This is a genomic window from Heliorestis acidaminivorans (genome assembly GCF_008933955.1).
In the GTDB taxonomy this organism is placed as follows: Bacteria; Bacillota; Desulfitobacteriia; order Heliobacteriales; family Heliobacteriaceae; genus Heliorestis; species Heliorestis acidaminivorans.
In genome coordinates, this window is record NZ_WBXO01000010.1 from 1 (window position 1) to 57,671 (window position 57,671).

General features: G+C 41.3%; 57 protein-coding genes and 1 pseudogene. 47 read left to right on the forward strand and 11 right to left on the reverse strand.

Annotation, left to right across the window (positions count from 1 at the left end; all coding sequences use genetic code 11):
• Positions 1–329 precede the first annotated feature (329 nt).
• From F9B85_RS11370 to F9B85_RS14435, 7 genes are all read left to right on the forward strand, one after another.
• Positions 330–950: a transposase gene (locus F9B85_RS11370; RefSeq protein ID WP_243138183.1), complete on the forward strand. Its 621-nt coding sequence runs from the start codon at positions 330–332 to the stop codon at positions 948–950.
• On the forward strand, positions 934–2,472 hold the full coding sequence (locus tag F9B85_RS11375; RefSeq protein WP_151621014.1) for a YifB family Mg chelatase-like AAA ATPase: 1,539 nt from the start codon (positions 934–936) through the stop codon (positions 2,470–2,472). Before F9B85_RS11370 ends, F9B85_RS11375 begins: the two co-directional genes overlap by 17 nt.
• A 2-nt stretch (positions 2,473–2,474) precedes the next feature.
• Complete coding sequence (locus F9B85_RS11380; protein WP_151621016.1) at positions 2,475–2,828, forward strand: hypothetical protein; 354 nt, start codon at positions 2,475–2,477, stop codon at positions 2,826–2,828.
• 596 nt (positions 2,829–3,424) lie between these two features.
• A complete protein-coding gene (locus tag F9B85_RS11385) occupies positions 3,425–3,991 on the forward strand; it encodes a hypothetical protein (protein WP_151621018.1) in 567 nt (188 codons plus the stop codon).
• Between the two features lie 11 nt (positions 3,992–4,002).
• Positions 4,003–4,491, forward strand: a complete 489-nt coding sequence (locus F9B85_RS11390; RefSeq protein WP_170270467.1) for a protein-export chaperone SecB — start codon at positions 4,003–4,005, stop codon at positions 4,489–4,491.
• Between the two features lie 10 nt (positions 4,492–4,501).
• Positions 4,502–5,224: a hypothetical protein gene (locus F9B85_RS11395; RefSeq protein WP_151621022.1), complete on the forward strand. Its 723-nt coding sequence runs from the start codon at positions 4,502–4,504 to the stop codon at positions 5,222–5,224.
• A gap of 515 nt (positions 5,225–5,739) precedes the next feature.
• Positions 5,740–5,904 (forward strand): hypothetical protein, encoded by a 165-nt coding sequence (locus F9B85_RS14435; RefSeq protein WP_170270469.1) that lies wholly within the window; start codon positions 5,740–5,742, stop codon positions 5,902–5,904.
• A gap of 95 nt (positions 5,905–5,999) precedes the next feature.
• Here F9B85_RS14435 and F9B85_RS11400 read toward each other — a convergent pair whose 3' ends face one another.
• Positions 6,000–7,562, reverse strand: coding sequence for a histidine kinase N-terminal 7TM domain-containing diguanylate cyclase (locus F9B85_RS11400; protein ID WP_151621024.1), 1,563 nt, complete (start codon positions 7,560–7,562; stop codon positions 6,000–6,002).
• Between the two features lie 315 nt (positions 7,563–7,877).
• Between F9B85_RS11400 and F9B85_RS11405 the strand changes: the two genes are divergently transcribed.
• Positions 7,878–8,405, forward strand: coding sequence for a hypothetical protein (locus F9B85_RS11405; protein WP_151621026.1), 528 nt, complete (start codon positions 7,878–7,880; stop codon positions 8,403–8,405).
• Between the two features lie 247 nt (positions 8,406–8,652).
• Here the strand turns inward: F9B85_RS11405 and F9B85_RS11410 are convergent, their stop codons facing one another.
• Both F9B85_RS11410 and F9B85_RS11415 read right to left on the reverse strand, forming a co-directional pair.
• Entirely contained in the window at positions 8,653–9,078 is a 426-nt protein-coding gene (locus tag F9B85_RS11410; RefSeq protein ID WP_243138184.1) for a secondary thiamine-phosphate synthase enzyme YjbQ, read from the reverse strand.
• Positions 9,079–9,249: 171 nt separating this feature from the next.
• A complete protein-coding gene (locus F9B85_RS11415; protein WP_151621030.1) occupies positions 9,250–11,892 on the reverse strand; it encodes a helix-turn-helix transcriptional regulator in 2,643 nt (880 codons plus the stop codon).
• A 293-nt stretch (positions 11,893–12,185) separates the two neighbouring features.
• On the opposite strand from F9B85_RS11415, the gene cas4 reads away from it, so the two are divergent.
• The 5 genes from cas4 to F9B85_RS11440 all read left to right on the forward strand — a co-directional run bounded on the left by cas4 (position 12,186) and on the right by F9B85_RS11440 (position 17,108).
• Positions 12,186–12,959, forward strand: coding sequence for a CRISPR-associated protein Cas4 (gene cas4 / locus F9B85_RS11420; RefSeq protein ID WP_170270471.1), 774 nt, complete (start codon positions 12,186–12,188; stop codon positions 12,957–12,959).
• A gap of 21 nt (positions 12,960–12,980) precedes the next feature.
• Positions 12,981–13,958, forward strand: coding sequence for a UDP-glucose 4-epimerase GalE (galE, locus tag F9B85_RS11425; protein ID WP_151621034.1), 978 nt, complete (start codon positions 12,981–12,983; stop codon positions 13,956–13,958).
• Positions 13,959–14,027: 69 nt separating this feature from the next.
• Positions 14,028–15,119: a YkvI family membrane protein gene (locus F9B85_RS11430; RefSeq protein WP_207707110.1), complete on the forward strand. Its 1,092-nt coding sequence runs from the start codon at positions 14,028–14,030 to the stop codon at positions 15,117–15,119.
• A 576-nt stretch (positions 15,120–15,695) separates the two neighbouring features.
• Complete coding sequence (locus tag F9B85_RS11435; protein ID WP_151621036.1) at positions 15,696–15,944, forward strand: hypothetical protein; 249 nt, start codon at positions 15,696–15,698, stop codon at positions 15,942–15,944.
• A gap of 405 nt (positions 15,945–16,349) precedes the next feature.
• Positions 16,350–17,108 (forward strand): REP-associated tyrosine transposase, encoded by a 759-nt coding sequence (locus F9B85_RS11440; protein WP_151621038.1) that lies wholly within the window; start codon positions 16,350–16,352, stop codon positions 17,106–17,108.
• Positions 17,109–17,338: 230 nt separating this feature from the next.
• Here F9B85_RS11440 and F9B85_RS11445 read toward each other — a convergent pair whose 3' ends face one another.
• The 5 genes from F9B85_RS11445 to F9B85_RS11465 form a co-directional block, all read right to left on the reverse strand.
• Positions 17,339–17,950 (reverse strand): COG1470 family protein, encoded by a 612-nt coding sequence (locus F9B85_RS11445; RefSeq protein WP_151621039.1) that lies wholly within the window; start codon positions 17,948–17,950, stop codon positions 17,339–17,341.
• Positions 17,951–17,958: 8 nt separating this feature from the next.
• Positions 17,959–18,564, reverse strand: a complete 606-nt coding sequence (locus F9B85_RS11450) for a hypothetical protein (protein WP_151621041.1) — start codon at positions 18,562–18,564, stop codon at positions 17,959–17,961.
• Positions 18,565–18,786: 222 nt separating this feature from the next.
• Positions 18,787–20,907: an S-layer homology domain-containing protein gene (locus tag F9B85_RS11455; protein WP_151621043.1), complete on the reverse strand. Its 2,121-nt coding sequence runs from the start codon at positions 20,905–20,907 to the stop codon at positions 18,787–18,789.
• 244 nt (positions 20,908–21,151) lie between these two features.
• A complete protein-coding gene (locus F9B85_RS11460) occupies positions 21,152–21,991 on the reverse strand; it encodes a pirin family protein (protein WP_151621045.1) in 840 nt (279 codons plus the stop codon).
• A gap of 143 nt (positions 21,992–22,134) precedes the next feature.
• Positions 22,135–22,377, reverse strand: a complete 243-nt coding sequence (locus tag F9B85_RS11465; RefSeq protein ID WP_151621047.1) for a thioredoxin family protein — start codon at positions 22,375–22,377, stop codon at positions 22,135–22,137.
• A gap of 214 nt (positions 22,378–22,591) precedes the next feature.
• On the opposite strand from F9B85_RS11465, the gene F9B85_RS11470 reads away from it, so the two are divergent.
• The 7 genes and pseudogenes from F9B85_RS11470 (at position 22,592) to F9B85_RS11500 (ending at position 27,724) form a co-directional block, all read left to right on the forward strand.
• Positions 22,592–23,053 (forward strand): hypothetical protein, encoded by a 462-nt coding sequence (locus F9B85_RS11470; protein WP_151621049.1) that lies wholly within the window; start codon positions 22,592–22,594, stop codon positions 23,051–23,053.
• 376 nt (positions 23,054–23,429) lie between these two features.
• Positions 23,430–23,870: a hypothetical protein gene (locus F9B85_RS11475; protein WP_151621051.1), complete on the forward strand. Its 441-nt coding sequence runs from the start codon at positions 23,430–23,432 to the stop codon at positions 23,868–23,870.
• Entirely contained in the window at positions 23,863–24,288 is a 426-nt protein-coding gene (locus tag F9B85_RS11480) for a thioredoxin family protein (protein ID WP_151621053.1), read from the forward strand. Before F9B85_RS11475 ends, F9B85_RS11480 begins: the two co-directional genes overlap by 8 nt.
• Positions 24,289–24,798: 510 nt before the next feature.
• Entirely contained in the window at positions 24,799–25,815 is a 1,017-nt protein-coding gene (locus F9B85_RS11485; RefSeq protein ID WP_151621055.1) for a DUF7305 domain-containing protein, read from the forward strand.
• A gap of 20 nt (positions 25,816–25,835) precedes the next feature.
• Positions 25,836–26,198: a type IV pilus modification PilV family protein gene (locus tag F9B85_RS11490; RefSeq protein WP_151621057.1), complete on the forward strand. Its 363-nt coding sequence runs from the start codon at positions 25,836–25,838 to the stop codon at positions 26,196–26,198.
• Positions 26,199–26,245: 47 nt separating this feature from the next.
• Positions 26,246–26,332, forward strand: a pseudogene (locus tag F9B85_RS15055) (prepilin-type N-terminal cleavage/methylation domain-containing protein); the annotation flags it as partial.
• A 12-nt stretch (positions 26,333–26,344) separates the two neighbouring features.
• Positions 26,345–27,724 carry a chitobiase/beta-hexosaminidase C-terminal domain-containing protein gene (locus F9B85_RS11500; RefSeq protein WP_151621059.1) on the forward strand — a complete coding sequence of 460 codons (1,380 nt, stop codon included), beginning with the start codon at positions 26,345–26,347 and terminating at the stop codon, positions 27,722–27,724.
• Positions 27,725–27,925: 201 nt separating this feature from the next.
• Here F9B85_RS11500 and F9B85_RS11505 read toward each other — a convergent pair whose 3' ends face one another.
• Together F9B85_RS11505 and F9B85_RS11510 are read right to left on the reverse strand one after the other, a co-directional pair.
• Positions 27,926–28,564, reverse strand: a complete 639-nt coding sequence (locus tag F9B85_RS11505; protein WP_151621061.1) for a DUF4405 domain-containing protein — start codon at positions 28,562–28,564, stop codon at positions 27,926–27,928.
• Between the two features lie 217 nt (positions 28,565–28,781).
• The gene (locus F9B85_RS11510; protein WP_151621063.1) at positions 28,782–30,494 is read right to left on the reverse strand and encodes a methyl-accepting chemotaxis protein; all 1,713 of its coding nucleotides are present in this window, start codon (positions 30,492–30,494) and stop codon (positions 28,782–28,784) included.
• 388 nt (positions 30,495–30,882) lie between these two features.
• Between F9B85_RS11510 and F9B85_RS11515 the strand changes: the two genes are divergently transcribed.
• Genes F9B85_RS11515 through F9B85_RS11525 form a run of 3 tightly spaced genes read left to right on the forward strand, consistent with a single transcriptional unit; the run spans position 30,883 to position 34,247 of the window.
• Complete coding sequence (locus F9B85_RS11515) at positions 30,883–31,962, forward strand: DUF7305 domain-containing protein (RefSeq protein ID WP_151621065.1); 1,080 nt, start codon at positions 30,883–30,885, stop codon at positions 31,960–31,962.
• 12 nt (positions 31,963–31,974) lie between these two features.
• Positions 31,975–32,379, forward strand: a complete 405-nt coding sequence (locus F9B85_RS11520) for a type IV pilus modification PilV family protein (protein ID WP_151621067.1) — start codon at positions 31,975–31,977, stop codon at positions 32,377–32,379.
• Positions 32,380–32,429: 50 nt separating this feature from the next.
• Complete coding sequence (locus F9B85_RS11525) at positions 32,430–34,247, forward strand: chitobiase/beta-hexosaminidase C-terminal domain-containing protein (RefSeq protein WP_151621069.1); 1,818 nt, start codon at positions 32,430–32,432, stop codon at positions 34,245–34,247.
• 177 nt (positions 34,248–34,424) lie between these two features.
• Here the strand turns inward: F9B85_RS11525 and F9B85_RS11530 are convergent, their stop codons facing one another.
• A complete protein-coding gene (locus F9B85_RS11530; protein ID WP_151621071.1) occupies positions 34,425–35,213 on the reverse strand; it encodes a hypothetical protein in 789 nt (262 codons plus the stop codon).
• Between the two features lie 386 nt (positions 35,214–35,599).
• Between F9B85_RS11530 and F9B85_RS11535 the strand changes: the two genes are divergently transcribed.
• The 24 genes from F9B85_RS11535 (at position 35,600) to F9B85_RS11645 (ending at position 57,646) form a co-directional block, all read left to right on the forward strand.
• Positions 35,600–36,706, forward strand: coding sequence for a type IV pilus twitching motility protein PilT (locus tag F9B85_RS11535; RefSeq protein WP_151621073.1), 1,107 nt, complete (start codon positions 35,600–35,602; stop codon positions 36,704–36,706).
• A gap of 197 nt (positions 36,707–36,903) precedes the next feature.
• The gene (locus F9B85_RS11540) at positions 36,904–37,131 is read left to right on the forward strand and encodes a DUF1659 domain-containing protein (RefSeq protein ID WP_151621075.1); all 228 of its coding nucleotides are present in this window, start codon (positions 36,904–36,906) and stop codon (positions 37,129–37,131) included.
• A gap of 69 nt (positions 37,132–37,200) precedes the next feature.
• A complete protein-coding gene (locus tag F9B85_RS11545; protein WP_243138187.1) occupies positions 37,201–37,434 on the forward strand; it encodes a DUF2922 domain-containing protein in 234 nt (77 codons plus the stop codon).
• A gap of 136 nt (positions 37,435–37,570) precedes the next feature.
• Complete coding sequence (locus F9B85_RS14825) at positions 37,571–37,729, forward strand: YvrJ family protein (RefSeq protein WP_243138189.1); 159 nt, start codon at positions 37,571–37,573, stop codon at positions 37,727–37,729.
• Positions 37,730–38,005: 276 nt separating this feature from the next.
• On the forward strand, positions 38,006–40,558 hold the full coding sequence (locus F9B85_RS11555) for a PAS domain S-box protein (RefSeq protein ID WP_151621081.1): 2,553 nt from the start codon (positions 38,006–38,008) through the stop codon (positions 40,556–40,558).
• Positions 40,559–40,776: 218 nt separating this feature from the next.
• Positions 40,777–41,055 carry a late competence development ComFB family protein gene (locus F9B85_RS11560; protein ID WP_151621083.1) on the forward strand — a complete coding sequence of 93 codons (279 nt, stop codon included), beginning with the start codon at positions 40,777–40,779 and terminating at the stop codon, positions 41,053–41,055.
• A 103-nt stretch (positions 41,056–41,158) separates the two neighbouring features.
• Positions 41,159–42,580, forward strand: coding sequence for a TldD/PmbA family protein (locus tag F9B85_RS11565; protein WP_243138197.1), 1,422 nt, complete (start codon positions 41,159–41,161; stop codon positions 42,578–42,580).
• 56 nt (positions 42,581–42,636) lie between these two features.
• Positions 42,637–43,983 carry a TldD/PmbA family protein gene (locus F9B85_RS11570; RefSeq protein ID WP_243138190.1) on the forward strand — a complete coding sequence of 449 codons (1,347 nt, stop codon included), beginning with the start codon at positions 42,637–42,639 and terminating at the stop codon, positions 43,981–43,983.
• A 19-nt stretch (positions 43,984–44,002) separates the two neighbouring features.
• Positions 44,003–44,527, forward strand: a complete 525-nt coding sequence (aroQ, locus tag F9B85_RS11575; protein ID WP_151621087.1) for a type II 3-dehydroquinate dehydratase — start codon at positions 44,003–44,005, stop codon at positions 44,525–44,527.
• Positions 44,528–44,592: 65 nt separating this feature from the next.
• Complete coding sequence (locus F9B85_RS11580) at positions 44,593–45,690, forward strand: M24 family metallopeptidase (RefSeq protein WP_151621089.1); 1,098 nt, start codon at positions 44,593–44,595, stop codon at positions 45,688–45,690.
• Between the two features lie 124 nt (positions 45,691–45,814).
• Positions 45,815–45,937, forward strand: coding sequence for a hypothetical protein (locus F9B85_RS14940; RefSeq protein ID WP_279237774.1), 123 nt, complete (start codon positions 45,815–45,817; stop codon positions 45,935–45,937).
• Between the two features lie 149 nt (positions 45,938–46,086).
• The gene (gene efp / locus F9B85_RS11585) at positions 46,087–46,644 is read left to right on the forward strand and encodes an elongation factor P (RefSeq protein ID WP_151621091.1); all 558 of its coding nucleotides are present in this window, start codon (positions 46,087–46,089) and stop codon (positions 46,642–46,644) included.
• Between the two features lie 165 nt (positions 46,645–46,809).
• Positions 46,810–47,433, forward strand: coding sequence for a CD1247 N-terminal domain-containing protein (locus tag F9B85_RS11590; protein WP_151621093.1), 624 nt, complete (start codon positions 46,810–46,812; stop codon positions 47,431–47,433).
• A 211-nt stretch (positions 47,434–47,644) separates the two neighbouring features.
• Positions 47,645–48,730 carry a stage III sporulation protein AA gene (gene spoIIIAA / locus F9B85_RS11595; protein WP_151621095.1) on the forward strand — a complete coding sequence of 362 codons (1,086 nt, stop codon included), beginning with the start codon at positions 47,645–47,647 and terminating at the stop codon, positions 48,728–48,730.
• A gap of 24 nt (positions 48,731–48,754) precedes the next feature.
• Entirely contained in the window at positions 48,755–49,273 is a 519-nt protein-coding gene (locus F9B85_RS11600) for a stage III sporulation protein AB (protein ID WP_151621097.1), read from the forward strand.
• A gap of 49 nt (positions 49,274–49,322) precedes the next feature.
• Positions 49,323–49,520 (forward strand): stage III sporulation protein AC, encoded by a 198-nt coding sequence (gene spoIIIAC, locus F9B85_RS11605; protein WP_151621099.1) that lies wholly within the window; start codon positions 49,323–49,325, stop codon positions 49,518–49,520.
• 27 nt (positions 49,521–49,547) lie between these two features.
• Positions 49,548–49,949, forward strand: a complete 402-nt coding sequence (gene spoIIIAD / locus F9B85_RS11610) for a stage III sporulation protein AD (protein ID WP_151621101.1) — start codon at positions 49,548–49,550, stop codon at positions 49,947–49,949.
• Positions 49,946–51,193, forward strand: coding sequence for a stage III sporulation protein AE (gene spoIIIAE / locus F9B85_RS11615; RefSeq protein ID WP_243138191.1), 1,248 nt, complete (start codon positions 49,946–49,948; stop codon positions 51,191–51,193). The genes spoIIIAD and spoIIIAE overlap by 4 nt, the downstream gene beginning before the upstream one ends.
• A 135-nt stretch (positions 51,194–51,328) precedes the next feature.
• Entirely contained in the window at positions 51,329–51,991 is a 663-nt protein-coding gene (gene spoIIIAF, locus F9B85_RS11620; RefSeq protein ID WP_170270473.1) for a stage III sporulation protein AF, read from the forward strand.
• A 39-nt stretch (positions 51,992–52,030) separates the two neighbouring features.
• Positions 52,031–52,666, forward strand: coding sequence for a hypothetical protein (locus F9B85_RS11625; protein ID WP_151621105.1), 636 nt, complete (start codon positions 52,031–52,033; stop codon positions 52,664–52,666).
• Between the two features lie 2 nt (positions 52,667–52,668).
• Positions 52,669–53,460 carry a SpoIIIAH-like family protein gene (locus F9B85_RS11630; RefSeq protein ID WP_151621117.1) on the forward strand — a complete coding sequence of 264 codons (792 nt, stop codon included), beginning with the start codon at positions 52,669–52,671 and terminating at the stop codon, positions 53,458–53,460.
• A 262-nt stretch (positions 53,461–53,722) separates the two neighbouring features.
• Positions 53,723–55,711 carry an acetyl-CoA carboxylase biotin carboxyl carrier protein gene (gene accB / locus F9B85_RS11635; RefSeq protein WP_151621119.1) on the forward strand — a complete coding sequence of 663 codons (1,989 nt, stop codon included), beginning with the start codon at positions 53,723–53,725 and terminating at the stop codon, positions 55,709–55,711.
• Between the two features lie 10 nt (positions 55,712–55,721).
• Positions 55,722–57,083, forward strand: coding sequence for an acetyl-CoA carboxylase biotin carboxylase subunit (gene accC, locus F9B85_RS11640; protein WP_151621121.1), 1,362 nt, complete (start codon positions 55,722–55,724; stop codon positions 57,081–57,083).
• A 170-nt stretch (positions 57,084–57,253) separates the two neighbouring features.
• Positions 57,254–57,646 (forward strand): Asp23/Gls24 family envelope stress response protein, encoded by a 393-nt coding sequence (locus tag F9B85_RS11645; protein WP_151621123.1) that lies wholly within the window; start codon positions 57,254–57,256, stop codon positions 57,644–57,646.
• The last annotated feature ends 25 nt before the right edge of the window (positions 57,647–57,671 follow it).

Sequence of the window (57,671 nt, forward strand, 5' to 3'; positions counted from 1 at the left end):
GACCGGAGGAAGAAACCCCTCCGGTTTTTCTTCCTCCGGAAAAAGGGTACGTCCCTCACACAATTCAGACACAATTACGAACATTCAGAAAACTTAACAACCTTAAGCCCAAACACCCAGGCCGGAGGACATCAGTTCCTCCGGCTTTTTTTAGGCAAGGTCACGACACCTGGACAATTTTAGTATAGTTAATTGTATTTAAGGAAACCGACAACGACTGTCAATAAGCAGAAAAGAGAAATAAATACCCCAATCAAAGAAGGAATTTACGTACAAAACGTAGAAGAAAAAACAAAATTAGCCAAAGGTACTCAAAAAAGGTGATTCTTATGCCGAGAAAACCTCGAATTTGGTATCCCGGTGCAGTGTACCACATCATGAGTCGCGGCAATCATCGCCATAAAATCTTTCGCGATGATGAAGACCGGCAAGTATATCTCGCCATGATCCGACAAGTCATGGATATCTTACCTTTTAAGCTCATCTCTTATTGCTTAATGACCAATCACGTGCATCTTCAGCTAGAAACATTAGAAACTCCACCAGGGCCCATCATGAAAAGAATACATATGAAGTACGCCATCTTTTTCAACAAAAAATACCGCTTTGTTGGTCAACTTATGCAAGGTCGCTTCCGCTCTGAAATTATCGACACAGACCGCTATATGCTAGAAATCAGCCGGTACATCCACTTGAATCCCGTAAAAGCCAAGATGGTAGATCATCCCGATGACTACCCCTGGAGCAGTTTTGGGGAATACATGGAGAGACGACCTTACGCACTATCTACACCAGAGCGAATTCTCGCTTACTTTTCCGAACCGACGATTGTAAGATACAGGCACTATGTTGAAGTAGCCATCGATGGCCAAACAGAAAGCAAGGTTCCTGCAACATTGCTTCTTGATGGCGACGAGGAAGGGGAAGAGGACGATGACAACGGTTCTTAAATCCTTTGCCATCAATGGTATCGATGGATACCAGGTAGAAGTAGAAATATCGACTTTAACAGGACAACCATCTATGGCCATTGTTGGTTTAGGAGATACAGCCGTCAAAGAAGCCAAACAACGGATAGAATCGGCACTCATCACTGCGGGCTACGAATTTCCCAAAATGAAGATTGTCATCAACCTAGCGCCAGGTGACATCAAAAAAAGTGGCACCCACTTTGATTTGCCCATGGCCGTTGGCTTGCTCAATGCATCGAAGCAGATCCAATTAGATGATCTACAACGCAATAACTATGCTTTTCTCGGAGAACTCTCGCTAAACGGCCAGATTCGCCCCGTCAAAGGTGTACTTCCTATGGCGATCAAAGCACGCCAGACCGGACTAACACACCTGATTGTACCAACAGGAAATATTCGAGAAGCGCAACTTGTAGAAGGCTTAGAAGTGCTAGGTTTTTCTCGACTCGAGCGTCTTGTAGAGTACATACAGGGAAAAGGCAGAGCCGACCCTATACCACCTGAGGAAGAAGCAATCAAACCCTTTAAGACCATAGATTTTCGAGACGTTCTTGGACAAGAACTTTTAATCGAATCCATCGTCTTAGCTTCTGCCGGTGGACACAACATGCTTATGAGCGGCACCCCAGGTTGTGGCAAATCTATGATCGCCAAACGTATTCCCACCATCTTACCGGAACTTAGCCGTGAAGAAGCCCTAGAAGTAACCAAAATCTACAGCGTTGCCGGTTTCTTATACCAGCAAGATCGCCTGATCACAGAACGTCCTTTTCGTTCACCTCACCACAATGCCTCTCTCAACGCCCTTGTTGGCGGAGGTAGCCCCGTCGTGCCTGGTGAAATATCCTTGGCCCATCACGGTGTCCTTTTTCTCGACGAAATCGCCGAATATAGCAAAAAGACTCTCGATGCCATGCGCCAACCGATCGAAGACAAAAAGGTAACCATCGCTCGTGTCCGCCATAGCGTTACCTACCCGTGCAACTTTATGCTTGTGGCAGCCATGAACCCCTGTCCCTGTGGTTACTTCGGCCAAGGACGTTGCCGCTGTAGCGACTATGAAGTTCTCAAGTATCGCCAAAAGATATCAGGCCCCATACTCGATCGCATTGATATCCAAAAAAATGTTCGTCCCGTCAACATCACCCGCCTAAGCCCTGAAGACATAGGGCGATCTTCCGAAGAACTTCGACAGCGAGTACAAGAAGCAAGAAAAAAACAACAAGAACGCTTCGCCCACCTAACCGGTATCAACTGCAATGCCCAAATGAACGAAGCTATGGTCAAAGAGTTTTGCCCCTTACAGCGTGATAGTCTCGAAATACTCCAACTGGCCCATCAACAATTCGAATTTAGCGCAAGGACTTATCACAAACTGCTCAAGATAGCACGCACAAGCGCTGACTTAGATGGTGCCAAAACAATCGAACAATCCCACATACTCACAGCCTTATCATGTCGAGAAATGGACAAAGAACAGTCCAAACTACTGGTGGTGTAAAAATGCTTACCTATTGGATTGCTTTAAGCCAAATCCATGGCGTTGGACCCGTTAATCAAAAGAAACTGCTCAAGCACTTTCAGCACCCAGAAGCCATTTTTCATGCTACAAAAGAGGCGCTCAACGAATCGGGCATCAATCCGACCATTTGCAAGGCCGTCATAGAAGCACAAACATCAGAACACATAAAAAAAGCAGAAAAACTCTACGAGCAGACACTTCAGAAAGAGATAAATATCCTAACTATCAATGCGCCGCTCTATCCAGAAGTGGCAAAAGAATATAAGGAAGCACCGATTTTGCTTTATTATCGGGGTACTCTCACCAATGAACTGCCTGGAATCGCCATCAACTAAACCTACCTCTTCCAGAAACCACAACCCAGCTAACCCTGCTAGAACTAACAGGCCTTGTTACGAACAAAGGAGGCTACTGGAGAAGCAAGTGATTAATTATCGGAAAATTCAGACAAGAAAAAATCAATTTCATGCCCTCCTCGTACACTGCCTAATTGATATTATTGGACGATGAGCAGATGGAAAAATACAAAGAGCCTTATAGGTAAAAAACTTTATCTGCCTATCCGTCTAATGAAAAAGTACTTCCTCATGATTGATAGAAGTATCTTCGGTGTGTCGAAGCATGTCGTAATATATTTGAAGGAAATATTGAATTTTGGTCGAAAATTATATACCAATATTAAGATATAATAACTAGCATGGCATAAAATGTATTCTTATAAGTAAAGACTGGGATTTAGTCAGATATCTACATATTTACCGGAGAGGCTCTTTTGTTTTTTGATTCTTAAACGCTAGTGAGATGAATTATTACAGGAACTTCCACTCCAGAAACAAAACTACGCATAAAAACCAGATAAATGGTATAAAATGGTTTTTAGATAGTGGTTATTGTTAGGAGGTAGTTATCTGTGCTAACGGGAGGTTTTTTAATGAAGAATATTAAAGTAAATAAACCAGTACTCTCGATTGATAACTACAATAGTAATAAAAGTCTGAAATCTGATACAAACCATGTTATGAGGTTAGAGAGTCAGTTGAATGCTTTTTCAACTCTGCTTTTTCGTATGCTAGATAAAGTAAAATTAGGTATTTTAACTATTAATGAAATATCAACCGATGTTCCTGTCAATGAACTAATTGAAGAAGTGTATAGAATTGAGTGTTGGTTAGGACGTAGTGGTATGTCAATCTTACGAAAAACTATCGAACGAGTGAAATCCAATGCACTTAATCATATACAATTAGAACACTTAAGAGAATTAGTAAAGAACCAAGAAAAAATCGCCTTAACCTTAATGAGTAGCGACATTAACAATGATAATTTAGAAACATTATTGAAGTACGTTTATGAAGCTTTGGTTTACATTGAGTTTGATTTCCAACTCAGTGGCTTTTTTATTGGAGAACAAATAGAAACAAGGCTACCTATTGATAATAAAGAGTACAAAATGCATATCCTTTATGATGTTAACAAGCCACGAATAAAGATAGCTTAAGGATGACTACTATGGATAATAAAGAAAAGTACAGTCAATTGATTTCAATGATAGAACTAAAAAATATTGAACTAATTAGTTTAAATTGTAATCAAAATCCTGCTTTTAATCATAAGGGGAGTAAACCTATTGATGCCGCGATCAAGTATAATACAAAAGAAGTCATTCAATCAGGCATAGAACTAATATTTCCATTTTGTTTGTCATTGGCAACATTCAGCAATGAGAATAACTCAGGGGAAAAGGACTACGATCTGATTGATTCTAAAGACAAGCTTTTTGATATTAGTCTTGAACTTTACTTGAATTATTATATTGAAGTTACAGATAACTCCACGCTGGATTTAAGTAATTTCTTAGAAGAAATTAATGAATTTGCAAATAAAAACGTAATAATAAATGCTTGGCCATATGCTAGAGAGATTGTGAGCAATGTAACTACCCGTATGGGTTTCCCTCCCTTGCTGTTACCTCCTTACAAAGCAATGCCAAAGTATTAGGTGAGATGATATGCCGTTGTCTTTTAATAATTGTAGTGGTTTAAGTAATGATTCTCTTGTTAATGATATTTACAATGAAATTATTAGCAATGTGAAGTTGTTTCCTTACATAGCAAGAATATTTTGTTTGTATAAAAACAATAATAACGCAAATACCCAGGTATTTGAAAAAATACTAGATAACCCAAATCTAAGTTTAAATGCTACTTATAAAGACAAGATAATAAATATTCTTAGCGAAATATATAATCATCCTAAATTCAGTGATATACGATCAGGTATCCTAGAAAAAGTAATTCATGGTTTAGGTCCATTCAAAAACACGGATTGTCACTATGATGTCTATATTGAGCCAAGTATTTTAGATAATGGATATGTTGTTGGCGAATCGAATTGTAAGTGTGATATTGTCTATCACACTAGCGATGATATGCCAATAGAATTTATTGAATGCAAATCAAATATAACCAATTTTATTCCAAGAACCTTGCCATTTGACGATGAAAGGGTGAAACAAAGTACAAAAAATAAGGTCCACTACTTAGATAAAGCTTATAATTATTTAACCAATAATTACGTTACTCCGACTATTTTATTTGCGTGCTATAATGCAGAGCATGCTTTGGAATTAGAAAATGTACATCATAATTGGGGCTTTCCTTATATAGATTTCTTGGGTTCACAAGAGATCTTTTATAAGCTATCGCAATATAACCCTGTAATTCGTGGGTGACTGAATTATCATGGAAAGTACAGAAATATAATATTCTAAGCGGCTTTTGTCCTATATCTTTGGGGCTGAGGCCGTTTTTTTGAAGTCGGAATGGAGTCGGAATGGGGTCTGACCCCGCGAAAACTGAAGCGCTAGCGTGAACCAGCGAGACTGTACGGGTGCACCTACCTTGTGTCAACTTTCCCCTCCATGGTATCATTCTTAAAGAAAACAAGGAAAAAGGCGGAGACTATGCCGGCCAGCCTCCCTCCAGCAAGGGTACGTCCCTTACACAATTCAGAAACAATTATGAATGTTCAGAAAAATTAAGAATATATTATAAAAATGAGAGACCTCTCACAAGGATCATCCAAAGCGATGAACCTCCTGAGAGGTCTTTTTCTGTTTCAAACACTTCCAAGGCAGAAAAGAAGTTCTCAGCAATACCCATATCAACAGCATTCTTTCTATAACCCATAAATCAGCATAAAAGCATCTCATCACTCTCATACTAAAAAAAAGAAAGAGGAGGGTCTATGAAAAAAAGTAAAACACTGTTATACATTATAGCACTAAGCCTTTTGCTTACATTAGGAACTGCTTGTACAACTGCTCCAGCACCACCAGATGAGCAAGCACCAGGACTTCAAGACCCTATTCCAGATCCACCTAATCAAGATCAGAATCAAGAACAAGAATAGCCAAGTGGGAAGCACCCTCAACAACGCAAAAAGCATCCCTCACCGTTCGTAAGCCTCTACGAACGGTGAGGGATGTTTTATTACTATAAGCCAGCTTAGTTTTTTCTACAGGAGATCATCATAGCGCTTTCCACGCGATTGCGACCTCTGGCTTTGGCTTCATACAGCGCCTGATCGGCTTGGGCGATGAGGACGTCAAGGCTTTCTTGACCTACCGCTTCCACACCTGATACACCAAAGCTAGAAGTAACCTTGATCAGTACACCTTCCGTAGTGACCTCCATCGCTTCTAGGGCTACACGCAATTTTTCCGCTACGGCCATAGTTTTCTGAGGAGTCACGTCGGCCAACAAGATCACAAATTCTTCACCGCCAAAGCGAGCGAAAAGGTCACAAGCACGGATGTTTTTCTTTACGACTTCAGCAACTTTTTGCAAGACCACGTCACCAGCCTGGTGACCGTATGTATCATTCACTCGCTTAAAATGATCAATATCAAACATAATGAGGGAAAGAGGCAATTTGTTGCGCTTTAAGCGCTCTAGTTCATGATTGCCATATTCAAAGAAAACGCGACGATTGTAGATACCTGTAAGCTCGTCGTGAGAAGCCATCCACTTAAACTCTTCCGTCACTGCAACTTGCTTCGTAATGTCACTAAGCACAATAATGCGGCCTATCTCTTCTCCTTTTTGATTTGTTAGGGCAGAAAGCTTTAGATCGTAATAGTGAGGACGGTCTTTGACTTGGAAAGTGATCGTGCTATCTACGCCCTTATCTACAGCCTTGACTAGCTCTACTTGGTCTTGAAAGAGCTCATCTAGATTTTGACCTATCGCTTTTTTGTCAAGTTTTTGAAAAAAAGCCTTGGCCGCTGGATTATAGTCTAATATCTTCTGCTCCTTGTCCAATACAATGACAGCATCTTTGATACTTTCGAATACTTTATGATAGGCCAGTGGGATCAAGTCAAAAAATTGAAACTTAAAGATAGCTAACATAAAGAAAAAGTAGCTAATTACCAGAGCCAATGGTACAAGATCAATACCATAAGGAGCACCTACATAGATAAACATAGCGTAAGCCAAATAAGGCAATAAAGAGGCTACGAACATTAGTTGGCCCAACTTTTTCACAGAACCTTTAGACTCCCGAGATAACTGATAGAACAGATGATTGCTAAGCAGAAAAGCAATCGTAGTATAAATGAATTTCAGATAAAAAAGCGGACCATTATGAGCTTTAAATACATGAAAGTAGCCATTGTATTCCATGTAGACATGGTGGTAGAAAAGATGATGCAAAGGGTTGGTGAATCTTCCTAGTAACAGCAACAAGGCCAGAGAAAAAAACAATTTTATGTAGAAGGGAGGAAAAGCTTTCTCTTTGCCGCAGTATTGAAGGGCCAGCAGAAGCCAGAAAAAAGGAATGAATGTATTGACCGATTGAACAAGATTCCAAAAAAGCATTTCTGACAGCTCTGTACTGACCAGCTCCATGGCATTGCCAAAAAAATAAAAAAACGTTGCTAAGCATAAGAAGGAAAAAGCTTTGGCCGCTGATATTTCTTTTCTTCGATAAGAATATAAAGCCATAGCTAGGACGATGGCGGCAAAGATAAACAAAGTACCACTGAGCCAGTAGTGCAAGTTCTCCATTGCAACACATCCGCATCTTTTTTTGAGCTCATCATACCACAAGAAATAGTCCTAAACAATCAGAGCTAGGGGGACGTTTGTGTGTCATGGAGAGATCAAAGTGAGCCAGGGGGAGGTAGCAGAGCCATCTTTTGTCGTATAATAATGGATAAACAACAACTACAAAGAAAACTTAGAACATATATTCCAAAGAAATACCATCTATGGTATAATACAAGCAGATGGAATTGAATAGAAGTAATTAAAAAACAAAGCAACCTCTAACTTACTGCAATATATTAACAGCAATATAATAAGACAAAAGGGGGGAGAAAAATGATTGAAGAGCTTCTAAAACAGATTCTAGGCGAAGTCCAAGATGTCAAAACAGGCCAAATACGTCTAGAAGCAAAAGTGGACAGACTTGAACAGAGAATGGACAAGCTTGAGCAAAGAATGGACAACCTAGAAGCAGACGTAGCCAGCCTGAAAGAAGGCCAAGCTCGCTTAGAAACAGACGTAGCCGGCCTGAAAGAAGGCCAAGCTCGCTTAGAATCCAGAATGGACAACCTAGAAACAGACGTAGCCAGCCTAAAAGAAGGCCAAGCTCGCCTAGAGCGGAGTCAAGAACAGAACGTAATATCCTTATTAGAAATTATCAACAAGAAGCAAGACGAAACTATCCAAAGGCTTTGTGTTGTCGAAGAGAATCAAGAGGAAACAAATGCGGAACTAAAGCGCCTTAACAAACGTATGGACGTAATGGACACAAAGATCTCAAGAATTGACAAATCAGTCAACGGGCTATCCATAATTATTGTTCGTCACGAAGGCGAGATCGCAGAACTAAGAGAAGCAAAATAAGCTATAAGCCCAAACCCAAAACCCTAGTTCAAGCCCCAAGTCCAAGCCTAAGCCCAAGATCGAGCCCGAGCCCGAGCCCAAGCCAAACCCAAACCCAAACCCCAAGCCACACTATGCTTGCCACGCAAAGGCAAGATGCTTACCTAAGGCAAGATGTTTTCCTAAAGAACAACAAGATGAAAATAACCCACTATGGTCACTGAAGATGATCATAGTGGGTTATTTTTTCTTCAAGATCTACTTGATGCTATAAGTTATTTTTAATAACATTTCCTTGCACTTGTACTACCACGCGCCGCTGTCTTGGTCCATCGAATTCAGCAAAGTAGACGCTTTGCCATGTTCCTAAGAACAACTTACCTTGATGGACAAGCAAAGTTTCAGAAGAGCCTGTTAGTGTTGCCATCATATGGGCGTCTGAATTGCCTTCAATGTGCCTATATTCTCTCAGATTAGGAACCAAACGTTGAAAGATCGTAGTTAGGTCAGTAAGTACATCGGGATCTGCATTTTCATTAATCGTAACGGCCGCCGTTGTATGAGGGACGAAGATGACAACCGTTCCTTCGGTAACGGCACTTTCCTTGACAACTCTGGCGATATCTTTCGTTATATCAACAAAAGATAGGCGACGGGGAGTTTTTACCGTGATTTCTTGAAAAGTTATGTGCAAGATATAACCTCCTGATTTAAGGCCAAAGGGCCGTTTAATTTGCCATTAATTCCTGAGTCAATCTGACTGTTCTCGTTAACTAGGGTGTGAGCCCCTTGACTTCTAACCCGCAAGAGACCCCCACCACAAGCCCCCCTAGCACAAGCCCCCAGAACAGTTCACAAAAACTTCTTACCAAACACGCCGCTCCTTCTCAATTACCTTCTCAAACTTCTCCACAGAAGACCTAAACAACAACTCCAACTTATCAACCATATGTTCTTCTTCTGGTCTATCAATATAACTTCTATAAGGAATTAAGAGTTTTTCAAGTGTATCTATGATGCCCATTCTTCTACGAAAGTCTGAGCCAATTCCGTAATCCATATACAGCACTTTCCATCTATCTCTCATCGTTGAAGAGGTAAATTCTTTTCTTAAGTATTGTGCCAGATTCTCGAAAATAACTTCTTTTAACTTTTCTAATAACTTTGCTTTATATTCTTCTCCTTCTGCATAAGGCTTCTTAAAGTTAATTACTTTAGGCTTTAGAATAAATTGATACAAATTATCTAGCATGATTGTATAAAGATCATCAACAGGTTTTAAGGTTTGCGCTCCCCTGTAGTAAGTTTCCCCATAGGTAAGTCTTTTGGTCAGAGCTTCCGTCACTTTATAATGCGGTGGCTTTAGGAAATAGATCTTATGTTGCTCTGCCCTGTATTTCTCTAAGATCTCATTAAAAAAGATCATAGAAAGTCTTTTATAGTCGTACTCAACCAGTGGTGCTTGTTCAGAAATTTTATCAACTATGAGGTAATTGTGCTTCGCCCTGTAGTAGTCCTGGATTTTAGTCAAAAATTCATTTAGGGCAGAACAATTTTCCTCTACTCTAAGGGACTTACTATGGATAAGATCTTTCAAAAAAGTCGTCTTTTGCTCTAACTGTTTGAGAAATTTAACAACTTCCGGTCTATCTTCCTGCAAAAGTGAAGCTACTTTACTCTTTTGCAGACTCAGAAGATAGTCTTTTTTTTGTGCATCTACGTATTCTTCATCATCGTAATCGTCGAAAAATTCTTTTTTGCTAAAGTCATCATAAAAAGTGTAAGCCATAAAGATCTTGTTTTTGGCGATACGGTTGGTGAGATGCTTAAGGATATTGAGGCTATCAGCAGACATACTCGTTCTGCTATCGTCTACTACTGTGACCACATCTACTTGATCTAAGTTAAAGTTAACGCTGTTTTCGATGCTCGATCCTTCTTCTACCACATGGCTTGTCCCAACAGTATCAATAAAAATAATCCCTTTTCGGGTAACTTTCTCGTCTAGCTGGCTGTTATATGGAAGTTCGAGGCGCATTTTTTTGACTAGTGGCGTTAGGGTAGAACCAAAATCTTTTCCTTCTCGGGACGTAAAAGTTTTGATGAACTGGTAAAAGTCTTTTGATTCGTAATCACGAATGTTACAAGCAAAGCCTGTAGGCCAGTCGTAATTTTTTTCTTTCATTATATAAGGAGAAGAGATAGCCTCATTGCTTTCTAGCTGGGTCAGAATGTTATGTACATTTAGCTTTATTTCAGTGAGAATATGGCTTAGCAACCTAGAGTAGGTGGAATAATTATCAACAGAACTTTCTAGCACATACTCATAGTACTTGTGCCTTAGATATTCCATGTTCTTAGATGGTATATTGTTATATCTATTACTGTTGCGCCTTAAAGAAGTGAAGTCTGAAGTCTTCACTTCTTTCATTATTTTGTTTATATTGCGGTAGATGGTAGCCCATAAAGCCATTGTTTTCCCCGAGCCTGTCGCGTGAGTTAGTCTAAATTCTTGTCGATAATACTTACCCATAAAAAAACGAAAGTCCAATATCTTGTTCGGGTCGGAGTAAAAAGCTCTTAAGATGCGATCTTCTTCACTTACAGGGCGCTTTACTTCAAACTTCATTTCTTCGGGCTTTTCGTATTCTTCTTCATAGAATAGATCTATTTTTGCTTCTACTGCTCTGTCAATAGCTGATTCTACTTCTTGTACAATTTCATCGTAAGACATAAAAGAAAGAGCCAGCTTGTGCGGTTGTTGTCTGGCTTTTTTGAAGATATATTCTGTCTGGTATGTTGTTGTACGAGAGGTGTCGGTAAAAGGGAAGTTAATTGCTGGGCCAAAGTTAGTGATGTTTTTGATGATTGTTGACTTGCCTACGCCAACTTTACCTAGCAAGATGACTTTGGGAGCGCCTACAGGGAGCTTTATTTTTTGCTCTATGAAATCAACGCTTTTTTCTTTTGGTCCTTTGATGTCTTCGTAAAAAAGGTTGACAATGCCATCGATGAAGCTTTCCTTAGCAAAAGGAAATTCTTCTGGTGAGATAGTGATGCCTCGGTAGCTCTCGTCTTTGAGCAGAGCTTTTTTGGCCAATTCTTTCATATCAGGGTGATGAAAAGAACTATCACTTAATAAATACTGGAAGGCTCTTTGCACTTGTTGAGCTAGTTGCACTGTAGGGAGCTGTAAGTCTTTTTTTATCTTCGCTCTAATCTTCTGGGGATGTATGTACTCTAGGTGGAATTTTTGATAGCTAAGTTCTGTGAGTTTAACTAAGGGCTTTTCATCTATTTCTTCGTGAGGTGTTTCTGTGGCCAGATCTACAATTTGCTCTAGCGGTACTTTGAAGATTTGCGAAAGTTTAATTAAAATATCGTAACTGGGGTTTCTAGCGCCTGTCTCATACATGCCTACGGCAGAAGTTGTCACGCCAAGTCTATTGGCAAGGTCGGATTGTGTCATAGCAAAAGATTGACGCAGTTCTTTAATCTTATGGGCCATAGAAAACACCTCCTGCTCTTTTCTATATTATAACTTAGAGTTGTGAAAAATACGACTTGAAAGTTGCTGTACTTACTGTGCTTATTGTATAAAACAGAAGTAGTCATAGTTTGTAATAGCTTACATGGCGCAAAAAAGTAAATTGTGCAAAAATATGCAAAAAGGGCTAGTCAGATACAACTTAAAGTGTTAAAATTGTGATAACAAGCACAAACTCCCGGGTAACTTGTCACAATTTTGTTCAGGAAATACAACTTAGAGTGATGTTTTATAGGGAAGGAGGTGTTAGGACTATGTTTTATCTAACACCTGCAGAAAAGCATAAGTTACAGAGTCAACTTACCTTAGTTCGCTCTGAGGGGGTAGAGGAGGAACTGCGCGGCTGGAACTATTATAAACAGCCTCTTCATCCTTTCTATGAAGGTCTTATGCTTACTATGGAAGATCTAATTCCCGGCCAGATTAGTTATGAAGAAGTGCTTTATCAACAGGAACTGTGCCGCAAAATTCGCTATCTTTATAGAGAAGTTCGGAGATCTTTTTATACTCTAGGTGTGGCCAATTACGAAATACTTCTAGAAAAGATGTCGACTCTGCAAGCTCTCAACCCTCATTTGCTAGCTAATAGTGACCGGCAGACTCAGCTTATCTTACAGAGGGAAATTGATAGCATGAAGGCTCGACTTGTAGATACCATACTTAATGAAGAAGCTGTTAGCGAAGATGAAGTGGCCGCTACTTTTCTACCCCTCTCTGTTGATATGTCAGTTGATGGCTCTGTGATCGGCATAGAGAAGGGGCTTACAGTCGATTTCCTTCACATAGAACCTGGGGAGTCGATGCCAATAGTATTTTTCTTCCAAGTTCCTCAAGCAGAACACCTAAGAATCACTACAGCCTACGCCCTAGCAGTAGAAGCCAAATACAAATGCCCCCTCGACTTCGGTTGCATCACTTACCTTACCCTAAAAGAAGACAAGCTGATCATTGAGCGGAGAATACACAACATCGACGACAGCCGCCGCTATGACTTTATCGAACATCGCGATCAAGTCGGAAGCCAGTAGCAAAGGGGAGCGAGCAGAATCATGACAACTCTAATCACAGGCGGCGCAGGGTATATTGGTAGTCACACGGCCTTAGCCCTCCGTGATGCAGGAAAGCCTGTTGTAATTCTTGATGATATAAGTACGGGCTTTCGACAACTGCTTCCTGAAGGCATACCTTTCGTAGAAGGAGACATTGGTGACAGTCAACTTTTACAAGATCTATTCCAACGCTACGAAATAAAAAGCGTTATGCATTTTGCCGCTAGAAGCTTGGTCGGTCAATCGATGAAAGAACCGGGCACATACTTCCTAGCTAACAGTGCCAAAACAGCTACCTTAATTCAAGCCATGGTTCAAAACAATGTAGGCCACTTTATTCTATCTTCTACAGCGGCAGTCTACGGCGAACCGACGGCTATTCCTATTGATGAAAATCATGTTCTTCAACCCACTAATCCTTATGGCCTATCCAAAAAAATAATTGAAGATATGCTCCCCTGGTTTGAAAAAGCGCACGGTCTAAAATGGATTTCCCTACGTTACTTTAATGCGGCTGGTGCCGATCCCCAGGGTCGAAGTGGTGAGATTCATGATCCAGAAACACACCTCATACCTAACATCTTAAAAGTTGCTCTAGAAGAAAAAGAAGCTTTGCAGGTCTTTGGTAATGATTACCCAACTCCAGACGGTACATGCATTCGCGACTACGTCCATGTCACCGATCTAGCCAAAGCACATATGCAAGCACTAGATTTCCTGCTCCATTCGGCCAGAGAAGAAAAAGCTTCGGGAACAATCAACCTTGGCAGTGGCTCCGGCTACTCTGTACTTGAAGTAATCGAAACAGCCCGCCGAATCACAGGACATCCCATACCCGTGCAATGGTGTCCCCGCCGCCCTGGTGATCCTGCCATCTTAGTAGCTTCAAACAAAAAAGCTAAAGAAAAACTAAACTGGAACCCGAAGCATACAAATCTAGAAAGCATCATTCAAACAGCCTGGGATTACCTAGGCTAGGAAAAGTCACCCCTAGCTAACCCAACGAATAGCGGATAAAAGTAACCTAGCCCTGCTCATAATAAATCCATGACTACAAAAACTACCTCAATTTCCTACCTGAAAGTAGCTGGCGCTTATATAGGGACGATCGTCGGCGCTGGTTTTGCCACAGGTCAAGAAGTATTACAATTTTTTGTTTATTTCGGCTCATCAGGAATATTGGCCATCGCCTTTATTACGGCTTTATTTGTTCTTTTCGGTTATATCATCTTGGAAATAGGTCAGCGCCTGAAGGCAGAGTCTCATCGAGAAGTGATTCAGTATGCTGGTGGACGATGGCTAGGCACTATAATCGATGGTGTGATTACTTTCTTTCTCTTTGGAGCTCTTACAGCTATGTCTGCTGGTGCCGGAGCTGTTTTCAGTGAGCAATTTGGCCTGTCGCACTATATAGGAAGTCTTCTGCTTCTAGGACTTACTTTGGCTGTTGTGATGACTGGTATCTCGACTGTTATCTCAGCTATCAGCTATCTAGTGCCTTTGCTTTTGTTATCCCTTTTCGGTATTTTTATTGCTACCTTATGGTTTAATCCTATTGATTGGGCAATACTGGCCCAAACAGCAAACCCAGCTCAAGCTCCTGTGCCTTACTGGCCTTTGTCAGCTATCATTTATGTATCTTACAACCTTGTGCTAGCTATAGCAGTACTAGCGCCTATGGGTAAGCACGTGCCAGACAAGGACACATTGAGAAGAGGCGCTTTCTTTGGCGGTTTGGGATTAGGACTTGGCTCACTAGCTATTTTTCTTACTGTCATTGCTTATCTTCCAGGTATTCTCGCTTATGAAGTACCTATGGCTTTTATTGCGGCACAGTTTACGCCTTTTATTCAGATTGCTTATAGCATCATCTTGCTTCTGCAGATTTTCACTACAGCCGTAGGTAGCCTTTTCGGTTTTGCCATACGATTAACGAGTCAGGAAAGCCCTACTTATCGCTGGTTACTAATAGCTTCAGTTGTAGGAGCTTTCGTGGCCGGACAATTCGGCTTTACCAACCTAGTACGAATCCTTTATCCTGCCGTAGGCTATGCAGGCCTCTTACTACTAGCAGGACTTCTCTACGGATATAGCCTAGATCGCTGGACGCCCCAACCAGCTTTTCGACGGAAAGAGTAACACGGAGGGTAACACAGAGGGACGGTTCTTCTGTGCACTTTTCTGTGCACTTCTGTGTCAAAAAAAGGCCTCTCAAGCCATTCCTAACAAAAACTCAAAACCCACATTAAGCAAAAAAAGACCGCTCACAGGCTCAATCATCTAAAAAGATTAAACCTGTAAGAGGTCTTTTCTTAATTTTTAATAGACTTCAAGCATGGAAAAAGATCAATCATAAGACAAGCCCCAAAAGAATCACGCAAAGCTAAACGAAGAGAGATTAACACAACCCAATAGAAATAAAATGGTATAAATGATATAATATTCAAAAAATGTTTTTGTTAGACTCAGACCTACTAGCATGGACAAATACAAACAACGGAATCTACCCGAGAAAAGCCTAAAGATATCGATAAAAACAGAACATGCATAAGAAGGCTGTCACAAAAAATAACCAAGGCTCAAGAATTTGATGAATATGATATACTAAAATTAATCTTCCTACCCTTTATGAAGAGTAAGCAAACAAAAGAAGAAAGAACCATAGAAGCCGTAAAACTATCGAAAAACATAAAGACACCAATAAGGACATTTATCATGGGAGCAATCATCGCCATTACAGATAACTTTTTATCAGAAAAAGTAAAGAAGAATTTGATGGAGGTGCTGAAAATGACTGAAATTGAACAATGGATCCGAGAAGAAGGCAGAGAAGAAGGTCGCCAAGAGACAGTGCGAGAAAAAACATTAGCGGCCCTAAAAGAAGGCCTAGATGTAAATCTAGTAGCCCGCATAATGGGGCTAGACATTGAAGAAGTAAAGAAACTGCAAAAAGAATTAAACTAACCAACTGCACAGAGGGACGGTTCTTCTGTGCACTTTTCTGTGCTCTTCTGTGTCAAAAAAAGGCCTCCCAAGCCATTTCTAACAAAAACTCAAACCCATATTAAGTAAAAAAAAGACCGCTCACAGGCTTAATCATCTAAAAAGATTAAACCTGTAAGAGGTCTTTTCTTAATTTTCAATAGACTTCAAGCTTGAAAAAGATCAATCATAAAGACAAGCCCCAAATGAATCACGCAAAGCTAAACGAAGAGAGACTAACACAATCCAATAGAAATAAAATGGTATGAATGATATAATATGCAAAAAAATGTTTACTTAGACATAGAAAAATTAACATAAAAAACATACAACCCCTACCACCAAGCAAAAACCGTTACAGCCAGAAACTTGAGGGATGGTGAGACTATGCCAAGAAGAGCAAGGGTCAAAAGCAGCACAGGAATATATCATGCAATGCTACGAGGAATTAATAGACAAATAATATTTGAAGACAATGAAGACTACGAAAAAATTCTACAAATAATCCAAGTATGCAAAGAAAAAAGTGGATTTGAACTCTACGGATACTGTTTGATGAGCAATCATATCCACTTACTTATAAAGGAAGCACAAGAAGATCTGGGACTAATATTCAAAAGAATCGGCTCCCGCTATGTAAAATGGTACAACCAAAAATATGAAAGAACAGGCCACTTATTTCAAGATAGATTCAAAAGTGAAGTAGTAGAAACAGAAAACTACTTCCTGACCGTTCTAAGATACATCCACCAAAACCCTCTCAAAGCAGGATTAGTTGAAGATATAGCAAATTATCGATGGAGTAGCTATAACGAATACATAAGTAAAGAAAACTTATGTGATACCAACCTTGCATTAAGCCTTTTTTCTAATGAATCCCCGAAAGCACTCGCCCTATTCACAGAACATAACAAGACAGAAAACAAAGATAAATGCCTTGAAAACGAAGAGCAACATAAAGTAACTGATTCGGAAGCAGAAAAAATAATTCTCAATACATCTGGCGTAAGAAACTTAAACCTAATCCAAAAACTAGACAAAGACAAAAGAAACAAAATAATTAGAGAATCAAAAAAACGCGGATTATCAATAAGACAAATACAAAGATTGACCGGCATCAGCTTTGGCGTAATTAGAAACATATAGAACCCATATTAAGCAAAAAAAGACCGCTCACAGGCTCAATCATCTAAAAAGATTAAACCTGTAAGAGGTCTTCTAACACAGAGGGACGGTTCTCCTGTGCACTTCTGTGCAGTGTAGTAGCTGTGAAAAAAGCTTGGTTTCCCAGTGGCCTCGGACGATTCCATAACCCAGAGAGCCCTACCTATCCTGGGTTAGAATCCCTGCCACCCGAAACGTCCCCCTGGCATGGGTTAGAATCCCTGCCACCCGAAACGTCCCCCTGCCAACTGCAAGGCCACCGGCATAATCATCACCCTCGGGTTGTATGTAAAAAAAGTTACTTTTTCTATTATGCAAGGTCTGCTTTGAGATGTGACGAGTAGCGGAGGCGCAATCTCTTGGATGTCAAAGGTAAAGGAAGGTTGGATGGATAAGTTGTTTACAAAGCCTGATACTCCCTTTGGCTTTGCTAAAAAATCAAACCAAATGCTATAGGAGCCAGGAGTCGCGTCTGGAGGCAAGGAAAGTATAATCTTCACTTCCCTTTTCTCTCCGGCATCAATCGCTAGGTGCTTTGGTGAAAAAGAAAACCACTCTTCTAGGGGCTCTGTTCTTTTATCACTGCCATGATCTGATACTTTAACTATCACATCGATGGCTATGCCTGATCTGTTAGTTATGGTATAAGTCGGCAGTTCAATAGTCGAACCTGCTTTTACAGGTTGATCTATGGAGATTCTTCCGGGGGCGACTGTTACACCTGCTTCTCCAAGGGAAGGGAAAAGAAAAAGTAAAAGGAGAAAGGGAAGAAAGAGGAAAAGTTTTTGTGCCGTGATTAGTAAAAAAGAAAGACTTTTTTTCATAGTGCTTATTAATTATTTACCGGAATCGTAGCTAGATCAGTATCTCGTAAAGTCCATATCAAAGGAACTAAGATTTCTTGACCTACTACACCATTTTCTCTTTTTCCACTAACAGAAATCTCAAGTCTTAAGGGCAGTACTTCCACCCCGGGATTCATTACAAAGCCATCTGTCGTAAGTACCTGACTTGCTTCTCCATTATAAATCACAAAAATAAGTTCATCAATCGCATCAATTTGCCCAATTACACTCAATTCAGGATCGTAAACTGCTTCACCCAAGCCCCACTCTTCTACAATATACCAGTTAGCTGGTTCGTCATATTGCCCTGTACCATTTAATCTAAATTTGGGCTCATCGCCTAGTCTGATTTGAAGTTCTGCTGATTCGCTTGCGCCTTCCATACCAACGTAAAGCCATTCGTCAGTCTGGTTGCCCAGACGTATAGAGCCAAATCTTACTTCATAAGGCACATCAAGTGTTAAAGCACCTGTAATAGTAAAGGTTATATTTGTTTCTCCAGTTTCTTCAATCGTTTCTGCAAAAGCTTGCGCCACCAAGGAGAAGCTTAGCATGACAACCAAGGCTATGACTATGAGAAGCTTCTTTTTCATGGACCTCAACCTCCTTTTGAATTATTCATTTTTTTGAAGTGAAATGAGAATGCTCTCTTACAGATAGAAAAAAGTTTCACCCCTTCTAGGCAACTGAGCCCTTGTTGTAATCCTCTAACTTTATAACTTTAAGTTTTCTCCTAATCTCATCTCCTGCTTATTAAGCTTCTCTGCTAGTTAAAGCTGAATAGAGGTGTAGCGAAAAGTATTACTGCCCAATTGTCATTGTTCAATGCTAAAAGTGACCCTTGTTGCAGTTGGGTGTGGCTTAAAGTTTATTGTTTTTTCAGTAACTAGAGAATTGCTCATGCCAGACTTCATGCCAAGGGCTTTGATTGTAATACTTCCGCCCATAATCCTTGGTGTTTTTAGCATGATTGGATTGTTCGGGTTATAGAGCCTTGATGATGCTGTTGGTGTTGTTCCATCTATGGTGTAACGAATATCTGCTTCAGTCGTCTCTGTGGATAGTGTCACTCGCACTTCTTGGTTATAAGCTAGGGCTGTAACATCATGGGGGTCTGTTGTGATAATAATGTCACTGACAGGCGTTGTAGTACCAGAATCGCCTGAACCTCCGGAATCACCAGAGCCGCCAGACCCCCCAGACCCTCCTGAACTCCCTGAACCGCTAGGGCTTGGCGCAGGATCAGGTGCAGGGCCACTAGGCATTGACGATTGGGCTACTTGATTAAATAAATTGTGCAAGCCCTGGAGAGCTTGTGGCGGTGGAGGCGGAGGCGGAGGTGGAGGCGGAGGTGGAGGCGGAGGTGGTGGCGGAGGCGGCGTAAGCGGCGATTGAGCTTCTACTAGCTCTGATAATACTTCTGATTGTGGTTGTAATTGCGATTCTGGTTGATTTTCATTGAAAGCCGCCAGCGTCGCGTTCACCCAGTCTATAAGGGCTAACCATGCTTGGGCCATCGCATCGTCCATAGGAGCGGCTGGTGTGGGTGGTTGCCCGAGAGCTACAAATGTCTGTTGGAGAGAAGTCAGATATTCTGTTATGCCTTGTGCTGATACAGCCATTAAGCCGCTCAAAACACTGGCACCGCCTGAACCATCAGGATTTACATAAAGATGCCAGAACGTTCCTTGCACAGAAGCGACGCCCCAGGGCACGTCAACTTGCACTTTTGTTCGCTTTTGTTGTGCTTCTCGCCACCACTGGGCGTTCTGATTTCCACTTGCTGAAGCTTGGGCGATAAGTGGGGCGAGGATTTCAGGGGAAGAATAATGATCAGCTATTAAATTTCTGTAAGCAAATTCTTCGTTTTCACTATCGCTTTCTTCACCAAAGGTAGCCAATCCGCCAAACATTTTTCCTATGGGCATATATAACTCAAGCTTATCTACAGCTATGCCAGCTTTGCCACCTTTTTTTACATAAGACCGCCCCTGGGCTTGCTTAATTTCTAGGATGCTATTTTCTTGTAAAAGAATAGAAGTTCCATCGGGAAAACGTAGCTCCCCTTGACTTTGTGATGATACTTCGATTCTTTGACCTATATATAGAGCGACGGATTGACCTTCACTAACTTCAAATGATTGGCCCGCACTAACTTCAATGGAAGCTTGGTTTGCTTTTGCTGGGCTCTCTACTGTTACCGTGCCTTGCCATACCTTTAATTCTATGGGTAGATCCACTTTGTTTAAGGTAGGGCTAAGAGTCATAGTCATGGCCAAGGCGCGAGCCATTTCACCGCGCGTTAACATGTCGTCGGGGCGAAAAGAATTTCCAGCTGTTGGTCGAGCGATAAGTCCTGCGTCAAGAGCAACAGCGATAGCATTTTTGGCCCAATGTGTTGCCGGAACATCAGGATGAGGTGGTCTGTCCATGTTGGGGATAAGTTCTGAGGAGAGATTCATCATAAGAGTCATCGCTTGTGCTCGGGTAAGTGGCTGTTCTGGCCTAAAAGTCCCATCAGAAAAACCACGCAGATATCCAGCTTCCGTCGCAGTCTTGATGGCTGAGGAAGCCCAATGATCTGCAGGAACATCGCTAAAAGTTGAGTGCTCTACAGCGGTTGTCGATACTTGTAATTGAAGCGCTCTAGTGAGAATAACAGCACCCTGGGCGCGTGTGAAGCCTTCTTGGGGAAGATAAGTACCATCGGGGTAGCCGGTGATAATACCTTGTTCGGATAAGTAGTAGATAAAAGGGCTATGCAGTGATGTAGGCTGTACATCCGTAAAAAGTGTATCAGTACTTCTACCTGGTTCTTCAGCTTGCGATATGTGCAAGTTCGGGAATAGTAAGAATAGGGTAAGTAGCATTAAAAAGAACGAGATTCTAACAATTCTACTGTTTTGCAGGAGAGAGAGGCCTCTGTAAGACGTCATATAGAACCTCCTTGCTCTTTCGTTTAAGACAGATTGTTTTTTGTTCTATTCTCTGCATACCTTCTTTTTCCTTCCAATCACTTTCACATTCTTCTATCTATTTACACACTAATAGCACCAACAGACATCCAAAGCAGTTCAGAGAACCAAAAAATAGCACGACCAGTAAAAAGTCATGAAAAAAGATGTACCAGCAATCATAAAAAAATTGCTAATACATCTAGAAAAAGCTACCTCTTAACTACTACTTAATAAAAGTTTTCTCATCAATCTCCCGAAAAGCCACCTCCAACTCTTCCTTCGTATTCATCACAACAGGCCCACCCCAAGCTATAGGCTCACGCAAAGGCCTAGCCGAGAGAAGCAAAAAACGTATCCCTTCACCAGAAGCCTTCACCTTAAACTGCTCACCTTCACCAAAAAGCACAGCATGTTTCTCCGCCACAGACTCCCCATCAGGACCAAAAGCCCCTGCACCCCGAAGAATATAAACAAAAAGCGTAGCCTCCGAATCCACATCTAAGGCCCACTCAGCCTGAGGCTCAACTTCCACATCAAGAAAAAGCGCCTTAACATAGACACCCTGCACAGCCCCAGCTTGTCCCTGATAAGAGCCTGCAATAACATGAACCTTAGAGCCCTCTTCATCTAGAACAGGAATTTGCTCTTTAGAGATACCGCCGTAAGTAGGAGTAGTCATCTTATCCTTCGACGGTAGATTAAGCCACAACTGCACACCCAACATCCGCTCAGCAGGCTTAGGCATCTCCTGATGAATAATCCCCGATCCAGCCGTCATCCACTGACACTCACCATCTAAGATAGTACCCCGATTACCAAGACTATCGCCATGCTCAATCTCACCCTGCACAAGATAAGTAACCGTCTCAATACCACGATGAGGATGCCAAGGAAAACCCTTCACATAATCATCAGGATTAACGGAATCAAAAGCATCAAGCATCAAAAAAGGATCAAAATCCTGAACATCATTTTTACCAAAAACCCTTACCAAATGCACACCAGCACCATCAACAGCATTTTTACCCGTTACGACTTTTTTGATCTTTCTAACTTGATTCAACCTAAATCGCCTCCTGCAAAGATACTACATAAGCTTCTAAGAGATAGCATACACAAACACTATATTACAGGAAATCTGCCATTCATCACAAGATAACAATACCTATAAATCCAACAAAGAGCATAAGCAAAGCTCAGCCGTTACTACAAAGCTTCCTTAATCCAATTGATTATTTCCTGCTTGCTAGGAACTCTACCACTTACCTTTACTTGTTCGTTAATCACTAGCGCAGGTACAGCAAAGACATCATATTTTTGCATAGACTCTACATCATCAATTTTACTTACCCTAGCATCTACCCCTAACTCTGCTAATACATTAAAAACCGTCTGTTCAAGAGTTAGGCAGACTTGACAACCATTAGCACCAAAAAGTTTTATATCCATAGTTTTCTCCCTTTTCGAAATTATTTTTGTGTCAGAAAATAAACTAAAAAAATCAAAAACCCTATAATCTGGCTAAAAAACAAAATCTCAGGTATAAATCCATCATAGATCTCTTGAACACCATCACAGAGTTGTCCTTCAAAAGGCTGACAGAAAGGATGCAGAAAACCACAAAAACATATCAGAAATCAAAGAAAAGCAGAGGCGCATTACCGTGAAAAAGAAAGTACAAACCCTGACCCTATGCATCATCACTATCGTCGCCCTAACACTGACCCTAACAGGATGCAATGAACCCCCCGAAATCATCTACGAAAACGAAGCATACCACTTCACCTTATCATTTCCCTCTAACTGGGAAGATAACTACCTAATCAAAGAACAAATACAAGGAATCGACGTCTACCATCAAGCAACCTACCATTCAACAGAAGGGCACGCCGGCAGAATCTTCTCCATCTACATCTTCAGCAAAGAAGAATGGGAAAAAGAAGGCCAAGAGCTAGCCAACCTGATCGGCCTAACAATCCTCAAAGAGTCAGAAGATAAAATCTACACCCTCGCCCCTCCCACAGATGTACAAAGCAGTCAAGATAACAAAAAGTGGCACGACCAATACAAACATATGAAAAAAGACTTACCAGCTATCTTAGAATCATTACAAATTGAAAACTAACAACTTACAAACCTATTAGAAAAAGTCCAGCCTCTTAATAAGCGCTGGACTTTCTTCATTAAATCTATCTAATATTTCACTTAGCTTACAACCTAGAGCACTATAAAGCGACTAGAAAAAGAAGCTCACAGGTATAAAGATCTTAAGACAAACTAATTACCATCGACAGCTTTAGCACTAACTGATAAGCTTCAATCATATATTAAAAAAATAGCTAAATTAAGCAGAGCAATGAAGAAGTAGCTTCAATAATAAGTCTTAATAATTAGAGCTTTGTACAACAAAGATGAATTCAACCCAAATATTTATATGCTATAATATGGTTACAGAAGAAGCATCCTTGCCAACTAACTTCCTATTATAAGGGGGAAAAATCATGACTACGACGAGGCCTTTTTTAAGACCTCATCGCCTTGCCGCTTATGTTTCCCTTACAAACGCCTTATTCCTGCTCTACGTCGCCTGGGACAAATACATTACCGATGCTTGTAGTGTCTGCTCTTTCATACCTTGGCTATCAATAGGTGATGAAGTAGTTGGCCTACTCGGAGCAATGATGGCAATGCTAATAGCCTTTCTAGCTTATCAAGCTGACCGCAGACCCTACTTCGGTCATGGAGCACTTTTTCTCTCTCTTTTCTCCGTCATCTTCGGAACAGCCTTACAAATAGGTCGCTACTACTCCCTAGGATCATATTGTGTGCAATGCATCATCTCAGATGGCCTTTTTGCCTTGACAGCACTATTTATGGCAATCTGGTTCTGGAATCAACATAAGCAAAAACAAATCTATGGAAAGGTGAATCTAAATGTTTAGAACAAAACATATACTAACCTTCATTACAATTTCTATTCTTTCCTTATTAATACTCAGCGGTTGTAACCAGTCTACCTCAACTCCCAGCGGGGAAGCAGAACAAGAAGAATATGTATTGCTGAGCCTTGGTGAAGTAAAAGCAGGCAAGCTAATCTACTTCTACGCCCCAACCTGCAAATTCTGCGCCGAACAAGAACCTTTACTAGAAGAATGGTTTGCAGAAAATGAAGAAGCACTGCAAGTCGTAACGCTAGAGAAGCTTGATCTATCAGAGCGGGATAACCACCCTATAGGCAGAGAATATGGTGTAGACTCTGTTCCTAGCCTTGTTTTCCTTGATGAAGCAGGGGAAGTTGTTGCAAAAAGAGTTGGCTTACAGGGGAAGGCTGTTTTGTCGGGGATGGTGTTAGAACAATAATAAGCTAACTATACGAATGGACGGTCTGGGGATTTAGATTTTAGACTTTTCTAGTATAGATAGTAGATAAAATAATGAAAAAAAGAGTTCAGTTCACTTCTTTCTTGAAAAGTGAGCTGAACTCTTTTGGTTAGAGGGAAATTAACTTTTTGTTAGAGGAAAAAATGTAAAGGATTAGGTTGTGTTGTCTAAAAATGCTTTTTATAGGTATAAAGATCCATATAGGGTAAACATCAGTATATTAAATTTTGCTATGAGCCATTAAGTTTTGGATGAGGCACTAATGGAGAGTAAACCTTCATATATTGGAATAAGAGTTGGTTATGTTAGTGTAGAAGGAATGAGTAATTTTTGGACGGAATGTGTTAAATATTGAAGGCAAGCTAAAAAGTACATGATATAATATGGAATAAGGGGTAAAGTTTTTCCACGAAATTCAGTTCTTCATCATGTTTGATAAAAAACAAAAAAGCTTAACAATTATAATAAAGATAAAGGGGTGGTATAGAAGTGTATTATTTATTTAACCAAAAAGGTGCTGCTTTACCTTTAGCTTTAGTTATAGTTTTCGTTCTACTTTTATTTGGAACAGCCTTAGCTCAATATAGTAATACTGATGCAATTCATGTGGCGCATAATGAAAAATCAATGAAAGCTTATTACATTGCTCGTTCTGCTGCAGATGCACTAGCTGCTCATATTATTAACGATTCAAATGAATTAGACAAATTAGTTGAAGCAACGAAAGTTAAAGAAGGAACTGGAGCACTAGGGGAGGGTACTTTTTATGTGTCAGTTACAAACCATAATGGAATAGAAATACAAGCTAAAGGCACAGTAGGTGATGTAACGAAAAATGTTATTTTAAGTGTTGTACCTAGAAATTTGTTTGACTCAACAATTTACGGTCACGATAGTGTTAATGTTGGAGCTGGTGCGTTCGTTGAAGGAGATGTTGTATCAGGAGGCTTGATAACAGTAGGCAATAATGCCACAATTAAGGGAGAAACAGACAGCTATGCTAGTACGGAATTTCCTGCTGTTAATTTCCCCACTTCTACGGAAGATTTAATACATTATGATAATCAAGTGAAGCTTCTTGATAAAAAAGAACCTTTAATATTTAATACAGGTAACAGTGGAGAACAATTGAAAGTATTAATGGACAAAGAATTAATTGTTAATAATGGAAAAATAGAAGTAACTGGCGATGGAGTGTTACTACTCTATCTCAAAGAAGGTGCATCTATTTTTGGAGAAGTAAGTGGTAAACCAAATCAAATATTTTTATTTTGTGCGCCAAATAAAGAGATTACACTTCAGACAGGGAAAAATATATTTAACGGTTATATATATGCACCTGATGCTACTGTAACATACAAGTCGGGCATATTTACAGGTGCTATAATTGCAGGTAAGGTAAATATATCTGCAAATGGTGATGTGTACTATGCTGGTGGTGGGATTGCACCGGATAATATTAACTTGCCTTCTGTAGGATATATAAGAGGTTCCTGGAGTAAGTAATTTTCTCAGGTGGTGGAATAATGAAAATTTTATCTGAAGAATCGGGGTTCACATTAGTTGAGGTGTTAGTGTCTCTTTCACTGATATCGATTGTTTTAGTTGCTTATTTAGGTTTGTTTACCAATAGTTTTCAAGGTATTTACTCAAGCGGATATAAAGGTGAAGCTTTGTTTGAAACTCAACAAGATATGGAGCAACAAATAATTAATAAAGCCGTAAAAACGCCGCCGGATGAATTAATAGTGAATTTTACTAATGGTTCTTTTACGGATAATAAAATTAAAATTCCAGGAAATGAAATAATAATGAAAAGGAAATATACTGATGGATTCGGAAATGATAATGCATCCGTTTCATTGTCTGTTTTTGTTCCAGATAAATAAAAATATACACTAATAAACATGGAAGATAATGGAGAGGGGGGGATGTTATCAAAAGATTAAATTGGAATAAAAGTGGATTTACTCTTGTTGAACTATTAGTTACTCTTACGTTATTACTTTTGTTTTTGCTTATTGGTTATACTTTTTTGTTTTTTGGACTGAAATCTTTTGCTAGTGGAGAAGAACAATATAATTTACAATCTAAAGTTCGTATGGCATCTATATTTATTACTGAAGAACTGAGATATGCCTATAGCGTACAAATAATCGATAGTAGCAACTTTGCTATTCCAAATGAAGTAACAGACGAGTTAAATTATATTTATATCAAAAATAACAAACTTTACCATAAAAACAAAGACAACAATGTAGCTCGTGAAATACCTATGACTACTAGCGATAATGTAAACATTAACTTAATAGTTAATACAACTAATACAAATGGAATGATCAACTTTAAGGTAATTGGAACAGATGGAGAGAGTACTTACGATATTGTGACTGATGTAAGCGTATTGAACTTGAAATCCTCTATAAAAAAAGAAGGAGTTTCAAACTCTACTAGTAGTTACGGTGTTGTCTATGAGAAAGTTGATCCTGATGAAGTAACATCTCTTCGAGTAGTCCCAAATTTAATCAGAGAGGACCATGATTTCCCATCTGATTTTAGGTTAACATTAATAAAAGAAGAGTTGATTGAATTTGAGGAAGAATACTTTTCTTTAGGTGGAGCCTTCAAATCTATGACAATAGACGAAATAGAAATAGATAATAATGTAGTTGTATTAACTATAGACGGAGAGTTAGATGAGATTGAAAAGGGTTTTGCTTCAATTACTGTCAAAGGAACTGCTTTAAAAGGTGGTAACGATTTGACAGCAACGATAGAAGTACGATCTTTAAGAACAGAACCTCCAAAAGCAAATCCATTGCCGGGAAAAGTGAAAAAAAATCAAGAGATACGACTATCTTCAGAAACAATTGAAGCTGAAATCTACTTTACTATGGATGGTACGGATATTGATTTAGCTGAGCCCAATCATAAGTATAATCCTACTTTAGACATAAATAGTAGGAATGTACCAGTTGTTGAAGAAGATGTTACAATTAAAGCTATGGCTACAAAGGAGGGATTAGGAGATAGTTTGATTGAAACATTTGAATATTATATTTATCCATTTATTCAGAGTGTAAGTAGAGTGGCAACAGCAAATAAATTTACAATTACTCTAACAGAAGAGGTAATATTTGATGGAAGCCCATTATATAATGCAGACGGAAAGCCGTATTATTTAAACGATAGCGGATTTAAGGTATATTATTTACAAAGTATTGAAAACAAACGTTATATAGATGTAGAAAAAGTTTTACTACAAGATTCTTATTCGATAATAATAGAAACTAAAAATATTCCTGGAGGCTCTGGTGAAGTTTTCTTTATTGAATACGATCAAAAAAGCGGTTACGAAATTAGAAGCACATCTACAAATCGTCTACTAGAAAAAACAACTATATCTACTCATTAGAACTGGTGCTGATCGGGAATGCAAATCCTACTTGACTAGGACGTCCACCCACACAACTCATACCCTATACCAAACAGCCTAACAACCAAAAAGCGCCTACTGGCTAAAATATCCAGTAGGCGCTTTTTTTTACTTATGCCTTCCCCAAAAAACTCCAAAGCAACTAAAAGATCACAAAACACACTTTCCGCCTTCTTCTTCCTAATCCCCTAGCATCAATTCAACTACTTCTTGCATCGACAGTCCATGGTGGCGTACAATTTCCCGAATTTCCGTATCAGCCGTAGCTGACACGCCTGCTTTTTGCAATCTTTCGATAGCTCTTTCTACAGCAATACCTTCTTGATTGGAGATTTGCTCTATTGAATAAAAACCATAACCAGCTCCAGAACCACCTACCTTGCTAGTCATGTCTAGTGGGTCATGAAGAGGTTCTTGATCTTCCCAACTAGCTTTAATGCCCTCGCCTACATCTAGAATGACACTTACAGGTGGTACATGATAGTGAGTACCCAATAAGACAAAGACAGTGAGAGCAAGAGCGGCTATAAACTCTTTGGTGAAAAACATTGTCTTTTTACTTTTATTTTTTTGTAGATAGCAGACAATTGCTTTCCAGTTCAGTGCACAGTGCCAGACGGAAAAGAAGGTAAAAAGAAAAGAAGCTGTGGTGTGAATATTGCTGTAACTTTCTTTAGATAGACCTAAGACAGTCCAGTCGCTCCAGTTAGCAATGCGACCTGCCGGTGCAATGTAGAGAATAATGCCAGTATATACGACAAGTACAATACTGATGAATAATGTAAGGGAAACAAAGCTTCTTAGATTGAGTTTGGCCATAGTCCATGACTCCTTTCGGTGTTCCTGATCTTTCTTTTAACTACTTATACTTTAGCAAAGCTTTATGACGACTTTGTTGCAACTTTGTGACACTTTTGTGTCAATCAGCCCTGCCAGAACTAAAAAACTGATGCACCTACCGGAAAAAATTATCCAGTAGGTGCATCAGTTGTAACAAAACTATGCATAAGCGCCAGTAATCTACAGAAAAACTCTCCTAAACCCTAAACCGATTAATCGATGATTGCAAATCAACAGACATCTGTGCCAGACTTTGGCTAGATGAAGATATTTGCTCCATTGAAGCAGATTGCTCTTCTGTAGCGGCAGAAATATTCTGGGCTTGGCTTGTATTTTCTCTGCTTATTTTTTCTAGTTCTTTCATTGAAGAAGTAATTTCTTGAGCTCCCCTTGCTGTTTCTTGTGTCGAGGCTGATATTTCACTCATTTGCTGAGACATGTCATTAATCAATTTTGCTATTTCAGTGAAGGATCTTCCTGCTTTATTTACAACTTCTGAACCAACCTTAACTTCGTGTGTCCCTTTATTCATAACTACAATTGCTTTATCCGTATCTTTTTGGATTTCACCTATTAGCTGGGCAATTTCTTTGGAAGAGCCTTCTGCTTGTTCTGCCAATTTGCGAACTTCTTCAGCTACCACAGCGAAGCCCTTACCTTGTTCACCTGCCCGAGCGGCTTCAATAGCGGCATTCAAAGCTAGGAGATTAGTTTGCGCCGCTATACCAGAGATAGCCACCACAATTTGTTCTATCTCTTTAGATCTTTCGCCTAGAGATGTTATCACCTCGGCTGTATTGTTAACGGCTTGCTCTATGTTGTTCATTTGACTTATTACATACTTGATAGACTCGCTACCCTCATTAGCCGCATTAGTTGTTTGCTCTGCGATAGTTGCGCCAGAGTGAGCATTAGCGGCAATTTGTTGCATGCCTGAAGAGACTTGCTCAATAATAGTAGAAGTTTTATCAATGGCTTTTTCTTGGTCTTGAACGCTTAGTGCTACAACATTTACGGACGTGGCTACTTGTTGATTCGATGCGGCAAATTGTTGTGAGCTAGCAGATAATTCTTCTGATGAAGCGGCAACTTGTTCTGCCGACTCGTTGACTTGTCTTATCACGCTTCTTAAGTTTTCGATCATCTGGTTAAGAGCCTTGCCTAACTGACCTACTTCATCGGTAGATTTTACATCCACTGGCTTGATCGCTAGATTGCCATTGGCAACTTCTTTTATTTTCTCAACTACTTCTATTAAAGGTTTGGAAATCATTAAGGCTATAAAAGATCCTAGAACTAAAGAAAAAAGCGAGGCAAGAGTAGTAAAGACAATAATCATTGTATCAGCACGATTGCTATTCTCTTTGGCCAGTGCAAAAAGCCGTACTGCTTCTTCGTCATTATGTTCTGCTATATCGGAAAGAATTTTGTTTAGTTCATTTAAGATAGACGATGCATTTTGTACAAAATAAACATAGCCTGCTTCCTTTTCACCATTAAAAGACAATGCTAAGGCTTTTTCGCGCTCTGTTCGATATATTTTCTGAGCTTCTTTGAATTGTTGCAGTTTTTCTGCTTCAAAAGTGTCGAGGTTTGTTTTTTCAAAGTCAGCTATTATGTTGTCAACGTTGCTAATCCGTTGGTTTGCATAGTCCATAAGCTCTTTTGTCGTTGTACTGTCAATGTTGGCAAGCAGTAGTTCTTTCGTAATAGCTTCAGCGGCTCTTGAGTTAGCTCGAGCTTCGTTGACTAACTTAATTGGATAGAGCCGTTCATTATACATTTCTTCCACTTCATCGGTAATAACGTTGGTGTAATAGAAGCCAACTGTGCCAACGCTGATCATAAAGAGAATTAACATTACTACAAGAGTTAGTATTTTTGTAAGTGCATTTAGATTTCTGAACATTTGAACATTTTACCTGCTTTCTTTTACATAAATAAAATTATATATTAGTAACTATTCTAATGACACTATTATAATTCTGTACAAGATGTTAAACAATGAGAAATATTGTCGAATTATGTCACTTGTTTGGCAATTTTCTCTCTGATTGCTCCTGATTAGACAATAACAATAATGAAGGTCAAAAAAGACAAAGACCGTCAAACCAATAAGCTAGCTGAAGAAAAAAAGCCTCTACTGGATAAAAGTTTCCAATAGAGGCCTTTTTATTACAATATGCTATAATATAGCTATAGAAAAAAGAAAAGCCCTATAGCCTGACTATGCACTATGATAATAAGAAAAATCTTTCGCCCCAATTCAGCAGTAATCACAGAAGGGAAGATTGGTTATGCCAGGATACTTGAACAATAACCGGGGATCTGCATTACCGCTGGCCTTGATCGCTATGGTTGTCTTGTTAACTCTGGGCACAGCTCTAGCTACCTACAGTAATAGCGATGTTAAGCAAGTAGCTTTCAACGAGAAAAGTATGCAAGCTTATTATCTTGCTCGCTCAGGTGCTGACGCTGTGGCCGATTGGATAATAAGAAACCCGGGAGAAGTAGGGCAGTTACAGGGTAAGTCATCCACAGCAGAAGTACCCTTTGGGTCAGGACGATTTTCTATTGAAGCTGTTCAGGTAGATGAAAGCACTGGCAGGGTCACTATTCATTCCAAAGGGATAGTTGGCGATACATCGCAAGAAGTAAAGCTGTTAATAAGTAAAGAAGATTCTATAGACTTTTTCGCTGATGCTTTGAGGACTGCCGGTACACAACCCTTGAATTTGAACAATGTTACGATTTATGGCAATGTTTCCTCTAACTCCGCTCAGGAGATAACAGGTGGCACTGTAACAGGCAGTAGAACTCATAATGCTGGCATAGATCATCCTTTGCCAGACTTCGATTCCTTAAGCTTACCTTCTCGCAATTACACGGAAACTGGCACAGGTAGTAATAAAACAATAACTATTTCCGAAGATGGCTATTATGGCAATCTAACTATGCAAAACGGTGAGCTTGTTTTTCATACTACTAGCAGTGAGCAGAAGCTTAAGGTGCTTTTTGATTTATTTGAATTAAAAACTAAGATGAGAATAGTTGGAGATGGTCAGGTTTACCTTTATGTAAGAAATAGAGCCATTTTTCAAACGCCTAATGTAGAAATGGACAAACCTGATAAGTTTACGGTCCTCTTAGATAGCGGCAGTCAGATAGATATCTGGGCTAATAGCACTTTTTACGGAGTTATCTATGGTCCAGAAGCCAAGTTAAGAATGAACGGCAATTCCCATATTGTGGGCTCTGTCATCTGTGAGCTATTAGTTGACCATACCAGCAAAAACATTACCATCACTCACAGAGAGCTTTCTAGTGATTACGATGGCTCTTTTGCAACAAGTTACAAGAGATTGCAATGGAGGTAGGAGGCTTTACTTATGCTTGCCAAATGGACTAAAGAGGTCAACCTAGTCATCAAAAATTCCAGAGGGCTTACTTTAGTAGAGCTCTTAGTTGCCTTAGCAATCTTATCCATAATCGTTGTTGCTTACTTATCCTTATTTACTATCTCTTATCAAGGAATTTTCCACTCTGGTCATAAGAGTAACGCTCTCTTTGAGGGTCAGGAAGTTATAGATAAGATCATTCGTAATCCTAACTACACTGCTCCAGGGGTTACTAAAACGGATCATCCTATTTCCAATCCTATTAAGATACCTTTGAGCGCTCTTAGCGGTACAGAGTCAATTACATTAGAGGCTCTTGGAACTAAAGTTGATATAAGCAAGGAATATCTGGACGATCAACAAGTTAATATAACTGTTTTTGTACCATCACATTAAATTCGCAATGGAGTTAATTTGGCAATAGAAAAGAGACAGGGGGCTAAAGGGTGAAGTCTTCTAATCGTAAAAACAATGGCCGCATTAACTTAGAAGGTCGCTTAACTTTAGAAGGCGGCTTTACTTTAGTAGAACTATTGATCACCATCGCTTTACTTGGCCTGATCATGGCCATGGGTGCCTCCTTTTTTGCTTTTGGAATCAATGCTTTTCAAAAAGGTGAAGCCCAATCTATTGCTCAACGAGATGTTCGTTTTGTAGCTGATCGAATTACCCAAGAGCTGAGAAATGCCACTATGGTTGAGTTTGGTAGCAATTCAGATGAAGTGCCTGCTCCTGCAGAAGGCGATCTGTTTTTCAGCATGAAAAAGATTGAGGGAACTAACTACTATCGTATCAATTTTATAAAAAAAGATAGCCCACCTTTTAGCATAACTCCTGAAGGTGTTATAAGTGACTATGAATTTAGAGTAGAAAATCGAGTGTTAAAATTCAAGTTAGCAGGGGAAGAAAAGGGTCAATCTTTTGCTATTGAGTCTGAAGTCTTGTTAGTTAACTCTTTGAGCAATAGTCCGACTAATGCTTGTACCATTGATGATTGTTCTTATATCTATTTTAGAAAAGACCTTATGGATCTTAATAAAGTAAGGAGTCCTTATGCTTTGCCTGTAGAAGGCAGTTATAGATTTTCTCCGACTATTATTGGCCTTACTAGTGATGATGTGATTGAGTTACGTTCTAATACTAGTGGTGCTTCCCTTTGTTATACTCTAGATGGTTCAGATCCCGATGAAGCTTGTCAGGCTTCTAACGTTTATACATACAGCGATACTAGCAAAATCTCACTAGCAGGATATTCAGGCGATCTTACCTTAAAAGCAAGAGCAGTCAAAGAGGGGATGGATGCTAGTGAGCTTTTTGAGCTTACTTATAGAATCTTAGAAAGAGTAGCTACCCCAATTGCCAATCCTGCCGCTGTGGGCTTAGAATCATTTTTTTTAAGTAATAATGTAGCTATTGAGTTAGGCTTTAATTCTGCACTTTTCTCGGGCTCGACTGCTACAGGTCAGTCTACTACAGACTCCTCTACTTCAGACGAGCCCACTATTTGTTACACTTTAGAAGATAACGTACCCATAGGTTGGGATAGCGAAACGAACAGTTGTGTGCTAGAAGAGGGCTTGTATCTTTATAGCGGACCAATTGCAGACTACCGTAATAATCGTGGGAATTTTACTTTGAGAGCACAAGCTTTCCAAGCGGGGATGCTTCCTAGCTTCGTCTTAGAAAAGAGATATCATTACGATGTAGAAGGAGTTCTTCCTGTAATTATTATTTTCGATGAAGGCAATGAGCCCTTAGCAATCCTACGGGGGCAGTCTTTTAACCCTCTTGCTGGTGTGAATGTTATAAATGGTAGCTTAGGGGACTTAACTATTACTGGCGCAGTCGACAGAAACAGCGTCGGTGTCTATACCTTAACTTACTCAATTGGTAGTGTAAGTGAGGTCAGAACAGTACATGTAAGGCCTGTCTTAAGTTCCGTAGAATTTCGAGTTGATGGACATGGGCAAGGGGAAGGACAGGGGCAGTGGATAAGCTTTTCTCTGTTTCCTGGCTTTAGTAGCTACAATTTGACAGGTTATAGTGCAACAAAAGGTTCAGCTAGGGATAACGAGGATGCTAACATCGAGATTAGGGTAACAGCACCTGAAGGCAATGTTAAGCTGATCAGAGGATCGACAGTAAGGAGTATAAGTAAAGACTTATGGCAAGACAGCGGCATTAAGGGTGGAGAGCTAACAGTTCAAGTAGAATCAAATGATGGTTTTCTAAAAACTTCCTATAGCTTCTATCTTAATCGATAGCTCTTAGCTTAATCGATAGCTTTTAGCTTAGCTTACCCGCTAGTTCTTAGCTTACCTTACCTGCTAAAGGGCTAGGGGCTCTATGAGGCCATGAACCAAGTAAAAAGCAAAGGGGGGCGGTATTTCTATGTTCCATAAAGGAACACAAAAGCACCGCCCCCCTCAGTATTCTCTGTGTTATAGCAACCTAATAAGCTCCTCAGCCGCTACTTTGTTCTTAGCGTTACATATCTTGACTACTCCATTTTCATGAAGCATAACTTGTGTATTCGTATTCTCATATTGCAGAGATAGCATTGTTATATCGTGGCCATTTTTTCTGTAGCGCACTTTTTTTATAAAATCTAAGATCTCCATGTATTTATTATCTGCAATTAATTTGCCTAAGGTCGTGCTTTCTTCTTCTATAGTAGGGGAAAAGAGAATGCTTTTTACTATGAAGCGAGAAGAGTGCACTTTTTTGATAATGCGATCAAAAGTATCTTGATCGATACTTTTCTTTTTGAAGTATGTTAAGAGTTCTTCTTTTTTAGCAACACTTAGATTGCTGTTAAGGAGCACTAGATTTTTATAGTATGTTAATACTTCTTCATTAGATAGTAACTTTTCCTGATCGGCTCTTTCGCATAGGAGGTAGTCTTCGCCTTCTTGAGCATTGTTCGTGTTATTAAGCTTGAAAATTTCGTCTTTGCTAGGAACAGAAAGGATAGCAAATTCATAGTTTCTGACACCTGCTACCATAGTTTCACCTGTAGGGTAAACGGTAGCTTCATAAGAGCCTATAGCTTCATTCCAAGTAAAACTACTTTCTTGCCCCGTAGAGCTGTGTTCACAACAATATACAAAATAAACTTCTCGATCTCTAATCACAGAAGGGCTTGGAGCGATTCTCTTTAACTCAATGCCGTAGTAAAAAGCAAGAAAGCCTCTAGTGTGTTTGAAGAAGCTTTTCTCGTTATCTGTCATAAAAAGTCTTGTCCACCTAGCGATTTCGTTTGTTTTGCCACTCAAGCAAATACACGTCCTTTGAAGCCTGGAACAGGCAAAAAATACTAATTGAAGTTACAAATATTCTACTATAGGAGAATTAATTCCTGCTTCTGTCTAGGGTACAACAACAGATTCTTGTGAAGCTAGCAAAACTGCATAGAAAGTGCACAGAAGAACCGTCCCCACTGTGCACTCTCGAGGGCTTCCTATTAGCCAAGTGAATTGCTATAATTGGAAAGAATCGATAAATATGGAGGCAAAGGATAGTGCTTTATCTTAGAGGTGTTAACATTGATGAAGCAATAATAATTCAATCATCATATTAATGAATATAGCAACCAGAAAATGGATGGAGGGCTACTGTGGATATCAATGAGCTACTCAAGGAAGCTGTAACTTTAGGGGCTTCGGACTTGCATATAACTGTAGGTGCTCCACCGATCGTAAGACTTCATGGTGATCTGCGCCCTCTTAATTACGCACCTTTAGAGCCTTCAGATACAGAATATATGGCCAGTCAGATTTTGAATGAAGAAAAGAAAGCCTACTTTGAAAGTAAAGGCGAAGTAGATCTTTCCTATAACTGCGCTGAATCAAGTTGTTTTCGTGTCAATATTTTCCGTCAGCGCGACGTCATCTCTATTGCCTGTCGAGTTATTAATACGGTAATTCCAACAATCGAGTCTCTAGGCTTGCCGCCCAGTGTGTCACTGTTAGCTAGACGCTCAAAAGGACTCATTCTGGTAACAGGCCCTACAGGAGCTGGCAAATCAACAACTATTGCATCGTTGATAAACTTAATTAATACGGAAAAATCTTGTCACATACTTACATTAGAAGATCCTATTGAATATTTGCATCGTCACCAAAAAAGTATTATCACTCAGAGAGAGATTGGTCGCGACAGTATGACTTTTCCCGATGCTTTGCGAGCCGCGTTACGGCAAGATCCTGATGTTATTCTCGTCGGTGAGATGCGCGATCTAGAAACAATCTCTATCGCTATTACTGCCGCAGAGACTGGTCACCTAGTCTTAGCTACCCTTCATACGATGGATGCACCTCAGACGGTAGAGCGTATTATCGATGTGTTTCCTCCAGGGCAACAACAACAGATTCGTGTGCAGTTAGCTAATACTTTAGCAGGTGTCTTGTCTCAGCGACTTCTTCGTCGTGTTGATGGCAAAGGTCGAGTTGCCGTGATGGAGAGCCTCATCTGCACTCCTGCTGTTCGGAATATGATTCGCGATAACAAAATTCATCAGATCTACTCAGTCATGCAAACGAGCGCCAAAGCAGGCATGCAAACTATTGACAATCATCTATTTAGTTTATATGAACGTGGGCTAATTAGTTCTAGCGATGTCCATGAGCATGCAGTAGACAAAGAAGCGGCCGAACGCTTTATTGAGTTCCCTTTCAATGAACCTCAAGGCAAGGGGAACTTTGGACATCGGAGGAGTAGTTAGGTAAAAGCTATTCCAATACAAATAAGAACAAATGTTCTAATAGGGAACTAGAGGGAGCAAGCAGAACGTAAGTTCGCATAATTGAATATAATGAGCCCACAGGGCCTTAGAGTCACTTTGCTAAAAAGTGGCTCTTTCTGTTACTATAAAGCCGTAGCCGGTTACAAACACTTGTTCTAAGAAAGGAGGTTCGCACCGTGTCCGTTAATGTTACCACCAAAGCCTCAACTCTACGCATCAATGTTATCACTTCCATCGATGCTGATGGCGCTGTCAAGTACCAGAACAGAGACTTCAGAGGCTTAAAAGCTCAGGCTTCTCATGATGAAGCATTCCAGTTGGCCCAGTCTCTCCTCTCACTTATGCGCCAACCCTTGCATGCTATTGAACGAATTGACGTAAATTCCATCACTAGCGCTGGCTAAGACCCTACTCTACAGTAACTCTAGACGCTAGAGTGCCTGAATTTAAGAATGAAAGGAGGTGAAATTGAATTGAACGTAACAGAGAGCACTTCTTTAGAGCTTGTTTTTACCAACTTAGCTGGTCGCGACGTAACCTTACGCATCCGAGAGCCTAAAGAGGATCTTACAGCTGAACAAATCCTAGCTGTCATGGACGACATCATCGCTGGCAACGCTTTTACTTCTACTGGTGGTGACCTAGTTAGCAAAAAAGATGTCCGTTACCTGCACACTACTATCAACGACCTTTACGACCCTGCTTAATTTCTGGATAACTTCTTAACCCCTGGACCATCGCTCTTCCAAAGGGTAAATGGCGTGGAGGATAACTTATCTCCTTGCACCCCATTACTTACCGAAGCCTGGAGGTCTTCATAAAACTTTGGAGGTGACCTTCCTTTTGGAAGAAAATCTACTCAACAGCATGGCCAATGTAGGCTTTCCCATCGCCCTTACCATCTTCTTACTTCTACGTATGGAGAGCAAACTCGAATCATTGACGCAAGCAATCACTGAACTAACCCAGCAAGTCAAAAGCGTAGAACAAGAAGGTAGGTAAAAAACAACGCTAAAAAGCCAAAAAGCAAAGCAAAAAAGCATCCCCTAAGCTTAAAAAGCGAAGGGGATGCTTTTTTGCCTTTTTTTGTCTGCATGGAAAAGCCTATTGATTAACAATGTTTTTATCAGGTTTTTTGAAAAACAAACTCATTACTAAGCAAAAAAGTGTATAATAAGGTTATGTGAGAATGGTATATACATATAAAAAATACGCACTACCTATATAGAAGTTATGCACAACCTTTGTAGCACCTAAATAATAGATGGGGTGAGAAAAATGGCACTATCTACAGGTTATATGAATCCTGCTTTACAGGCAATGCCCGTAGGTTATGCCTTGCATCAGCTGATCAGAGATGAAGAAGGTAAACTTATAGACTATATTTTTGTAGAAGTTAATCCTGCTTTTGAGAAGATGCTGGGATTATCAAGCAAGGCGATCAAAGGGGCTAAAGCTTCTCAAGTCTTCCAGAAAGATTTAGAAGATTCTTTTCACTTCCTTCGTTTTTTTGATAGCGCGCCGACGGAGTCTATGATAGAGTTTTATGCAGAAAAAGTAGATAAATGGTATGGATTGCAATGCTTTGAACCAGAAGCAGGCCATATAGCTGTAACAATTCAAGATATTAGCTCAATAAAAAAACCACAGCATCTCTACAAAGAAATAATCAATACCCAAAAAGAGATGATCTGTCGCTTTTTGCCTGACACGACTTTGATCTTTGTGAATCAAGGTTATTGCAATAATTTTAATGAAGAAGAAGAAAATCTTTTGGGGAAGCATTTTCTAGATTTTATTCCCGAAAAGTTGCACAATATTATAAAAAATCATCTTCAAGAGATGGTAAAAACTAAAGAGCCCAAAACTTATGAGCATCCTGTCTATACAAGAGATAAGAAAGTACGTTGGCAGGAATGGACCGATTATCCCATTTTTGACGACCAAGATAATATTATTGAATTTCAGTCTATTGGCTATGACATAACTGAGCGAAGAGAAGCCCAGGAAGCGCTTCGTAATAATGAAGAAAATATACGCCAGTTAGCGGAAAATATCGATCAAGTCATCTGGTTACGGACAATGAAGGAAATAATCTATGTAAGTCCAGGCTATGAGCGGATTTTTGGTCGCTCATGTGAGAGTCTCTATGAGAAACCCAACTCTTTTCTAGAAGCTCTTCATCCAGAAGATGTACAAAGAGTGCTAGAAACAGCTCACAGTGAAGCTTACTTGAAGGGTGATTCTTTTAACCAGGAGTATCGCATTATTTGTCCTGATGGTACGATGAAGTGGATCTTGGCCAAAGTCTTTCCTATTAAAGATGAAGAAGGAAAAGTTGTTCGTTACGCCGGCGTAGCTGAAGATATTACTGAGAACAAAAGGTTTCAAAAAGAAATCCTAGAAGCCAAAGAAAAAGCAGATAGTGCCAACCAGGCTAAGTCAGAATTTCTAGCGAATATGAGCCATGAGATTCGTACTCCCATGAACGGTATTATAGGAATGACTGAACTAGTTCTGTCCACAGACTTAGTAGATAACCAACGCTGGTATTTAGAAAATGTCAGGCACTCTGCCTTTTCACTTCTACAGATTATTAATGATATTCTTGACTTTTCTAAGATCGAATCAGGGAAAATGGAAATCGATAAAGTGCTCTTTACTTTGCCTGAATTAGTGGAACAGCCTATCTTCGTCATCTCCACGAAATGCAAAGAAAAGAATTTGCTCCTGCGCACTTGGCTTGACCCCAATTTACCGAAAACTCTTTGTGGCGATATTTTGCGCATTCGGCAAGTTCTTTTTAATTTACTCGGTAATGCTGTTAAGTTTACGGAAAAAGGCGAGATCAAACTATCAATAAAAAAAGTAGAAGCTCTGCACAATAGCGATTGCTGTTCTAGCCAGAGTGATAAGAGTTATGTTAATTGCTCTAGTGCAAGTGATAGAAGTGAATTTATTATAGGCCATGGTAATGAAGATGGTACAAAGTCAAGTTCAGAGAGGATAGAAGACCTTACTATTATCGAGTTTTCTGTCAGTGATACAGGTATTGGCATTGCACCACAAAAAATTGATACTATTTTTGATAGTTTTACTCAGGCTGATGGCTCAACGACCCGTCGCTTTGGTGGCACAGGTCTAGGATTGAGCATCTCTAAGAATCTTGTCCATTTGATGGGTGGCACTTTCCACGTAGAAAGTCAAGTTCGTAAAGGAAGTACTTTTACTTTCCGTCTGCCTGTTAATTTACCGGCAGATATGGTTATTGTTGATGGGCCCGCTAAGCCCTTAGACTTTTTTGCAACAGGTCTAGCCCGAGGTGGCTTGTCTCGTAATCGAAAAGCTAACTCATCTACCCTGGAAGAGTTAAAAGCAAGCTTAGATGTAATCTTACAAGATTTTTCTTGCAAGATTCTCGTAGCTGAAGATAATAAAGTGAACATGCTGTTGATTGGCCAAATCTTAAGTAAGCTAGGCTTAGAAACGATTAAAGCTACTAACGGCAGTGAAGTCTTAGATATTCTTGAAACAATTGATGTCGATCTAATCTTTATGGATATTCATATGCCTGTTATGGATGGTATTGAAACGACTAAGATTATTCGTAAGCAAGAAGAAAGACTAGGCAGACAGCCTATTCCGATCATTGCTCTTACAGCAGATGCCATGAAAGGCGACCGCGAAAAATGTCTAACAGCAGGCATGGACGATTATATTACCAAACCATACATCAAAGAGGATATAGCCATGGCTCTTGCTAAGCATCTGCGAGGAACAGATATGGAAGAGTTTCATTCTATAGCTCAGAGTAGAATGAAAGACTTATAACTTAACCTCTATCATTAATAGAGAAAAACCCGTGATCGTAGCAATTTACTTGCTTCCGTCACGGGCTTTTTTTATCATTGATTTAACATTTCCTCGCTCAAGAGCTCATAGAAAGTCAATTATAGAACTTTTAAACTTTAGCAGGGAACTTCCATCGTTCGTCGAAAAAAACACTACAAAGCTCCTAATAGTGCAAATACTGAAAGGAGGCCACAACCATGTTACACAACCTCATGGAAGATGTGGTCAAACAGCTTTTCGATGATGTGATCAGTCTGCACCCAGAGATTTGCCAGTGCGACCATTGCCGTCACGACATTATGGCCGTAGCATTAAATCATTTGCCGCCACGTTATGTCGTAACAGTAAAAGGGGAAGTATACACTAAGATCAACATGTTAGCCCAGCAGTTTCGTATTGACGCTATTGCCGCTATCGCTCAGGGTATGGTTACGGTCACGAAGAAACCTCGTCACGATAAGGATCCGGAAGCCTAGGTAAAGAGGTCTCTTCAAGCAACTTTATTGCCCCACAAGGATGGTGAATAATTTGTCCCAGTCTCTAGAAAAAGATGGACTTCAGGAGATCTTAGACATCGCTATGAGTCACGGTGGCGATTTTGCCGACATCTATATTGAGAAAAAAGCTCTCAACGGTATTGGCTGTGAAGACAACAAAATAGAGCGCATCAATTCCGGTACTGACGCTGGCGCTGGTATTCGCGTCATCGCCGGTGATTCAACTGCTTATGCTTACACTAACGATGTAAGCTTCGATGGCTTAGCTCATGCCGCACGTGTAGCTAGTCACGGCGCTCGTGGCGATCAAGTTCGCAAAAGCAGAGACTTAAGTACACCTTTAGCTCCTGTCGATCTTTCCGTACAACTGCGGCCTGATGAAGTAGCTATTGAAAAGAAAGTGGAAAAAGTCCTCGCCGCTAACCAGCATGCACGCACCCTTGACGATCGAATCAAGCAAGTGACTGTAGGCTTTGGCGATATTATTCAGCAAGTGACTATCGCTAACACAGAAGGTGTTTTTGTAGAAGATGAGCGCATTCGCTCTCGCTTTATCGTTCACGCTGTAGCGGCTGATGGCTCGTTGATCCAGACAGGCTATGAAGCTCTTGGCGGCTCTGTTGGCTTTGAGATTTTCGAGGAAGAAGCCCCAGAAGATATTGCCCAAAAAGCTGTCGACCGCGCATTGCTTATGCTAGAAGCCAAACCAGCTCCCTCAGGCACTATGCCTGTCGTGATGGCCGCAGAAGCTGGCGGCACTATGGTTCACGAAGCTTGTGGTCATGGTTTAGAAGCCGATCTTGTGCAAAAAGGGCTCTCCGTCTACGGCGGCCAAAAAGGGCAGGAAGTAGCGTCACCTCTAGTCACTGTTATTGACGATGGTACGATTAGAGGTAAGTACGGTACAATTCGCTTTGACGACGAAGGTACGAAAGGTCAGAAAAACGTCTTAATCGAAAAAGGCGTTCTCAAAGAATTTATGTACGACCGCTTTACAGCAAGCAAAGAAAAGAGAGAATCGACAGGCAATGGTAGGCGCGAATCCTATCAGCATAAGCCCGTCCCTCGTATGACTAACACACTTATTGCCGCTGGCGATGAAGATCCTTCAGCGATTATCAAAGATACGAAAGAAGGCCTCTTAGTTAAGAAAATGGGTGGCGGTCAAGTTAATACGACTAACGGTGACTTCGTTTTCGATGTAGCAGAAGGTTATATCATCAAAGACGGTGAAATAGTTCATGCCGTTCGTGGAGCTACACTAACAGGCAACGGCCCTGAAGTGCTCCGCAAAGTCGACCGCGTCGGCAAAGACCTAGGTTACGCCATCGGCACTTGTGGTAAAGAAGGCCAAGGTGTTCCCGTCTCTGACGCCCAACCTACTATGCGCATCCAATCCCTAATCGTAGGCGGCACCGGCGGTGCGCCAGATTCCCCCAATAAGAAGCTCCCCGCATTAGCAAACATCCTAAGCGACGGCACTCCCAGAATCAGAAGATTGTAAAAGTGTAATTTTTGGTTAAACTATTAAAATAGTAGAAATAGAAGGCAGGTGTGAAGGTGAGTCGAATCGATATGGGCACAATCACCCGCAAAATGGTAGAACTCGCCCAACAAAAAGGTGCAGAGATGTCCGAAGCATACGGACTCGATGCTAGAGAACTATCCATCGACGTATCACAAGGGGTCGTCGAAACGATGAAACTTGCCGAAGACCGAGGTGTAGGTCTGCGCATCTTCAAAAAAGGAAGAATGGGCTATGCCTATACATCGGACCTCGATGAGAAGGTCCTCGAAAGTACTGTAGAACGAGCTATTGCTAATGCCGTCTGGACTGGAGAAGACCCCTATCACGTCCTGCCCTCTAAAGTAGAGGCTTACCCCCATGTAGACACTTTTGATCCCGAGATTAGTAAGACAGCAGTAGAAGAGAAAATCAACTTAGCCAAAGAGATTGAAGCGGCCGCTCGTGCTACGGACGAGCGGGTCAAGATTACAGAACGATCTAACTATCAAGATGCTGAATATACTGTCTCTATTGTAAACTCTCGGGGCATCGATGCTTCCTATCGAGGCGCTTACTGTGGCGCTTATGCCTATCTAGTAGCTGAAGAAAATGGCGAAAATCAGACTGGTTTTGCTCTTTCTTATGGCTTGCGTTTTTCTGATATTGACCCTACTAAGGTAGGGCAGGAAGCGGCTAATAAAGCAGTGCGTATGCTCGGAGCAAAACGAATAGCTTCAAAGCGCATGCCTGTACTTTTAGATCCTTATGTAGTTACTCAATTCATGGGCATACTTACGCCTGCGCTAACAGCAGAAGCTGTCCAAAAAGGAAAGTCGCCTCTAGCAGGCAAAAAAGATCAGATCGTAGCTTCTGATATCCTTACATTAGTCGACGATGGTCGCTTAGAAGGTCGTATCGCTTCTGCTCCTTTTGACGGTGAAGGTGTGCCTTCTTCTAGAACTGTTTTGATTGAAGATGGCATTCTCAAAAACTATTTGCACAATAGCTATACAGCTCGCAAAGAAGGTGCTATTTCCACAGGCAACGGCACACGCGGATCTTTCCGTGGTACGCCTGAAGTAGGCACTACTAACTTTTATCTACAAGCAGGCCAAGAGACTCAAGAAGGTCTCATGGCAGGTATTGACTATGGCTTCTATGTCACTGAAGTGATGGGCATGCATACAGCTAATCCTATCTCAGGCGACTTCTCCATTGGCGCATCTGGACTGCTCATCGAAAAAGGTCGTCTAACGACTCCTGTCCGTGGCGTAGCTATCGCCGGCAACTTAATGGAACTGCTTCAAAACATTGACGGCATTGGCAATGACCTTACCTTTTTTGTTGGCAAAGGCGCTCCTACAGTAAGAATTACCTCTCTTCCTGTAAGTGGCGACTGACGATACAAGGAGGAAAAAGATGACCCAGAATCCAACACAAGTAGCAAGGAAAGTTCTTTTCAAAGATCTTTTAAAGGAATATTCGCCAGAACAAGGGCCATTGAGTAAGCGCATTCTGTTGCTCAATGGTCCCAACTTGAATCTCTTAGGCCGTCGTGAACCGACTCATTACGGTCAAACATCTTTAGCAGAAATCGAACATAGCTTACAGACCATGGCCGCTAGTTGGGGATGGGAATTAGCTTGTTATCAATCTAATCATGAAGGCGATCTGATCGACCTTATTCATCAGGCAATGGACTTTGTAGATCTGATCATCATCAATCCTGGTGCTTACACACATACGTCAATTGCCTTGCGTGATGCCTTCAGCGGTACGGCTATTCCTTTTATCGAAGTGCATCTTTCCAACATCCATAGCCGCGAAGAATTTCGTCACCGCTCCATGCTAGCTCCCCTTGCTATTGGTCAGATTAGTGGCTTTGGTGCTCACAGCTACACACTAGCTTTAGAAGCGGCTCGTAACTACTTAGAAAGTCGCTAAAATCATTATTAGGAAATCGATATCATCGATATCATCATTACTTGGCTAGTTAGAGGAGTGATCTCTTGAAGAGTAGTGCTACTAAAGTTTTGGAACGACTCCGTGCCCAATGGCCTGACGAGACTGATGCCCTGTTAATCATGGAGCCTAACAATCGCCGCTATCTATCTAGTTTTACAGGCACAGCTGGCTTGCTATTGGTTACACCTAATCAAAGTATTCTCGTCACTGATTTTCGCTACTGGGAACAGGCTCAACAGCAAAGTCCAGAGTGGCAGATTTATCGCCAGCAAGGATCGTGGCTCAAAGCTCTTCAAGAAGTACTTACTAAGTCTAACTGGAAAAACATTGCCATCGAATATAACTACATCACCCTTACCCAACAAGAACTGCTTACTAAGGCTTTACCTGATCGCAACTTATTGAATCAGTCGAGCCTTATCGAAATAATGCGTTCTGTAAAAGATGAAGCGGAACAAGAAAAAATAGCTCGTGCTGTAGCTTTAGCCGATCGTGGCTTTGAGCATATTCTTACTTATGTGCAGAAGCGTTTTCGAGGGTCAGAGGGCGAGGTAAGGGAAAAAGAGATTGCTTTAGAGTTAGAATTTTTTCTTAGAAAAGAAGGCGCAGAAGGCATTGCTTTTGACTTTATCGTTGCTTCTGGTGAGCGATCGGCTTTGCCTCATGGCGTAGCTACTGATAAAGCCTTGCAAGAAGGCGAATTTGTCACTATTGACTTTGGTTGTCGTTTAGATGGCTATTGTTCCGATACGACAAGGACTTTTTTTCTAGGGAAGCCTACAGAAGAACATCAAAAAGTCTACCGCACAGTCTTACAAGCTCAGCAAGAAGCTCTGGAAGTGCTGGGTCCCGGCAAAATAGGAAGTGACCTAGACCAAGTGGCGCGAGAGATCATCGAAAAAGCTGGTTACGGCTCTTACTTTGGTCATGGTCTCGGTCATGGTGTTGGTCTTGTTGTACATGAGAAACCACAGCTTTCTCCAAGTAGTGACGATATCTTGCAGGTAGGGCAAGTGGTAACGGTAGAACCGGGTATTTATATCCCTCAATGGGGTGGCGTCCGCATTGAAGACATGGTTATTATCACTGACAGTGGCTGTCGCAACTTAACGAAAGCACCTAAAGAGTTAATTTGCCTTTAACAGGAGTCTTGTAGTTGCTGTTATATATTGGCAACAGGGTTGTAATGACGCCGTTCGCTAAGGGCTTCATGGCTGTTCGCTCCGTTGCTCCGCGGGTGCGCCAAACCTCTGGGCTGTTCTGCATGTGAACCGTGGCGCACTTTTCCGCTATGCAACTGTCGCTCTCGACGCCATTTCGCCCAAATCGCTCACTATGTCATTACAACCAGATTATGCCATTAAGTACAAGAGTCATACTGATGATTAAAAGACTTAATTTTCAGCTTCCTGTAAGCAGGAAAACCTTTCAAGGTTATAGAAAAGTATTACACTTAAAGTATTAAACTTATATCGACAAATTTTTTTGGACCATGTCGCAGTGATGAGGAGCGACTTGAAGGGAGTTTAACAAACAGAATGATTTCTTCTAACGATTTTCGTACCGGTTCAACTATTGAGCTTGACGGTGATGCTTTCCAAGTAATTGAGTTTCAGCATGTTAAGCCTGGTAAAGGTGCCGCTTTCGTGCGCACTAAGTTGAGAAACGTCAAGACAGGTAGTGTTGTTGAGCGTACTTTCCGAGCCGGTGAAAAAGTGCCCAAAGCTCATATGGAGCGTCGTACTATGGAGTATCTCTATAACGATGGCGAAGATTATACTTTCATGGATACAGAGACTTATGAGCAGACAACTCTACAAAAGTCTCAACTTGAATATGAACTGCGCTTTCTGAAAGAGAATATGCAAGTGCATATCTTAACTTGGAAAGGCAATCTAATGGGCGTAGAGCTACCCAATACGGTAGAGCTTCGCGTAATGGAGACTGATCCTGGTGTTCGTGGTGACACTGCTCAAGGTGCTACCAAACCAGCGAAGCTAGAAACTGGTGCTGTTGTTCAAGTTCCTCTCTTTATCAACGAAAATGATCTTCTGATCATCGATACGCGCAACGGAGCTTACGTTTCTAGAGCATAAAGCTAAGCTTGTCTTATAATTGGTAAAAACATAGAAAAAAAGATTTGGCAGGAAAGAGATTTTTATTTGCCTAATCTTGTTAAATTACAGCCCTCCCGGGAATACTTAGAGTGAGCCTTTGGCAATTAAGCAAAAGGCCGATAAGTTGCTGAGGAGGGACTTTTTATGCCTTCATTAAAAGAACGTATCTCCTATATAAAAGGAATGGCCGAAGGATTGAAAATCGAGGCCGATCCCCGAGAAGGTCGATTGCTCAGCGAAATGATCAACCTGCTTGGCAAAATGGCTGATGAGATCGATGAAGTGAAAAGAGAACAGGTAGCGCTCGAAGAAATGGTAGAAAGTATCGATGAAGATCTCGTAGAGCTCGAGAGCGACTTCTACGAATTAGATGATGACGATGATTTCGACGACGATGACGATGATGATGATGTCTTTCTCTGCCAATGCGACCATGACCATGATGAAGAGGACGATGAGCTCATTGAATTCGAATGCCCTACTTGTGAAGAAACAGTCTGCTTTGACCAAGCTGAGTTAGCTGATGATGAAGTCTTAGAAGTAGTCTGTCCTAGCTGTGACCGTGCCGTTTATATACAAGACGGTGAAGACCTTGATATGACTGCTTTTGACGAAGATGATGACGACGAAATTGAAGACAATAGGCAGTACAGAACAACGGAAGTAGATAGTCGTCAGGATCACCGTCACGATAAACCAAGCGACTACAACCACAGAAGTACCTATCGTACTGGTCCTTACCATCCTAGTCACTACTACAGAAACTAGTAATCACTATAAAAACTATTAATTACCACGGAAACTAGTAATCACTATAGTAGAAAAAAAGAGTCACTTGAGTAGGGAAAAAGAGCCACTTGGCAAGAGAAAGATCTTCTTTTGCTGAGGGGCTCTTTTTATTTTCTCCTTACTTCCTCCTACAATTTGCATAAACTTGCCAATGCCGCCATATCTTTGTGGTAGATAGGGGGGATCGACAATGCGAGTAACTTGGGACAGGCAACAGAAAAAACTTGTTTCACCAACAAGGCCCTTACAGCATATCAAAGAAGTTCCACCACCAACACCATCACAAGCACCTACACAGCCACAGAGAGAAATACAATCTAAGGAGCAACTAATCCCCGCGTCAGCCGATCTCTGGCTGGACAAACTTTTGCCCTATCTAGCTCCAGCTATACGACCACTTCTTGTGCAAACGATAAAAGAGAAAAAGCTAACCCCCGACAGCATCTCAGAAATTCGTCTCCGTGTGGGACGACCACTCAATATCAACTGTAATAACGGTGATATTTTGCTCCGCAATGTAACTGCAGAAGAACTCTTGCAAACATTGCATCTTATGTCCGAATGCTCTATTTACGCTTTCGAAGAAGAATTTCGTCAGGGCTATCTAACTTTGCCCGGAGGCTATCGCGTAGGCCTAGCAGGTCGTGTTGTTCTTGAAGGTGGCAAAGTCAAGACTATCCATCCCGTATCGTCCATCAATATTCGCATTGCTCGCCAGCTCAAAGGCATAGGCGATGCTTTTTTGCCCCATTTATTAGGTTCAGAAGAAAGTCTTTTCTTGTCCACCTTAATCTTATCGCCTCCTGGTGGCGGCAAAACGACACTGCTTCGCGATCTTGTTAGACAGCTTAGCTTAGGTCGTCCTGATCTTGCACTGCCTGGAATGACCGTAGGACTTGTTGATGAGCGATCGGAAATAGCCGCTTCATACCGTGGTATTCCCCAAAACGATGTCGGGCCTCGCACTGACGTTCTTGATGGATGCCCCAAGTCAGAAGGTCTACTGCGGCTACTGCGCTCTCTAGCACCAAAAGTTCTTGCTACTGATGAGATTGGACGTATGGACGATGTACGAGCTGTAGAAGAAGCTATGCATTGTGGCGTATCCTTGTTAGCTACAGCCCATGGCCATAACTATAGCGATCTAGATAAAAGATCGGGCCTCAGAATCATGAACCAATTAGGCTTGTTTCAACGCATTATTATCCTTAGTCCTCGTCCTCAACCAGGCACGCTAGTTGCTATCTATAACGAAATAGGCGAGAAAATCAATTAGATTTTCCTGAGGAGGCTATAGAAGATGTGGAAGCTTATGGGCTCTGTTATCATCATTGGCGCCTGCAGTAGTGTTGGTCTGTGGATGGCTTCGGAATTACATCGCCGCCCCAAAATCTTAGCGCAATTGCAATCGTCCCTTTCTGGACTAGCTACAGAAATTTCCTACGGCGCTATTCCTTTACCGCAAGCTATGGAACAAGCAGGACGCATCAGCGGCGCTCCGGCTGATCTGCTTTTTCAAGGTATGGCCTATCGATTGCGTCAAAATCAGGGTAGCAGTGCTCAGGAGATCTGGATTAAATGTCTGCAAGATTGGCTTCCGAGAACGGCTCTAAACAAAAAAGATGGCGAAGAACTAGAGCGCCTTGCTCTCGGACTAGGAACAGCACCAAAAGAAGATCAACTACGGCGTATTGAGGAAGTTAAAGCGCGTCTAGCCTGGTTAGAAAAAGAAGCTCGCGAAGAAGGAGCACGACTAGCTAAAGTATGGTCCTACGGTGGTATTTTAACAGGTTCAGCTATTGTCTTAGTACTCTGGTAGTCTATTAGGCATCCCAAAAAGGCAGGCGAAAAATGGGGAGGATTGTACCATGGACATGCTTGAAATCTTTCAAATAGCTGGGATAGGCATATTCGTTGCCGTTTTTTACTCTATTTTGAAAGAAGCAAAAAGAGAAGAATTAGCCCAGCTACTGGCCATTGGAGGTGTGGCTCTTGTCACCTTGATGGTCATCCGTCTGATTAGTGAGCTTTTTACTGAAGTAAAATCCGTCTTCTTTCTCTACTAAGGGGGGCGTGGCAAGGAGGGAAACCAGATGGAGATTCTCCAAGTCGTAGGCGTCGGTATCATCGCCACGGTCCTACTTGTAATCATTCGCAAACAACGTCCAGAGTTGGCTGTGCAATTGAGCATTGCCGCTGGCGTGATTCTTTTTCTGTTCATCTTAACCAAAATATCAGCCATTCTTCAGGTGCTCGACGATCTAGCTCATCAGGCCCAAATCAATCGTTACTACCTTACTACGCTACTTAAAATCGTCGGTGTCGCCTACATAGCCGAATTTGGCGCTCAGATTTGCCGAGATGCTGGAGAATCGGCCATTGCCTCCAAAGTTGAATTAGCCGCAAAAATTATTGTCATGGTCATGGCCTTACCCATCATTCTCGCCTTAATCGAAACGCTAATTAATCTCCTGCCGCAGGGAGGTGGGCCATGAGAAAAAAACTAGCAACACTCTTCTTAGTGCTCTTTTTTTTCCTAATGGCTTGTCCTTTATCAACAAGCATAATGCCACAAGGGTTGGCTCTAGCGGCAGTGAAGCCTGTTGAAATTGAGCCTTTTTCTAATCCCTACCCTCAAGTGTCACCGGATATGCAACATAGTCAAGAAACGATGGAAGCTATTGACCTTACAGCGCTCCAACAATTTCTTGATCAATTAGAGCACGATCAGGGGCGTTTTCTTCCTTCCATTAACTTTAGCACCTTACTGCAAGATATCAGAGACGGTAAAGTAAGCTTTTCCTTGAGTGCTATCTTGCAAGGCATCTTAACTTATCTATTTCATGAAGTCTTAGCTAACACAGCTCTTATGGGACAGCTGGTCATCTTAGCTGTTGTCGTCGCTATCCTTAATTATATGCAAGCTAGCTTCGACGGCGGGACAACCTCCAAAGTTGCTTTTGCCGCTGGCTACATGGTCTTAATTACTATTGCGCTACACAGCTTCTACAGTGCCGTTCAAACAGGACGAGACGCTATAGATGATATGGTTCAGTTCATGCAAGCTATCCTACCGATTATGCTTACCTTGCTTACAGCCATGGGTGCTTTTGCCTCGGGTGCTCTTTTTCATCCCATTATCCTCGGAACGATTACTTTGATCAGCACTTTAATCAAAAACTGGATCTTTCCCCTGATCTTCTTCGCTACCGTTCTTGGAATTATTAATCACTTATCACCAAAATTCAAAACCAAAAACCTTTATAACCTTGTCAAAGACGGTTACAAATTGCTCATGGGACTCCTGGTTACTCTTTTCCTAGGCGTCATCAGCATCTACGGAGCTGTAGGCGCAGTCGCAGACGGCTTAACCTTGCGTACAGCCAAATACGCTACCGATGCTTTCATCCCCGTTGTTGGTGGCCTCATTACAGACAGCTTCGAACTCCTGATCAACTCATCAATACTCTTAAAAAATGGCCTCGGCCTCGTCGCCGCTCTCATCATCATCGTCCTCACCGTATTACCAGCTCTCAAAATCCTGGCCATGGTCATCGTTTACCGCCTCATTGGCGCTCTACTTCAACCTATCGGTGACAGCCCCTTATCAGACTGCTTAGAAGTCATCGGCAGTAGCTTAGCGCTCATCTTCGGCGCTGTAGCTACAGTAGGCATGATGTTCTTCCTAGCACTAGCTATCGTCGTCGGCGCTGGCAATATTACCGTCATGATGCGCTAAGAAAAATTAACGGACCTGCGTGGGAACAGTCCGTACGGAAGGGCTTGTCCTCACAGGTCGCGGCATGGAATCACAAAAGTTGCATAATAATTGGACTAAGCCGACGAAGGAAGGAGGCCGGCACATATCGAGATTTTGCGTGAAATAATCCAACAGGTGATCTTAATCATTCTCGTTGGCACAATACTAGACATGCTCATGCCTAATGGCCGCCTCCAGAATCTGGTGCGGCTTGTTGTTGGACTTTTTATCATGGTTGCTATTCTTAATCCTATTATGAGCTTCATGCACCATCAGGACTGGTCACAAACGCTGAGTCAACAAGCCTTGCCAGAAGAAATTACTTCAGGTTACGAAGAAATCAAAAGGCAAGGTGAAGGGTTGCGGCAACAAAATTATGAACGAGCTAGGGAAGAGGCTCGCTTTCGCTTAGAACGTCAAGTGGAAGCACTAGCTTCGCTAAAAAGCGGTATCAAAGATGCCAAAGCCCAGATCAAGCTAGATGGAGATGACCAAAAAGGTATTTATGAAATACGCCTCCATTTAAGTGAGGAAAGCGGAAGTCTTTTCGTACCTAATCAAGTAGCGGAAGTACAAATTGACCCTGTAGGGAGTACAGAATCTACAGATTCAAGAGAACCAAGAGAAGCTATAGAGTCAACAGAAGCAACAACAACTATGCCATCAGACGAGCAAGTGAGAGCGAAAGAAAAAAATGACTTAGCCGCTCAACTAGCCCAAACCCTCTCGGGTCTCTACGGCGTTCCTATAGAAAAAATCCAAGTAACTTGGGACTAATTACTTAGAGCAAGAGAAAATAACCGAGGTGGATAAAAGATGGATAAGTCAAAAGAAATGGAAAAAAACGAAAAAAGCATTTGGAGCCTCACTAAAGATAAAATGGGTGCCTTCGTCGCCATTTTACTGTTCCTGGGCTTTTCCTTTTTCTTTATTCAAAGTGATGATACGAAAAGCCCCACTATGGAAGGGAGCGATGTAACGACAACTAATACTACAAGTCCTCGAGACCCCTTAGCAGGTATTCAAAGAGGTAGTGAGCTAGCCGCTCAAGAACGCTTGTTAGAAGATCGCGTTGCTAGCGCTCTTTCGGCTATTGCAGGTGTTGGCATGGCAGAAGTACGGGTCAGTTTGGCTCAAGGTACCCAAGCTGAGTATGCTATCAATGTTAATGCTAACAATCGCAAAATCGAGGAAAAAGACAAACAAGGCGGCGAAAGAGTTACGAACGATAATAGCGACTCTCGTCAACTTGTAGTTATGCGTGAAGGTGTCAACTCTAGAGAACAGCCTGTGGTAGTGCGCGAGATGCGCTATGAAATCGCTGGTGTTCTCGTAATTGCTGACGGGGCCAAAGATAGTGAAATCAAAGAAAAGATTGGCCGTGCCGTCTGCACTTTACTCGACGTACCAGCTCACAAAGTGAGCATCTTCCCCCGAGAAGGAAGTGTGTAAAAATGGATAAAAAGTCCCCTTTTTCTAAAAAGTCAAGCAATTTTAGAAAAAGCTTAAAAACAAAGCGTTCTCTCGTGCCACCTCGCTTTATGCTCCTTGTAGTAGCCCTTACAGCTATTTTTATCATTGGTCTTACTTTCAAAAGCTCTCATTTTCTTGGCGACAAAACTTTCTCTTATATGCTGAACAAATTTGATTCTGAACAAGAATCGAAGATTGCTCAACATACAGAAATGGCTCTGGCCGATCTAGATGCTTACCCATCTCGACTTGATGAAACAATCTTTGCAGGAAAGCGAGCAAAAGAATTAGACAAAGAGAAAATGGTCGAAGAAGCTCTTGCACCTATAGAAGAAAGCAAACAACCAGCGCAAGAACAAGGTCAGCAACAGAGCAGTGCTAACGATGGCTTACCCAAAGCTCTATCGGATTTGCAAGGGAGCTTACAAAACCATAACTTTTTTGCCGAATATCGGATTGAACGGGAGCGCAATCGAAGTCAACAAATTGAATTGCTTCGCGAAATAGTCAACAATAGTCATTCTGCTGACAGCACTCGTCAAGAAGCACAGGAAACACTGCTCTCGATGACAGACTTAATGCGCAAGGAATTAGAAGCAGAAAAAATCATCATCGCTCAAGGTCATCAAGATGCCGTCGTGCTTATTCAACCAGAAAGTGTCTCTGTCGTTGTTTCCAAAGAAAGCACTGACGACAGCAAAAGCAAGATTATCGATATAGTTTCCTCCATCACCGGAAGAGCACCTTCAGCTATTGCGATTATGACTCAATAGAAGAAAAAAAAAGCAACAACCTCCGCCTATATTAATAGGAAGGAGGTTGTTTTTTTGTTGTACGGTGTATACTTTACCAGAAAGCTTGCTTTACTGGGATAAGAAACCTATAATGTACCATAGGAGTTTAGTGCAATAGTGCTAAACGGTGTTAAGCTCAGGGTTTGTAGTAATAGTTTTTGTCGAGTCTTAGAATTACAAAGCGGCTACAAGGTTTTTTTGAAACTGAGTGACCCAGGCCGCACGGTGATGGAGGTATGAAATGACAGAATTAAGAAAAGTAAAAGTCACCGACACAACTTTGCGTGACGGACATCAAAGTTTATGGGCCACTCGCATGCGCTTAGAAGATATGCTGCCCATTGTGGAAAAGATGGATAAGGTTGGCTACCACTCTGTTGAAGTTTGGGGAGGAGCTACTTTTGACGTCTGCATGCGTTATCTTAACGAAGACCCCTGGGAGCGTTTGCGAATCCTGAGACGCCACTTCAAAAACAGTAAGTTACAGATGCTATTACGAGGTCAGTCACTAGTTGGTTATACCCACTATGCTGACGATGTCGTAGAAGCATTTGTACACAAATCGGTTGAAAATGGAATTGACATTATTCGGATTTTTGATGCCTTAAATGATCTGCGTAATGTGGAAGCGCCTATTAAGTATGCCAAAGAAGCAGGCGCTCATGTGCAAGCGGCCATCGTATATACGATCAGTCCTGTACATACGATGGACCATTATGTCGAGACTGCTCAGCGATTAGCTGAGATGGGTGCAGATTCACTCTGTATCAAAGATATGGCTGGTTTGTTGTTACCTTTCAAATCTCGTGAATTAGTATCAAGAATCAAAGAAAAAGTAGATCTGCCACTACAGATGCATACTCATTACATTGGAGGCATGGCTGTAGGGGCGCTCTTAAAAGGTGTCGACGCTGGAGTTGACATCATTGATGCCGCCGCGTTACCGCTAGCTTTTGGTGCTTCCCAGCCACCGATTGAGACGCTAGTACGTGCTCTTTCTGACACAGAGTTCGATACGGGTATAGATATTCACGAACTTTTTGAAATTACCAGATATTTTGAAGATTTGCGTAAACGACTGGGCTATGCTCGAGGCGTTACACGCATTAATGATATGCAAGTTTTTGATCATCAAGTTCCAGGTGGAATGATCAGTAACCTTGTTTCGCAATTAGAAGAACAAAAAGCATCGCACCGCCTCAATGAAGTGCTTGCAGAAATCCCCAAAGTGCGTGCAGACATGGGTTATCCGCCTCTCGTGACGCCTACGAGTCAGATCATCGGCACTCAGGCCGTACTTAATGTTCTCTTAGGCGAAAGATATAAGCTTGTGCCAGGCGAAGTAAAAGGCTATGTAAAAGGTCTTTACGGTAAGCCAGCGGCACCAATTGATGAAGAAATCCAGAAAAAGATTCTCAAAGATGATAAGCCTATTGAAGGTAGACCAGCAGACTTGCTTCCACCAGCTATGGAGAAACTACGCAAAGAGCTTGGTCCTTTAGCCCATAGTGACGAAGATGTGCTTTCTTATGGCCTCTTCCCACAAGTAGCTCTAAAATTCTTTGATCATCGCAAAAATCCTCATCATGTGGCAGGACCTATTAGTCCAGTACAGGGCAATAAGGAAGCAAAGGCTCTTTCAGATAAAACAACAAAAACGGGAACCAGTGCCGTTGAGAATCGTCAGAAAGTCGCTTCGATAGGTACTGCACAGAAGGAGGAAATCGATATGAACATTCAAGATGTAAAAGAACTGATCCAAGCGTTAAATGGTTCAGATATTAATGAAGTTTCATTAGAAAACGATGGCGTCAAACTAGTCATTCGTAAAGGTAACTTCATTGCAGAAGGTCAAGCATCTGCCGTAGTAAGTGCACCAGTTCCTGTAGCAGTTGCTCCTGCACCTGTAGCACCAGCTCCTGTAGCGGCCGCGCCAGTTGTTGAAGAAGAGCCAGTAGAAGCAAAGCCAGATTACAGCAACAACCCTAACGTAGTTGCTATTACTTCACCTATGGTTGGTACTTTCTATTCTGCTCCAGCTCCCGATGCTCGTCCTTTCGTTGATAAAGGCACTAAGGTAGAAGCTGGCAGTACAGTTTGTATCGTAGAAGCTATGAAGCTTATGAATGAGATTGAAGCAGAAATTTCTGGCACTATTCTTGACATTTTAGTTGAAAATGGTGAGCCTGTAGAATACGGACAAACACTTTTCCTAGTGGAAAAGATCTAAGGGGGTACCCATGGAACAGCGTCCTTTATTCAACAAAATACTCGTAGCTAATCGCGGTGAAATTGCCGTTCGTATTATTCGAGCTTGTAAAGAAATGGGTATCAAAACAGTAGCCGTCTATTCTGAAGCAGATCGTGATGCCCTCCATGTTAAGTTAGCTGATGAAGCTTTTTGTGTTGGTCCAGCACCTTCTAACAAAAGCTATCTCAACATTACGAATATCATTAGTGCCGCTACTGTTTCTAACGCAGATGCTATTCACCCTGGTTATGGTTTTCTTGCTGAGAACGCGTACTTTGCTGAGATTTGCGAAACTGTTGATATTAAGTTCATCGGTCCTAATGCCAAAGCGATTGAATCAATGGGCGCTAAGTCCGTAGCTCGGGAGACTATGATTGCCGCTGGTGTTCGCGTTGTGCCTGGTTCAGAGTCAATCATTACTAATGATGAAGAAGCTATGAAGATTGCTCAAGAGATTGGCTATCCTGTCATGATCAAAGCTTCCGCTGGTGGCGGCGGTCGTGGTATGCGAATTGCTCATAGCGAAAATGAATTGCTTAAAGCCATTCAGACAGCACAATCAGAAGCTCAGGCGGCTTTTGGCAACAATGCTGTCTATATGGAAAAGTTTGTTGAAGAACCAAGACATATTGAGTTTCAGATCATAGCAGACGAACACGGTAATGTTGTTCACCTCGGTGAGCGCGATTGTTCTGTGCAGAGACGTAACCAGAAGCTCATTGAAGAAGCGCCTTCTATGGCTTTATCACCTGAACTACGTGAAGAGATGGGTAAACAAGCTATCTTAGCGGCTAAAGCAGTTGATTATGCTAACGCTGGTACGGTAGAGTTTTTGCTCGACAAATACAATCAGTATTACTTTATCGAGATGAATACGCGTATTCAGGTTGAGCATCCTGTTACAGAAATGATTACAGGTATCGACTTGATCAAAGAACAAATCCGTGTAGCCGCTGGCGAGCCTCTTGGCTATACTCAAGATGATATTGTTATTAACGGCTGGGCAATGGAATGCCGCATTAATGCGGAAGATCCTGACCGCAACTTTATGCCTTCACCAGGCACGGTTCAGGAATATCGCATTCCTGGTGGTTATGGCGTGCGCATTGACAGTGCCGTTTACAGCGGTTACAAAATCCCGCCGTTTTATGACTCTATGGTCGGTAAACTTATCGTCTGGGGTCGCACTCGTGATGAAGCTATCGCACGGATGCAAAGAGCTCTTGAGGAGTTCAAGATTGAAGGAATCAAGACGACTATTCCCTTCCAGCAAAAAGTGCTGGGCCATGAGGTCTTCCAATCAGGCGAGGTTTATACGAACTTTATTCCACGACATATCTTAAAAGACTAATAATATCTAGAAAAGGACCTGGACGTATGTTTAGGTCCTTTTCTTTCACAGATTAACTGATATTTTGACAGATTCTTTAGCAGATCTGGCATAAGCTCCCTATCTCTGGTACAATAATAATCAATGGACACCCTCCATTGTTTGAGAACACGTGCAGGAGGTGCCGCGTGATGGATAATGACAATACTAAAGTCACTGCGGAATTCGGACATATTCGCATAGCTAATGAAGTTGTTGCAACTATTGCAGGATTGGCCGCTACAGAAGTAGAAGGCGTTACGGCCATGAGCGGTGGTATTGGCGGCGGTATCGCTGAAATGTTAGGTCGCAAGAACTTGACCAAAGGTGTCAAAGTTGAAGTAGGCGAAAAAGAAGCGGCCGTTGACTTGAACATTGTTGTAGATTTTGGTAGTAAGATTCCTGAGGTAGCTAAGGCTGTGCAAGAAAATGTAAAACGTTCTATTGAAAGCATGACTGGCTTGGCTGTTGTGGAGGTAAACGTCCATATTCAGGGGGTTAATTTTGTACCTCCCGAACCGAAAGAGGAAGATCGGTTGAAGTAATGAAGAGCCCCCTGAGAATCTTCTC

Coding starts and splice junctions, on each gene's coding strand:
- F9B85_RS11370 (WP_243138183.1), top strand. CDS start 330: ATGCCGAGAAAACCTCGAATTTGGTATCCCGGTGCAGTGTACCACATC.
- F9B85_RS11375 (WP_151621014.1), top strand. CDS start 934: ATGACAACGGTTCTTAAATCCTTTGCCATCAATGGTATCGATGGATAC.
- F9B85_RS11380 (WP_151621016.1), top strand. CDS start 2,475: ATGCTTACCTATTGGATTGCTTTAAGCCAAATCCATGGCGTTGGACCC.
- F9B85_RS11385 (WP_151621018.1), top strand. CDS start 3,425: ATGAAGAATATTAAAGTAAATAAACCAGTACTCTCGATTGATAACTAC.
- F9B85_RS11390 (WP_170270467.1), top strand. CDS start 4,003: ATGGATAATAAAGAAAAGTACAGTCAATTGATTTCAATGATAGAACTA.
- F9B85_RS11395 (WP_151621022.1), top strand. CDS start 4,502: ATGCCGTTGTCTTTTAATAATTGTAGTGGTTTAAGTAATGATTCTCTT.
- F9B85_RS14435 (WP_170270469.1), top strand. CDS start 5,740: ATGAAAAAAAGTAAAACACTGTTATACATTATAGCACTAAGCCTTTTG.
- F9B85_RS11400 (WP_151621024.1), bottom strand. CDS start 7,562: ATGGAGAACTTGCACTACTGGCTCAGTGGTACTTTGTTTATCTTTGCC.
- F9B85_RS11405 (WP_151621026.1), top strand. CDS start 7,878: ATGATTGAAGAGCTTCTAAAACAGATTCTAGGCGAAGTCCAAGATGTC.
- F9B85_RS11415 (WP_151621030.1), bottom strand. CDS start 11,892: ATGGCCCATAAGATTAAAGAACTGCGTCAATCTTTTGCTATGACACAA.
- cas4 (WP_170270471.1), top strand. CDS start 12,186: ATGTTTTATCTAACACCTGCAGAAAAGCATAAGTTACAGAGTCAACTT.
- galE (WP_151621034.1), top strand. CDS start 12,981: ATGACAACTCTAATCACAGGCGGCGCAGGGTATATTGGTAGTCACACG.
- F9B85_RS11430 (WP_207707110.1), top strand. CDS start 14,028: ATGACTACAAAAACTACCTCAATTTCCTACCTGAAAGTAGCTGGCGCT.
- F9B85_RS11435 (WP_151621036.1), top strand. CDS start 15,696: ATGGGAGCAATCATCGCCATTACAGATAACTTTTTATCAGAAAAAGTA.
- F9B85_RS11440 (WP_151621038.1), top strand. CDS start 16,350: ATGCCAAGAAGAGCAAGGGTCAAAAGCAGCACAGGAATATATCATGCA.
- F9B85_RS11445 (WP_151621039.1), bottom strand. CDS start 17,950: ATGAAAAAAAGTCTTTCTTTTTTACTAATCACGGCACAAAAACTTTTC.
- F9B85_RS11450 (WP_151621041.1), bottom strand. CDS start 18,564: ATGAAAAAGAAGCTTCTCATAGTCATAGCCTTGGTTGTCATGCTAAGC.
- F9B85_RS11455 (WP_151621043.1), bottom strand. CDS start 20,907: ATGACGTCTTACAGAGGCCTCTCTCTCCTGCAAAACAGTAGAATTGTT.
- F9B85_RS11465 (WP_151621047.1), bottom strand. CDS start 22,377: ATGGATATAAAACTTTTTGGTGCTAATGGTTGTCAAGTCTGCCTAACT.
- F9B85_RS11475 (WP_151621051.1), top strand. CDS start 23,430: ATGACTACGACGAGGCCTTTTTTAAGACCTCATCGCCTTGCCGCTTAT.
- F9B85_RS11480 (WP_151621053.1), top strand. CDS start 23,863: ATGTTTAGAACAAAACATATACTAACCTTCATTACAATTTCTATTCTT.
- F9B85_RS11490 (WP_151621057.1), top strand. CDS start 25,836: ATGAAAATTTTATCTGAAGAATCGGGGTTCACATTAGTTGAGGTGTTA.
- F9B85_RS11505 (WP_151621061.1), bottom strand. CDS start 28,564: ATGGCCAAACTCAATCTAAGAAGCTTTGTTTCCCTTACATTATTCATC.
- F9B85_RS11510 (WP_151621063.1), bottom strand. CDS start 30,494: ATGTTCAGAAATCTAAATGCACTTACAAAAATACTAACTCTTGTAGTA.
- F9B85_RS11515 (WP_151621065.1), top strand. CDS start 30,883: ATGCCAGGATACTTGAACAATAACCGGGGATCTGCATTACCGCTGGCC.
- F9B85_RS11520 (WP_151621067.1), top strand. CDS start 31,975: ATGCTTGCCAAATGGACTAAAGAGGTCAACCTAGTCATCAAAAATTCC.
- F9B85_RS11530 (WP_151621071.1), bottom strand. CDS start 35,213: ATGACAGATAACGAGAAAAGCTTCTTCAAACACACTAGAGGCTTTCTT.
- F9B85_RS11555 (WP_151621081.1), top strand. CDS start 38,006: ATGGCACTATCTACAGGTTATATGAATCCTGCTTTACAGGCAATGCCC.
- F9B85_RS11560 (WP_151621083.1), top strand. CDS start 40,777: ATGTTACACAACCTCATGGAAGATGTGGTCAAACAGCTTTTCGATGAT.
- F9B85_RS11565 (WP_243138197.1), top strand. CDS start 41,159: ATGAGTCACGGTGGCGATTTTGCCGACATCTATATTGAGAAAAAAGCT.
- aroQ (WP_151621087.1), top strand. CDS start 44,003: ATGACCCAGAATCCAACACAAGTAGCAAGGAAAGTTCTTTTCAAAGAT.
- efp (WP_151621091.1), top strand. CDS start 46,087: ATGATTTCTTCTAACGATTTTCGTACCGGTTCAACTATTGAGCTTGAC.
- F9B85_RS11590 (WP_151621093.1), top strand. CDS start 46,810: ATGCCTTCATTAAAAGAACGTATCTCCTATATAAAAGGAATGGCCGAA.
- spoIIIAA (WP_151621095.1), top strand. CDS start 47,645: ATGCGAGTAACTTGGGACAGGCAACAGAAAAAACTTGTTTCACCAACA.
- F9B85_RS11600 (WP_151621097.1), top strand. CDS start 48,755: ATGTGGAAGCTTATGGGCTCTGTTATCATCATTGGCGCCTGCAGTAGT.
- spoIIIAC (WP_151621099.1), top strand. CDS start 49,323: ATGGACATGCTTGAAATCTTTCAAATAGCTGGGATAGGCATATTCGTT.
- spoIIIAD (WP_151621101.1), top strand. CDS start 49,548: ATGGAGATTCTCCAAGTCGTAGGCGTCGGTATCATCGCCACGGTCCTA.
- spoIIIAE (WP_243138191.1), top strand. CDS start 49,946: ATGAGAAAAAAACTAGCAACACTCTTCTTAGTGCTCTTTTTTTTCCTA.
- F9B85_RS11625 (WP_151621105.1), top strand. CDS start 52,031: ATGGATAAGTCAAAAGAAATGGAAAAAAACGAAAAAAGCATTTGGAGC.
- F9B85_RS11630 (WP_151621117.1), top strand. CDS start 52,669: ATGGATAAAAAGTCCCCTTTTTCTAAAAAGTCAAGCAATTTTAGAAAA.
- accB (WP_151621119.1), top strand. CDS start 53,723: ATGACAGAATTAAGAAAAGTAAAAGTCACCGACACAACTTTGCGTGAC.
- accC (WP_151621121.1), top strand. CDS start 55,722: ATGGAACAGCGTCCTTTATTCAACAAAATACTCGTAGCTAATCGCGGT.
- F9B85_RS11645 (WP_151621123.1), top strand. CDS start 57,254: ATGGATAATGACAATACTAAAGTCACTGCGGAATTCGGACATATTCGC.